Source organism: Ewingella americana ATCC 33852 (genome assembly GCF_000735345.1).
Taxonomy (GTDB): Bacteria; Pseudomonadota; Gammaproteobacteria; order Enterobacterales; family Enterobacteriaceae; genus Ewingella; species Ewingella americana.
Map to the genome: position 1 here is coordinate 57,672 of NZ_JMPJ01000018.1, position 57,671 is coordinate 115,342.

Annotated in this window: 45 protein-coding genes and 2 pseudogenes (2 of these 47 cut by a window edge); 42 read left to right on the forward strand and 5 right to left on the reverse strand. The window is 55.5% G+C overall.

The genetic code is table 11. The features are described 5' to 3' along the window. On the reverse strand, positions 1–943 hold the 5' portion of the coding sequence (locus GEAM_RS01815) for an aminopeptidase (protein WP_034787441.1). Its footprint begins 95 nt before the window's first position; the window shows 943 of its 1,038 coding nt (coding positions 1–943); the start codon lies at positions 941–943; its stop codon lies beyond the left edge, outside the window. A 282-nt stretch (positions 944–1,225) separates the two neighbouring features. On the opposite strand from GEAM_RS01815, the gene cysG reads away from it, so the two are divergent. The 13 genes and pseudogenes from cysG (at position 1,226) to rpoS (ending at position 12,571) form a co-directional block, all read left to right on the forward strand. Continuing rightward, the gene (gene cysG / locus GEAM_RS01820) at positions 1,226–2,650 is read left to right on the forward strand and encodes a siroheme synthase CysG (protein ID WP_034787443.1); all 1,425 of its coding nucleotides are present in this window, start codon (positions 1,226–1,228) and stop codon (positions 2,648–2,650) included. Positions 2,651–2,659: 9 nt separating this feature from the next. Next, positions 2,660–3,568 (forward strand): sulfate adenylyltransferase subunit CysD, encoded by a 909-nt coding sequence (gene cysD / locus GEAM_RS01825; protein ID WP_034787444.1) that lies wholly within the window; start codon positions 2,660–2,662, stop codon positions 3,566–3,568. A gap of 16 nt (positions 3,569–3,584) precedes the next feature. Beyond that, positions 3,585–5,009: pseudogene (gene cysN, locus GEAM_RS01830) on the forward strand (sulfate adenylyltransferase subunit CysN); the annotation flags it as partial. A 1-nt stretch (position 5,010) separates the two neighbouring features. Beyond that, positions 5,011–5,631, forward strand: coding sequence for an adenylyl-sulfate kinase (cysC, locus tag GEAM_RS01835; protein WP_034787448.1), 621 nt, complete (start codon positions 5,011–5,013; stop codon positions 5,629–5,631). A gap of 60 nt (positions 5,632–5,691) precedes the next feature. Next, positions 5,692–6,048, forward strand: coding sequence for a DUF3561 family protein (locus GEAM_RS01840; RefSeq protein ID WP_034787450.1), 357 nt, complete (start codon positions 5,692–5,694; stop codon positions 6,046–6,048). 245 nt (positions 6,049–6,293) lie between these two features. After that, positions 6,294–6,632: a cell division protein FtsB gene (gene ftsB / locus GEAM_RS01845; RefSeq protein ID WP_034787453.1), complete on the forward strand. Its 339-nt coding sequence runs from the start codon at positions 6,294–6,296 to the stop codon at positions 6,630–6,632. Between the two features lie 2 nt (positions 6,633–6,634). Next, positions 6,635–7,354, forward strand: coding sequence for a 2-C-methyl-D-erythritol 4-phosphate cytidylyltransferase (gene ispD / locus GEAM_RS01850; RefSeq protein WP_034787455.1), 720 nt, complete (start codon positions 6,635–6,637; stop codon positions 7,352–7,354). Next, complete coding sequence (ispF, locus tag GEAM_RS01855) at positions 7,354–7,827, forward strand: 2-C-methyl-D-erythritol 2,4-cyclodiphosphate synthase (protein ID WP_034787457.1); 474 nt, start codon at positions 7,354–7,356, stop codon at positions 7,825–7,827. Before ispD ends, ispF begins: the two co-directional genes overlap by 1 nt. Before the next feature lie 18 nt (positions 7,828–7,845). Continuing rightward, complete coding sequence (gene truD / locus GEAM_RS01860) at positions 7,846–8,892, forward strand: tRNA pseudouridine(13) synthase TruD (RefSeq protein WP_034787625.1); 1,047 nt, start codon at positions 7,846–7,848, stop codon at positions 8,890–8,892. Next, positions 8,873–9,637: a 5'/3'-nucleotidase SurE gene (gene surE / locus GEAM_RS01865; RefSeq protein WP_034787460.1), complete on the forward strand. Its 765-nt coding sequence runs from the start codon at positions 8,873–8,875 to the stop codon at positions 9,635–9,637. The genes truD and surE overlap by 20 nt, the downstream gene beginning before the upstream one ends. Next, positions 9,627–10,253 carry a protein-L-isoaspartate(D-aspartate) O-methyltransferase gene (locus tag GEAM_RS01870; protein WP_034787463.1) on the forward strand — a complete coding sequence of 209 codons (627 nt, stop codon included), beginning with the start codon at positions 9,627–9,629 and terminating at the stop codon, positions 10,251–10,253. The genes surE and GEAM_RS01870 overlap by 11 nt, the downstream gene beginning before the upstream one ends. Before the next feature lie 240 nt (positions 10,254–10,493). Beyond that, entirely contained in the window at positions 10,494–11,519 is a 1,026-nt protein-coding gene (gene nlpD / locus GEAM_RS01875) for a murein hydrolase activator NlpD (protein WP_072009849.1), read from the forward strand. Between the two features lie 50 nt (positions 11,520–11,569). Further along, positions 11,570–12,571, forward strand: a pseudogene (gene rpoS, locus GEAM_RS01880) (RNA polymerase sigma factor RpoS). A gap of 156 nt (positions 12,572–12,727) precedes the next feature. Here rpoS and mutS read toward each other — a convergent pair. Continuing rightward, positions 12,728–15,283 (reverse strand): DNA mismatch repair protein MutS, encoded by a 2,556-nt coding sequence (gene mutS / locus GEAM_RS01885; protein WP_034787467.1) that lies wholly within the window; start codon positions 15,281–15,283, stop codon positions 12,728–12,730. A gap of 351 nt (positions 15,284–15,634) precedes the next feature. On the opposite strand from mutS, the gene GEAM_RS23245 reads away from it, so the two are divergent. Then, positions 15,635–15,802: a hypothetical protein gene (locus GEAM_RS23245; RefSeq protein WP_167333518.1), complete on the forward strand. Its 168-nt coding sequence runs from the start codon at positions 15,635–15,637 to the stop codon at positions 15,800–15,802. Here the strand turns inward: GEAM_RS23245 and GEAM_RS01890 are convergent. Continuing rightward, positions 15,799–16,416, reverse strand: coding sequence for a Fic/DOC family protein (locus GEAM_RS01890; RefSeq protein WP_034787629.1), 618 nt, complete (start codon positions 16,414–16,416; stop codon positions 15,799–15,801). The genes GEAM_RS23245 and GEAM_RS01890 overlap by 4 nt on opposite strands. A 1,241-nt stretch (positions 16,417–17,657) precedes the next feature. On the opposite strand from GEAM_RS01890, the gene GEAM_RS01895 reads away from it, so the two are divergent. The 26 genes from GEAM_RS01895 to GEAM_RS02025 all read left to right on the forward strand — a co-directional run bounded on the left by GEAM_RS01895 (position 17,658) and on the right by GEAM_RS02025 (position 51,681). After that, a complete protein-coding gene (locus tag GEAM_RS01895; RefSeq protein ID WP_084674017.1) occupies positions 17,658–18,161 on the forward strand; it encodes a hypothetical protein in 504 nt (167 codons plus the stop codon). Between the two features lie 20 nt (positions 18,162–18,181). Beyond that, entirely contained in the window at positions 18,182–18,697 is a 516-nt protein-coding gene (gene tssJ / locus GEAM_RS01900) for a type VI secretion system lipoprotein TssJ (RefSeq protein WP_034787469.1), read from the forward strand. Between the two features lie 21 nt (positions 18,698–18,718). Then, complete coding sequence (gene tssK / locus GEAM_RS01905; RefSeq protein ID WP_034787471.1) at positions 18,719–20,065, forward strand: type VI secretion system baseplate subunit TssK; 1,347 nt, start codon at positions 18,719–18,721, stop codon at positions 20,063–20,065. A gap of 21 nt (positions 20,066–20,086) precedes the next feature. Further along, positions 20,087–21,325 carry a DotU family type VI secretion system protein gene (locus GEAM_RS01910; RefSeq protein ID WP_034787474.1) on the forward strand — a complete coding sequence of 413 codons (1,239 nt, stop codon included), beginning with the start codon at positions 20,087–20,089 and terminating at the stop codon, positions 21,323–21,325. Positions 21,326–21,327: 2 nt separating this feature from the next. Beyond that, positions 21,328–24,951: a type VI secretion system membrane subunit TssM gene (gene tssM / locus GEAM_RS01915; protein WP_034787480.1), complete on the forward strand. Its 3,624-nt coding sequence runs from the start codon at positions 21,328–21,330 to the stop codon at positions 24,949–24,951. Positions 24,952–24,962: 11 nt separating this feature from the next. Next, on the forward strand, positions 24,963–25,670 hold the full coding sequence (tagF, locus tag GEAM_RS01920; RefSeq protein WP_034787484.1) for a type VI secretion system-associated protein TagF: 708 nt from the start codon (positions 24,963–24,965) through the stop codon (positions 25,668–25,670). Between the two features lie 24 nt (positions 25,671–25,694). Next, the gene (gene tssA / locus GEAM_RS01925) at positions 25,695–26,723 is read left to right on the forward strand and encodes a type VI secretion system protein TssA (protein ID WP_034787488.1); all 1,029 of its coding nucleotides are present in this window, start codon (positions 25,695–25,697) and stop codon (positions 26,721–26,723) included. Between the two features lie 92 nt (positions 26,724–26,815). After that, entirely contained in the window at positions 26,816–27,349 is a 534-nt protein-coding gene (gene tssB, locus GEAM_RS01930) for a type VI secretion system contractile sheath small subunit (protein ID WP_034787491.1), read from the forward strand. A gap of 3 nt (positions 27,350–27,352) precedes the next feature. Further along, positions 27,353–28,852, forward strand: coding sequence for a type VI secretion system contractile sheath large subunit (gene tssC, locus GEAM_RS01935; protein ID WP_034787494.1), 1,500 nt, complete (start codon positions 27,353–27,355; stop codon positions 28,850–28,852). Positions 28,853–29,430: 578 nt separating this feature from the next. Further along, on the forward strand, positions 29,431–29,913 hold the full coding sequence (locus GEAM_RS01945; protein ID WP_034787500.1) for an Hcp family type VI secretion system effector: 483 nt from the start codon (positions 29,431–29,433) through the stop codon (positions 29,911–29,913). A 194-nt stretch (positions 29,914–30,107) separates the two neighbouring features. Next, on the forward strand, positions 30,108–30,995 hold the full coding sequence (locus GEAM_RS01950) for a peptidoglycan-binding protein (RefSeq protein ID WP_034787505.1): 888 nt from the start codon (positions 30,108–30,110) through the stop codon (positions 30,993–30,995). Between the two features lie 8 nt (positions 30,996–31,003). Next, on the forward strand, positions 31,004–31,402 hold the full coding sequence (locus GEAM_RS01955; RefSeq protein WP_034787507.1) for a lysozyme inhibitor LprI family protein: 399 nt from the start codon (positions 31,004–31,006) through the stop codon (positions 31,400–31,402). A 128-nt stretch (positions 31,403–31,530) separates the two neighbouring features. After that, complete coding sequence (locus GEAM_RS01960) at positions 31,531–31,932, forward strand: lysozyme inhibitor LprI family protein (protein ID WP_034787510.1); 402 nt, start codon at positions 31,531–31,533, stop codon at positions 31,930–31,932. Between the two features lie 172 nt (positions 31,933–32,104). Beyond that, positions 32,105–33,934 (forward strand): type VI secretion system-associated FHA domain protein TagH, encoded by a 1,830-nt coding sequence (gene tagH / locus GEAM_RS01965; RefSeq protein ID WP_034787514.1) that lies wholly within the window; start codon positions 32,105–32,107, stop codon positions 33,932–33,934. Next, positions 33,934–34,728, forward strand: coding sequence for a PP2C family protein-serine/threonine phosphatase (locus GEAM_RS01970; protein WP_034787631.1), 795 nt, complete (start codon positions 33,934–33,936; stop codon positions 34,726–34,728). Before tagH ends, GEAM_RS01970 begins: the two co-directional genes overlap by 1 nt. A 24-nt stretch (positions 34,729–34,752) precedes the next feature. Further along, positions 34,753–35,742, forward strand: coding sequence for a hypothetical protein (locus GEAM_RS01975; protein WP_034787516.1), 990 nt, complete (start codon positions 34,753–34,755; stop codon positions 35,740–35,742). A gap of 21 nt (positions 35,743–35,763) precedes the next feature. Then, positions 35,764–36,588: a type VI secretion system accessory protein TagJ gene (locus GEAM_RS01980; RefSeq protein WP_034787519.1), complete on the forward strand. Its 825-nt coding sequence runs from the start codon at positions 35,764–35,766 to the stop codon at positions 36,586–36,588. Further along, positions 36,581–37,150 (forward strand): type VI secretion system baseplate subunit TssE, encoded by a 570-nt coding sequence (gene tssE, locus GEAM_RS01985; protein ID WP_034787522.1) that lies wholly within the window; start codon positions 36,581–36,583, stop codon positions 37,148–37,150. The genes GEAM_RS01980 and tssE overlap by 8 nt, the downstream gene beginning before the upstream one ends. Positions 37,151–37,169: 19 nt before the next feature. After that, on the forward strand, positions 37,170–39,038 hold the full coding sequence (tssF, locus tag GEAM_RS01990) for a type VI secretion system baseplate subunit TssF (protein WP_034787525.1): 1,869 nt from the start codon (positions 37,170–37,172) through the stop codon (positions 39,036–39,038). After that, positions 39,035–40,087, forward strand: a complete 1,053-nt coding sequence (gene tssG, locus GEAM_RS01995; protein ID WP_034787528.1) for a type VI secretion system baseplate subunit TssG — start codon at positions 39,035–39,037, stop codon at positions 40,085–40,087. Before tssF ends, tssG begins: the two co-directional genes overlap by 4 nt. A 96-nt stretch (positions 40,088–40,183) precedes the next feature. Continuing rightward, positions 40,184–42,802, forward strand: a complete 2,619-nt coding sequence (gene tssH / locus GEAM_RS02000; protein WP_034787531.1) for a type VI secretion system ATPase TssH — start codon at positions 40,184–40,186, stop codon at positions 42,800–42,802. 29 nt (positions 42,803–42,831) lie between these two features. Continuing rightward, positions 42,832–44,235 (forward strand): serine/threonine protein kinase, encoded by a 1,404-nt coding sequence (locus GEAM_RS02005; RefSeq protein WP_034787535.1) that lies wholly within the window; start codon positions 42,832–42,834, stop codon positions 44,233–44,235. 61 nt (positions 44,236–44,296) lie between these two features. Continuing rightward, a complete protein-coding gene (locus GEAM_RS02010) occupies positions 44,297–46,240 on the forward strand; it encodes a type VI secretion system Vgr family protein (protein ID WP_034787540.1) in 1,944 nt (647 codons plus the stop codon). Then, entirely contained in the window at positions 46,237–46,668 is a 432-nt protein-coding gene (locus GEAM_RS02015; protein ID WP_034787543.1) for a DcrB-related protein, read from the forward strand. The genes GEAM_RS02010 and GEAM_RS02015 overlap by 4 nt, the downstream gene beginning before the upstream one ends. 3 nt (positions 46,669–46,671) lie before the next feature. Then, a complete protein-coding gene (locus tag GEAM_RS02020; RefSeq protein WP_034787546.1) occupies positions 46,672–51,279 on the forward strand; it encodes an RHS repeat-associated core domain-containing protein in 4,608 nt (1,535 codons plus the stop codon). Between the two features lie 39 nt (positions 51,280–51,318). Beyond that, positions 51,319–51,681: a hypothetical protein gene (locus GEAM_RS02025; protein ID WP_034787551.1), complete on the forward strand. Its 363-nt coding sequence runs from the start codon at positions 51,319–51,321 to the stop codon at positions 51,679–51,681. Positions 51,682–51,993: 312 nt separating this feature from the next. Here the strand turns inward: GEAM_RS02025 and GEAM_RS02030 are convergent, their stop codons facing one another. Next, entirely contained in the window at positions 51,994–52,191 is a 198-nt protein-coding gene (locus tag GEAM_RS02030; RefSeq protein WP_150385460.1) for a hypothetical protein, read from the reverse strand. 345 nt (positions 52,192–52,536) lie between these two features. Beyond that, complete coding sequence (locus tag GEAM_RS02035) at positions 52,537–54,048, reverse strand: anion permease (RefSeq protein ID WP_034787559.1); 1,512 nt, start codon at positions 54,046–54,048, stop codon at positions 52,537–52,539. Between the two features lie 593 nt (positions 54,049–54,641). Here GEAM_RS02035 and GEAM_RS02040 point away from each other — a divergent pair. Continuing rightward, complete coding sequence (locus GEAM_RS02040; protein WP_034787564.1) at positions 54,642–57,419, forward strand: flavocytochrome c; 2,778 nt, start codon at positions 54,642–54,644, stop codon at positions 57,417–57,419. A 142-nt stretch (positions 57,420–57,561) separates the two neighbouring features. Continuing rightward, positions 57,562–57,671: the beginning of a hypothetical protein gene (locus GEAM_RS02045; protein ID WP_034787570.1), read on the forward strand. Its footprint extends 1,318 nt past the window's final position; only the first 110 of its 1,428 coding nucleotides appear in the window; the start codon lies at positions 57,562–57,564; its stop codon lies off the right edge, out of view.

A 57,671-nucleotide genomic window follows, 5' to 3' on the forward strand; every position in this document is an offset into this window, starting at 1 on the left:
CGCGGTCGAGATACTGCAAGTTATCCAACTGTCCCTGATGGCGCGAGGTACCCTGCGGGAAGTGGGCGCTGATTGCTCGCTGCTGCTGGCCGTCTTTCTTGCCCAGCGCATAATCCGTGGCGGTGACCATTAAGAGTGGAATGTGCGCGTCGTCCAGCGCCTGCATGCCATTACAGCAATCCTTACCACTGTAAGCCTCGGCGGCGATGCCCGCGTGACGTGCCAGCGTCACGGCGCGGTCGCGTGTCAGCTTAGTCACGGCCTGAGAGGTGTTTTTGCCGCTCTTGAAATAGAGTTTATCGCCAACGATCAGCGAGTCGAGATTGACCACCAGCAGCGTGTTTAACTTCTCCGTCGGCGACATGCGCTGCACATAGTCAGCGGCCCCCTGTGCGCCCGTCTCTTCGGCACTCAATGCCACGAAGCGCAAGCTATAGTGGGTTGGCTCCTTGCTCAGCCGTTCGGCCAGCTCAAGCATCACACCCACGCCTGAAGCGTTATCATCCACGCCCTGAAGGGTAAGTCCGCCGAGATTATGGTCAGAGTCGGCATCGCTTTGCGGCAAATAGGTATCGAAATGCGCCATCACCACAATCTGCTGAGGCACCGTGCCTGCACGGGCGGCGATCACCGAGGTGGAATGCACATCATGCCAGCTCTGCTTGCCATCCCGACTGGTGTAGAGATAGCGCGCATCAAAGCCGCGCAGGTCACTCTGATAGCCCAGTTTGGCAAAGTACTGTTGTAAGTAATCTGCGGCGATTAACTCCGCCGGGCTACCGGCCATGCGGCCCGGAAAATAGGTGGCGATATGGCGAGTTTGCTCGGCAGCAATTTTACCGAGGGCGGGGGCAGCTACCTGCTGCACGGCCGCATGCGTAAAACCGGCACAGCCCAAGCCAAAGGCCAGCAGCGCCAGTTTCATGCGAGAAAGGGATAACATGGACAAAAAATCCTTATTCGTGGGTCAAAGACCGGAAAGCTTTCAATCGGACAGGCCGCGTTACGCGGTCATTATTGCGCGATAGTATGCGATTGTGACGGCAATTAGACAATTTCCCCTTATCTCAAATGGCTCTTTTTGTTACCTCTTTCTGCCACCGAAAAGTCAGGTTGGCGAATCTATATTCCATTTGGTAACTATTCATTCCATTTCGTCATTTCAGTTCAATAATTGCCACCACGTATAGTCTTGTTATTACTCTTCGCTATCAAAAAGGCCGTTGTGGACTATCTACCAATATTTGCCGACCTAAGACAACGTCCTGTATTGGTCGTCGGCGGCGGCGAAATCGCAGCACGCAAGATTGACCTTCTACTGCGTGCTGGCGCAGCTGTCCGCATCGTCGCGCAGTCACTCTCCTCAGAACTTGAGCATCGTCTCCAGCAGTCGCAAGTCAGCTGGCTGGCGAAGCAATTTGAGCCGCAGCAGCTCGATGACGTATTTCTGGTGATTGCCGCCACCGACGACGCCGCACTGAATGCTGAAGTGTTTGAGCAGGCGAATCGCCGCCAACTGCTGGCCAACGTGGTCGATGACCAGCCGAAATGCTCCTTTATCTTCCCTTCAATCGTCGATCGTTCGCCGATTGTGGTGGCTATTTCTTCCAGCGGCACGGCGCCCGTGCTGGCGCGCATGCTGCGGGAAAAGCTCGAGACGCTGTTACCAACCAGTCTGGGCAAAATGGCCGAGATTGCTGGCAGTTTCCGCGACCGCGTGAAGCAGCGTTTTAGCTCGATGACTGCCCGCCGTCGCTTCTGGGAGCAGACCTTCGATGGTCGCTTTGCCTCGCTGGTTACTGCGGGACAGATTCCAGAAGCTGAGCAAGTGTTGCAACAACAATTAGATAATCCGGAATCCATCTCGAGGAACGGTGAAGTGACGCTGGTCGGCGCGGGTCCGGGTGATGCAGGATTGCTCACATTACGCGGCTTGCAGGTAATGCAGCAGGCAGACGTGGTGTTGTATGACCATTTGGTTAGCGACGAGATTTTAGATTTGGTGCGCCGAGACGCCGACCGCATTTGCGTCGGCAAGCGCGCAGGCAGCCACTCGGTGGTGCAGGAAGAGACAAACCGCATGCTGGTCGAACTGGCGCAGCAGGGCAAAAAAGTGGTTCGCCTTAAAGGCGGCGACCCGTTTATTTTTGGTCGCGGCGGTGAAGAGCTACAGGCCGTTTCGGCGGCGGGCATCCCTTTCCAAGTGGTGCCGGGCGTGACGGCAGCCGCGGGCGCGACGGCCTACGCCGGGATCCCTCTGACCCACCGCGACTACGCGCAGTGCGTGATGTTTATTACCGGCCACTCTCGTCCCGACGGGAATGGCATGCAGTGGGAAACACTGGCGAAGGGCAACCAAACGCTGGCCATTTATATGGGCACGGTGAAGGCGGCTGAAATCAGCCAGCAGCTGATTGCTCATGGCCGCGCGGCGAGTACGCCGGTGGCGGTGATTGGCCGTGGTACGCGTGTCGATCAGCAGGTGCTGACCGGCACGCTCGACAACTTAGAACTCTTGGCTCAACAGGCACCAACGCCAGCATTACTGGTTATCGGCGAAGTGGTCGCACTTCACGATAAGCTCGCCTGGTTTGGGCATCAACCACAGACTGACGACGCGGTTCGCCCGTCGGTCGTGAATTTGGCTTAAGGATCTGTTATGGACGAAAAACGACTCACACATTTGCGTCAACTGGAGGCGGAGAGTATCCATATCATCCGTGAAGTGGCGGCTGAATTTGCTAACCCGGTGATGATGTACTCCATCGGTAAAGACTCCTCGGTGATGCTGCATCTGGCGCGCAAGGCCTTCTTCCCTGGGACGCTGCCTTTCCCGCTACTGCACGTGGATACCGGCTGGAAGTTCCGCGAAATGTACGATTTCCGCGACCGCACGGCGAAAAACTACGGTTTTGAGCTGCTGGTGCATAAGAACCCGGAAGGCGTCGCTATGGGCATCAACCCCTTCGTCCACGGCAGTGCCAAACATACTGACATCATGAAAACCGAAGGCTTGAAACAAGCGCTGAACAAATACGGTTTTGACGCTGCCTTTGGCGGCGCGCGTCGTGATGAAGAGAAGTCGCGTGCTAAAGAGCGTATTTACTCGTTCCGCGACCGTTTCCACCGCTGGGACCCTAAAAACCAGCGCCCGGAGCTGTGGCACAACTACAACGGCCAGATTAACAAAGGCGAGAGCATCCGCGTGTTCCCGCTCTCCAACTGGACTGAGCTGGATATCTGGCAGTATATCTTCTTGGAAAATATCGAAATTGTTCCACTGTATCTCGCAGCTCCGCGTCCGGTTCTGGAACGCGATGGCATGCTGCTGATGGTGGATGACGATCGCATCGACCTGCAACCGGGCGAAGTGATTGAGCAGAAAATGGTGCGCTTCCGTACTCTCGGGTGCTGGCCGCTAACGGGCGCCGTGGAGTCAGAAGCTCAGACTCTGCCGGAAATCATCGAAGAGATGCTGGTTTCAACCACCAGTGAGCGTCAGGGGCGGGCAATTGACCGCGATCAGGCGGGTTCGATGGAACTGAAAAAACGTCAGGGCTATTTCTGAGGAGCGACCAAAAATGAACAATGCAATTGCACAACAAATCGAAGAGCAGGGCGGCGTAGAAGCCTACCTGCACGCCCAGCAACACAAAAGCCTGCTGCGTTTTCTGACCTGCGGCAGCGTGGATGATGGCAAAAGCACCCTGATTGGTCGCCTGCTGCATGACACTCGGCAGATCTATGAAGATCAGCTTTCGTCGCTGCATAACGACAGCAAGCGTCACGGTACTCAAGGTGAGAAACTCGATCTGGCGCTGCTGGTGGACGGTCTGCAAGCCGAGCGCGAGCAGGGGATCACCATTGACGTGGCCTACCGCTACTTCTCAACCGAAAAACGCAAATTCATCATTGCTGACACGCCGGGGCATGAGCAGTACACCCGCAACATGGCAACCGGCGCATCTACCTGTGATCTGGCGATTTTGCTGATCGACGCCCGTAAAGGCGTGCTGGATCAAACTCGCCGCCACAGCTTTATCGCCACTCTGCTGGGGATCCGCCACTTGGTGGTTGCCGTCAATAAGATGGATCTGGTGGATTACAGCGAAAGCGTGTTCGAAGAGTTTAAAGCCAACTATCTGGACTTCGCCCAGCAGCTGCCAACCGATTTGGATATCAAATTCGTGCCGCTGTCGGCGCTGGAGGGCGACAACGTTGCCACGCCAAGCGAGAAAATGAGCTGGTATACCGGTCCAACCCTGCTCGACGTGCTAGAAACCGTGAACATCATTAACATCCGCGAACAGCAGCCAATGCGTTTCCCGGTGCAGTATGTTAACCGCCCGAACCTCGACTTCCGTGGCTACGCGGGCACGCTAGCCTCTGGCTCAGTGCGCGTCGGGCAGAAAGTCAAAGTGTTGCCGTCCGGCGTGGAGTCAACGGTGGCGCGTATTGTGACCTTCGATGGTGACTTACAAGAGGCTTGGGCTGGTGAAGCTATCACGCTGGTGCTGGCCGACGAGCGCGATATCAGCCGTGGTGACCTGTTGGTCGACGCGGACGAAACCGTCAAAGCCGTGCAAAACGCCAAAGTGGATATTGTCTGGATGGCCGAGCAGCCGCTCAGCGTCGGGCAGAGCTATGACATCAAGATTGGCGGCAAAAAGGCCCGTGCGCGGGTAGAAAACATTGAGTATCAGGTTGAAATCAACTCGCTGACCCAGCGCGTGGTTGAAAGCCTGCCGCTGAATGGCATTGGCTTGGTTGAACTGACCTTCGACGAGCCACTGGTGCTGGATAACTACCAAAACAACGCGGTGACTGGTGGGATGATCTTCATCGACCGCCTGACCAACGTCACTGTCGGGGCTGGGCTGGTTCGCGAAGCCGTAGAAAGCGTTTATCAGGAACAAGACTCCTACAGCGCCTTCGAGCTGGAGTTAAATAGCCTAGTTCGTCGCCACTTCCCACACTGGGGTGCTCGCGACCTGCTGGGTGGGAAATAATATGGCGTTACCCGACGCAAATTTGAAAGATGAAAACGTCGTCTGGCACCCGCACGCGGTAACGCGTGCGGACCGGGAGCAGAAGCACGGTCATAAAGGTGTGGTGCTGTGGTTCACCGGCCTGTCAGGCTCGGGCAAATCCACGGTCGCTGGCGCGCTTGAGCAGGCGCTGCACGCGATTGGCGTGAGCACCTATCTGCTTGATGGCGACAACGTGCGCCACGGCCTGTGCCGCGATTTGGGCTTCTCTGATGACGATCGGCGGGAAAACATCCGCCGCGTCGGTGAAGTCGCCAAGCTGATGGTTGATGCCGGGCTGGTGGTGCTCACCGCTTTTATCTCTCCGCACCGTGCCGAGCGAGATATGGTGCGGGATCTGCTGGATAAAGATCAGTTTATTGAGATCTTTGTTGATACGCCGCTGGCCATCTGTGAGGCGCGAGATCCCAAAGGTTTATACAAGAAAGCTCGCGCCGGCGAGTTGAAAAACTTCACTGGAATTGACTCTGTTTACCAAGCGCCAGAAGCCCCAGATGTGCACCTCGATGGCGAACAATTGGTAACACATTTAGTCCCGCAATTGTTAGATGTACTGCGCCGCCACGCTATTATCAAACCCTGAAGGTTTCCGGCCGCTGCTCAAACAGCAGGCCGGTTTACACTGAACTACAGGGATCACTTTATGCAGGCATTACTTCACCGAATAGTGAGTCGGATCCGTGACGAGAGCAGCGATGCCGCGTCTAAAGATCGGGCTGTGGATGCCGAAGAACCCTCATATTCTATGTTTGGCGGCACGGCGGGTTTTGTCTTCTATTGGCTAGCCTTTGCCATTCCCTTCATGATGTACGGCTCTAACACACTGTTTTTCTTTCTCTATACTTGGCCGTTTTTCCTCGCGCTGGTGCCCATTTCCGTGCTGATTGGGATTGCCTTCAGCATGCTGTTTAGCGGCAACTGGTGGCGAACGCTGGCAGCGACTGGGGTCGTGGTCATCGGCATGTTTTGGACTATCTTCTCGTTTCTTTCCGGCTGGTAAACTCTTCTGTCTGTTCAATCATCGACAATCTCCCTTGGTTCACTAGATTCTCGCGGCCACTGTGGTTATCCGGCGGCAGAGGTTCTGGGTGTTTTATCGTCAATTTCTTATCTCTATGTAAGTCATTGTGTCATTCTCACCCATAATTACCTGCTTAAGTCTGAATCTCACCGGCATTTTCCCTCTCAGTGTGGAGTCGGAATGAAAGTTGTGGGATGATTGTTCGGCTTTTTTAGGGGGCGGGGATGGGCAAATTAACGCTGCTGTTATTGGTTTTGCTTGGCTGGTTACAGTATTCGCTGTGGCTGGGTAAGAATGGTATTCACGATTATGTTCGTGTGAATGATGACGTTCAGGTACAGCAGGCCAACAACGGCAAACTGAAGTCACGCAATGATCAACTCTTTGCTGAAATCGATGATTTGACCGGTGGTCAGGAAGCTATCGAAGAACGCGCACGTAATGAACTGGGCATGATTAAGCCCGGTGAGACTTTCTATCGTCTGGTGCCAGACCAATCCAAACGAAATGCAGGGATGAGTTCTTCTCAAAACAATGCTTCGCAAAACAACCTAAAACAATAGCTATGAGCGACATCGCAGTTTCCTCTTCAGAGATTATTGCTGTCTTGCCCGCTGCCGGTATCGGCAGCCGCATGCAGACAGAGTGCCCCAAGCAGTACCTTTCTATCGGCGGCAAGACGCTGATTGAACACTCAATCAACGCATTACTTCGCAGCCCGCGCGTCACTAAAGTGGTGGTTTCACTTAGCCCGCACGATACCCAATTCAACAGTTTGCCTATCGCGCAAGACGCCCGCATTCAGAGTGTTATCGGTGGCGCACAGCGAGCGGACTCGGTAATGGCCGGGCTAGAAGCTGCAGGCTCTCACGGCTGGGTGCTGGTACACGACGCCGCGCGGCCTTGCCTGCACATCGACGACCTCAATCGTTTATTGGGGATTTCAGCCACCAGTCGCGTAGGCGGTATTCTGGCCGCGCCGGTGCGAGATACCATGAAACGCGGAGAGCCTGGCGTGAGCGCCATTGCCCACACCGTGGATCGCGAAGATCTGTGGCACGCGCTAACGCCGCAGTTTTTCCCCCTCGAATTACTCAAAACCTGTTTGCGCCGCGCATTAAATGAAGGGGCAACCATCACAGATGAAGCTTCTGCAATGGAATATTGTGGGTTTCATCCTATGCTGATTGCCGGGCGCTCAGACAATATTAAAGTCACTCGGCCTGAAGATTTGGCCTTGGCAGAATTCTATTTAACCCAGTTGTATCAAAAGGAGAACGCATAATGCGTATCGGTCACGGTTTTGACGTGCATAAATTCGGCGGCGAAGGCCCATTGGTGATCGGCGGAGTGCGTATCCCTTACCCGCAAGGTTTACTGGCTCACTCAGACGGCGACGTCGCGCTGCATGCAGCCACTGACGCCATTCTGGGCGCGGCAGCCATGGGCGACATCGGCAAGTTGTTCCCAGACACCGACCCTGCCTACAAAGGCGCGGACAGCCGCGAACTGCTGCGTGAAGCCTATCGCCGCGTGCGTGCCAAAGGCTACACGCTGGGCAATCTGGATATCACCATCATTGCTCAGGCACCTAAAATGGCGCCGCACATCCCACAGATGCGTGTGTTTTTGGCCGAAGATTTAGAGTGCCATATGGATGAGGTGAACGTAAAAGCCACCACAACCGAACAATTAGGTTTCACTGGCCGTGGCGAAGGCATCGCCTGCGAAGCCGTTGTCCTGCTGATCAAGGACTGAGTTTTGGAAAATAACCCGATGGATATGTCCCGCCTGACTTGGCTTTACGGTGAACCTGCTTCGACTGGCAAGCTGAAAGCCAACCCGGAAGATTTCATTGTTGAGGAAGATCTCGGCTTTGAGCCTGACGGTGAGGGTGAGCATCTGCTGGTGCGTATCCGTAAAAATGGCTGCAACACTCAGTTTGTAGCCGAACAGCTGGCGCGCTTTGCGGGGATCCATCCGCGCTCTGTCAGCTACGCGGGTTTGAAAGACCGCCACGCGGTGACCGAACAGTGGTTTTGCGTGCATCTTCCGGGTAAAGAAGACCCTGATTTAAGCCAATTCGCGCTCGAAGGCTGCGAGGTGATCCGCGCCGCCCGTCATCGCAAGAAAATGCGTATCGGTACCCTGAAAGGCAATGCTTTTACCTTGGTGCTGCGCCAGCTGAGCGATATCGGCGATGTCGAGGCGCGCTTGCAGCAAGTGGCAGAGCAGGGCGTGCCGAACTATTTTGGCGAGCAGCGTTTTGGCCGTGGTGGCAATAACCTGATTCAGGCCGCGCGCTGGGCGAATAATGAGATTCGCGTCAAAGAGCGCCCTAAGCGTAGTTTTTACCTTTCCGCCAGCCGCAGCGCGATGTTCAACCTCATCGCCAGCCAGCGTTTAGCCGATAATACTCAGCGTCAGGTGATGCTGGGTGACGCCTTGCAGTTGAGCGGGCGCGGCAGCTGGTTTGTGGCCAAAGAAGATGAATTTGACACGCTCCAGCCACGTGTTAATAGTAATGAATTGCTGATAACCGCCCCATTGCCGGGTGATGGCCCGCTAGGCACCACCGACGCCGCTGAGGCGTTTGAGCAGGGCTGTCTGGCGGAGTGCGCCACGTTATTATCATTAATTAAGCGCGAACGCGTTGAACCGGCTCGCCGTGCAGTGATGCTCCAGCCTTTAGATATCAGCTGGAAGCGTTGGGACGATGTCACACTTGAGCTGAAATTCTGGCTTCCTGCTGGCAGTTTTGCGACCAGCGTGGTGCGAGAACTGATGCGCCAGGAAAATTTTGATGCGGATATTGCTGAGTAATGACGACGGCGTTTTAGCGCCGGGTATCCAGACGTTGGCTGCGGCTTTACGCCAGTTCGCCGACGTTAAGCTGGTTGCCCCCGATCGCAATCGCAGTGGTGCGTCCAACGCGTTAACGCTGGACGGCCCGCTGCGTATTCAGTCATACCCAAATGGCGACACCGCGGTGATTCAGGGGACGCCAACCGACTGTGTTTACTTGGGCGTTAACTCACTGATGCGCCCGCGTCCCGATATTGTGGTATCAGGCATCAACGCCGGGCCAAATCTCGGTGACGATGTTATCTATTCCGGCACGGTTGCCGCCGCGATGGAAGGCCGCCACTTGGGCTTCCCGGCGCTGGCGGTCTCGCTGGATGGTCATCAGCACTATGATACTGCCGCCGCGATAACCTGTCGCATTCTGCGCGCGTTGGCCACTGAGCCGCTGCGCACTGGCAAAATTCTTAATATCAATGTCCCTGACCTGCCTCTCTCGGAGATTAAGGGTATCCGCGTCACCCGTTGCGGGAGTCGTCATCCGGCTGAGCAGGTCTTTTGCCAGCAGGATCCGCGCGGTCAGGATATGTATTGGATTGGGCCACCGGGTGATAAGTTTGATATTGCGCCGGACACCGATTTCGCGGCCGTCGCACAGGGTTATGTCTCTGTCACGCCTCTTCAGGTCGATTTAACCGCCTACGCTGCACAGGATGTGGTGAGCGGATGGATAGCCAAAGTCGGGGTCAACAGGCATGGTGAATAAACCGATGTATAACCTGCTCGAGCAGCTTCGCCAGCAGGGCATTCATGATGAGAACCTGCTGCACGCCATTGAAAAAGTGCCGCGGGAACGCTTTGTCGATGAAGCTTTCCAACACAAAGCTTATGAAAATACCGCCTTGCCGATTGGCTCGGGCCAGACGATTTCTCAGCCCTATACCGTGGCGCGTATGACCGAGCTGCTGCGCCTCACGGCGACTTCGCGAGTGCTGGAAATCGGCACCGGGTCGGGCTATCAGACGGCTATTTTGGCGCATCTGGTTGAGCACGTGTTCTCTGTCGAACGCATCAAAGGTCTGCAATGGCAGGCCAAGCGTCGCCTCAAACAGCTGGATCTGCATAATGTCTCGACCCGCCACGGCGATGGTTGGGAAGGCTGGCCTTCGCGTGGCCCGTTTGACGCCATTATCGTGACCGCCGCCCCTCTGGAAATTCCTCAGGACTTACTCCAGCAACTTGATGATGGCGGCGTGATGATCCTTCCCGTTGGCGAACAGAATCAGGTGCTGCAACGCATTACTCGTCGCGGTAACGACTTTGTGGTTGAGACCATCGAATCGGTCCGTTTTGTGCCATTAGTGAAAGGTGAGTTAGCCTAAACTCTGCCTTTGGCGATGAGTTTCAGGACTAAGCCCTTAAAATTTAAATACAACTGTAATATGGTGCTGTACTTGTGATGTTGATAGCATCCACTACAGTTTTTTACTGTCGCCATCTGGCTGGCTTCTTATCCGCCCGGATGTGTTCTCTGCGAACAACGTGCTAATTGGCACAAAGCCCGCCAGATGTGGGGTTGTTCGCGGAAAGATAGATTCTGAGATTGCCGTAACGGGGGAAATATGAGCACGGGAAGCCCAATTAAAACCTTAAGCCGCATTGCGGTGTGTACGTTTATTAGCGCCTGGATGGTGGGATGTAGCAATAATGCATCGACGTCAGCCCCTATTAGCAGTGTAAACGGCGGTGGAGGAGGTCAGAATACTCCGAATTCAGCCCCGGTAAATGTCGCCAGCGCGCCTAATATCGCCGCGACAAACCAGCAGGGTCACATCGTTTATAACCGCAGTTACAGCACCATTCCGAAAGGCAGTTACAGCGGAAGTACTTATCAAGTTAAGCGTGGAGATACGCTTTTCTACATCGCCTGGATCACCGGCAATGACTTCCGAGACCTTGCGGCACGTAACAATATCCCCGCGCCTTATGGTTTAGAGGTCGGTCAAACTATTCAGATTAACAACGTCTCCTCGAATGCCAGCACCGGTGGAATGTTAGCCACCACGGATGCGACTAAAGGTGGCGTGCCAACAGCACCAAGCGCCGGAATGATGCAAGGTACGGTGGTTGCATCTCAACCAACTACCACGTATTCTGAATCTCCGGGTAAACAGAATGTAGGTAAAATGTTGCCTTCATCAGGTGTAGTTACCACCACAGCACCTGTTGCCGTAGCCAGTACTCCTGTCACTAGTACCACGAACAATGGCGGTCCAGTTTCTTCTTGGAAATGGCCGACAGACGGGAAAATTATCGATAATTTCTCAGCTTCTGAAGGGGGAAATAAGGGGATCGATATCGCTGGTTCGCGTGGACAACCTGTCTTAGCCACCGCCTCAGGGCGCGTTGTTTATGCAGGTAATGCTCTTCGCGGTTACGGTAATCTGATCATCATTAAACACAATGATGATTACCTCTCCGCCTATGCACATAACGATTCAATGCTGGTCCGGGAACAACAAGAAGTGCAGGCGGGTCAGAAAATAGCAACCATGGGTAGCACCGGAACCAGTTCAGTAAGATTACATTTTGAAATTCGTTACAAGGGGAAATCCGTAAACCCGCTGCGTTATCTTCCGCAGCGATAAATCGGGCAGAGTCTTGATTCTGCCCTCGGGACCACGGGTAGGAGCAGCTTATGAGTCAGAATACGCTGAAAGTTAACGAGTTACATGATGATGTAGATTTCGATGAGAACAGCGCTGAAGCCTTTGACGAGAAAGCAAATGTCGAAGAGACTGCCGATAACGACACTATTGATGCGGATGCTGAAGAAGAGTTGTTATCGCAGGCTGTAAGCCAACGAGTGCTGGACGCAACTCAACTGTACCTTGGTGAGATCGGTTACTCTCCTCTGCTTACCGCAGAAGAAGAGGTTTATTTTGCACGGCGTGCGCTGTGAGGGGATGTTCCATCTCGCCGCCGTATGATTGAAAGTAACTTGCGTTTGGTGGTTAAAATAGCCCGCCGCTACAGTAATCGCGGACTGGCACTGTTGGATTTGATCGAAGAAGGTAACTTAGGTCTGATCCGCGCAGTTGAAAAGTTTGACCCAGAGCGCGGTTTCCGTTTTTCAACTTACGCTACATGGTGGATTCGACAGACAATTGAACGGGCGATTATGAATCAAACCCGTACCATTCGTTTGCCAATCCATATCGTTAAAGAACTGAACGTTTACTTGCGTACTGCACGTGAACTTGCACATAAACTTGACCATGAGCCAAGTGCTGAAGAGATTGCTGAGCAACTCGACAAACCGGTCCATGACGTCAGCCGTATGTTGCGCCTGAATGAGCGTATTACCTCAGTAGATACCCCGTTGGGTGGTGACTCTGAGAAAGCGCTGTTAGATATTCTGGCCGACGAAAAAGAAAACGGTCCTGAAGACACCACGCAAGACGACGATATGAAACAGAGTATCGTGAAGTGGTTATTCGAGTTGAATGCAAAACAACGTGAAGTTCTGGCCCGCCGCTTTGGCCTGTTAGGTTATGAAGCAGCGACGCTGGAAGATGTGGGCCGTGAGATCGGCCTGACGCGTGAACGAGTTCGTCAGATTCAGGTTGAAGGGTTGCGCCGCCTGCGCGAGATTTTGCAGGCACAAGGGCTGAGTATCGAAGCTCTATTTCGCGAATAATTTTATCGCTTAGCAACACGACAAGCTGACTGACTATTTGGTTAGCACAGCGTTACCAATAAAAAGGGCGAGGTATGTAAATACCTCGCCCTTTTTCTATTTATGTTTTTTGTCTCGAGTTAGGGTTTCTATCTCGAGCTTATGGCACTCGGAGAGTTACACCATATCCTTCAGACGATAGATCCACTCCAGCGCCTGACGCGGCGAGAGTGAGTCGGCATCCAGCGCCTCCAGAGCTTCTACGGCTGGGGACACTTCTTCCGTCAGTAGCGCCAACTGCGGCCCGTCCACCTTGCTGGCTGCGGCGCTGTTGGACAGCGTTTCCAGCTCTTTCAGCTTCTGACGCGCACGTTTAATCACGTCACGCGGCACGCCCGCCAGCGCGGCAACCGCCAGACCATAGCTCTTGCTGGCTGCTCCTTCCTGCACGCTGTGCATAAAGGCGATGGTGTCGCCGTGCTCGATGGCATCCAGATGGATATTCACCGTGCCTTCCATCTTCTCCGGCAGGGTGGTCAGTTCAAAATAGTGGGTGGCAAACAGCGTCATGGCTTTGATACGACTGGCGAGGTTCTCCGCACAGGCCCAAGCCAGAGACAGACCATCATAGGTCGAGGTGCCGCGCCCAATCTCATCCATCAGCACCAGACTGTTTTCAGTGGCGTTGTGCAGGATATTGGCGGTTTCGGTCATTTCGACCATAAAGGTGGAGCGGCCAGAAGCCAGATCGTCCGCCGCGCCTACGCGGGTGAAGATCCTGTCTACCGGGCCGATCACTGCCTGATCCGCCGGCACGTAGCAGCCAATGTGCGCCATCAGCACGATCAGCGCCGCCTGACGCATGTAAGTACTCTTACCGCCCATGTTCGGACCGGTGATGATCAGCATCCGGCGCTGCGGCGACATCGCCAGCGGGTTGGAGATAAACGGCTCGCTTAGCACCTGTTCCACTACCGGGTGACGACCCCCAGTGATGTTAATGCCCGGCTTCTCACTCAGCGTCGGGCAGGTGTAGTTCAGGGTGTAAGCGCGCTCGGCCAAATTGCTCAACACGTCCAGCTCGGCCAAGGCAGCCGCGCTTTGTTGCAGGGCATCAAGGTGCGGCATCAACAGGTCGAACAACTCTTCATACAGAGCTTTTTCAAGCGAAAGCGCCTTGCCCTTCGAGGTCAGAACCTTGTCTTCATACTCTTTCAACTCAGGAATAATGTAGCGCTCGGCATTTTTCAGCGTCTGGCGGCGCACATAGTGGATCGGCACTAAGTGGCTCTGACCACGGCTGACCTGAATGAAATAGCCGTGTACGCCGTTAAAGCCAACCTTCAGCGTGTCCAACCCAAGCTTCTCGCGTTCGCGGATCTCAAGCTGGTCGAGGTAATCCGTCGCGCCATCGGCCAATGCGCGCCATTCGTCTAACTCGGCGTTGTAGCCCGGCGCAATCACGCCGCCGTCACGCACCAGCACGGGTGGAGATTCAATAATGGCGCGCTCTAGCAATTCCACCAGCTCGTTGAATTCGCCGCAGTTTTTGACCAGCGTCTGGATGTGCGCGGGTTCTAAAGGCTGGAGCAGGGCGCGGATCTCCGGCAGCTGCTGCAAGGCATGGCGCATACGAGCCAGATCGCGTGGACGTGCGCTGCGCAGAGCCAGACGAGCCAGGATCCTCTCTAAATCGCCGACTTGGCGCAGCACAGGCTGCAAATCGGGGGTGAGATCCTGCAAAGAGCCAAGCGCCTGCTGGCGATTCCGCAATACCTTGGCATCGCGGGTAGGCATGTGGATCCAGCGTTTGAGCATGCGGCTGCCCATTGGCGTTACCGCCTGATCCAGAATCGCCGCCAGCGTGTTTTCAACGCCGCCAGAGAGGTTTTGGGTCAGTTCCAGATTTCGGCGAGTGGCGGCATCCATAATAATGCCGTCCTGCAAACGTTCCATGGTCACGCCGCGAATGTGCGGCAGGGCGGTGCGCTGGGTATCTTTCACATATTGCAGCAGACATCCCGCCGCGCGCAGCGCCTGCGGAGCCTGTTCGACGCCAAAGCCGCTCAGGTCGCGAGTGCCAAACTGCAAGTTAAGCTGCTGCTTGGCGGTTTCCAGCTCGAACTCCCACATCGGGCGGCGGCGCAGGCCACGGCGCGACGAGATAAGCGACATGGACTCGAAACTTTCAGGATAGAGCAGTTCGGCAGGGTTGGTGCGTTGGATCTCCGCCGCCATGGTTTCTAAATCTTCAGGCTGGGCCACGCGGAAGCGGCCTGAACTGATGTCCAGCGTGGCATAACCAAAGCCGCGACCGTCCTGCCAGATAGCCGCCAGCAGGTTGTCGTGGCGCTCGTTGAGCAGCGCTTCATCACTGACCGTGCCGGGCGTCACAATGCGCACGACTTTACGTTCGACCGGCCCTTTACTTAGCGCCGGATCGCCGATTTGTTCGCAAATCGCCACGGATTCGCCCAGTTGCACCAGCTTGGCTAAATAGCCTTCCACGGCATGATAAGGCACGCCCGCCATAGGGATCGGCTCACCCGCCGAAGCGCCGCGCTTAGTCAGGGAGATATCCAGCAGTTGCGATGCACGTCGCGCATCGTCATAAAACAGTTCGTAGAAGTCCCCCATACGATAAAACATCAAAATCTCTGGGTTTTCAGCTTTGAGGCGCAGGTACTGCTGCATCATCGGGGTATGGGAATCCAGGCTTGCATTATCAGTCATAGACTTCGTCTTATTAATCCATTGAATTTAAAGTTGATTGTGATTTTTTATTGTTGTCATTCGTCATCACGTTTTGGCTAAGAGAATCCGCATTTGTGACTCGAAGAGTCGCGGATTTTCACCCCGCTATACTAGCCCAGCGAGCAATCTGCTGTCACAGGTAAAAGTTCGAGAGGGGCCGCAAAGTGAAATTGCAATGACCCTTTGGAGTTGCATGGACTTAAGATAGTCAGTGAGAGATGCACTGGGCGGCGTGTTTTTGGGGAGTGGATTCTGTGAAGAGTTATCTAAACTTTGATATACTCACTATCGGTACTTATGACCTGCAAATTTGCGTTTTTAGGAGCCAAAATGAGCGATAACAAAAAAATGCGTGGTTCTTACACCAAGCCATCTCGTACTGACATTGCGCGCTCTGTCGCAACGTCGACGGCGGTTGAAACGGGTCAGCCCTCTGACAGGGTTGAAGCTTCACTTGAAGCGGCGCGCAAAAAATTCGCACATCTCCGCCTTGCCTAATCCCTTCTTAATGCCGTGCTAGTCCAGTGTTTCATCGGCTCGTAGTTCATTGATATTCCCGCGTGAATAGCCGAGATATATTGGGCTTTGTTTTGCTCCCAGCTTTGATAATCCAACGTTTTATACCCAGCCTGAACCGCCATCACGTCAGCCAACAGTCGTGACAAACGCCCGTTTCCTTCCCTAAAGGGATGAATGAGTATCAGCTCAACGTGGATTATGGCGATAGCTTCAACTAACTGTTCTTCGCTCATATCTACACAGGGCGTGTAACGACCAAGATATTGCCTATCGAAATCGTTCAGCAACTTGGCCACGCGTGTCGACGGGGCAAACATAAAGCCCCCTTTGCTGATATTCACCGTCCTTTCTTGACCCGCCCATTCATAGATGTTGCCTAACCAGCGATGGTGCCAACTTTTCAGCATCCCAACGCTGAGCTGCCCTAGCGGAAAATATTGCTCAAAAACAGACTGATAGAGCTGCTCGAGTAGCACCAGCTCGGCACTGTCGATCTCGTCTGCAACAGTAACCCCAAGTTTATTCGCCAAAACCTCTCCGCCAGAATCTTTCTCATACTGACCTTCGTTACTAGACACGTGGTATCGGTTCATGAGTACGCTCGGGAAGGGTGATTGCAGGAGAGGGGAACTTATTTTGTGATGTTTATTGTTGTCATTCGTCATCACGTTTTGGCTAAGAGAGTCCGCGTTTGTCACTCGAAGAGTCGCGGATTTTCACCCCGCTATACTAGCCCAGCGAGCAATCTGCTGTCACAGGTAAAAGTTCGAGAGGAGCCGCAAAGTGAGAATGTAAATCCCTGCAACAAGTTGGGTTAAATGAGGTTTGCCGCAAGGGTAGAGGGCCGTCTGGCAACAGGCTCAACGTTAAAAAGTAGACATTAGAAGTTTAGGCGGGGGAATCACAGCGTAAAGGCTATTTTGTTGGATTTTTGTTATGAGTTTTAGCAGCAGAAAGGGGGAGAAAACAGTTCAGTTGACGCTGGGGCTAGCGCATTTAATTCCCTAAAAATTAATATGATTATCATTTTTACTTAACCATAACTTGTGAGTTTTATCCTAATCCTCTTCGTTTTAACCTCCCTTCACGTTAGTGCCATTTGGCTTAACTACACTTTTTATGCCAAAAGAGAATTTCTATATTCCATTTGGAGATATTAAAAACCGATCTAAATCAACCTGATAGAATATTCAAAAAAAAATCTAATAAAAACAGTCTATAAATGTAATCGCTTATCTTAATTGATGTTCCGCGCTGTTACCCCCGTTGTAAATATGTAAAGGTTTAGTAAAATGATCAGCATTACTGAACAATAACATTAGTTACTTATCTCTAGATTAGGATTAGTCTGCTTCCTAAGGGCGGTAGCGTTCCCGATCGCTAGCACTTTGAAATGCTTTGTAACGGAATCGCGAAAACTGACACTTATTGGCCAGGTTTCCGCTTGATTCAATCCGTTTATTGTTAGCTGATGTGGTCAAAAAATGCTCGGGCCACGCGAATGAGTTCTGTGATGTGAAAGTGGTTAACTTTCCCCCTAAATGACGTAGGGACAGCAGCGTTTTATCCAATCTTTTAAGATGATGTTGGATAATTTAAAGTGGATTTTTCCATCAATCTTATTTCCGCTAGCCTTGCTACATCTCCCTCCGTCGGTTGTTACTGCATTAATCCCCAACGTCTGGTTTTCATTTTCCCTGAGTTTTATTCAGGCCCGCTCTCTGTCTGGCCTGATGTAAAGCTTGGGCGCAATCGCCGTGCCTGATGGCAACGGGATTCAGCTTGTACTTCAAGAAATCTTTATTTTTCAATTAACTGCCAAATCATGAGGCTTATGGTGAAAATTCAAATCGCGCTTTCTCTGCTTTTAGTTGCATTGGTTTCTGGCTGTAAAGCGCCGCCACCGCCACCTGTCACTGATGACACCGTGGTTTCCAGCACGGTTGATGGCGTCACCTTGACCTACCGTCACGCGGTTACGCCGCCGACCACTTTCACCCCGGTGAATGCTGAGTATCGTGCGCTGTATAACGCCTCGGTGATGACCACCCCTGACTTCGGCGGCAAGTTGGTGCGCCAACTGGTGAACGGCCAGACCTTCACCGTGCTGGGTGCGGTTGAGAACAACTGGTTAGCCGTGGCGGAAACCGGGCAGGAGCAGATGTTGGGCTATGTGCCACTGCGAGCTGGCGTTAAAAGCGAGTTGTATGAGCAAACTCTGAAGGCGGATGCGCGCCGCGTACGTCGTGCCGCACCAGCGAAGAAAACCTGTGTTTCGGTGAATGGCGATGGTCAAGCTTGCCGTAACAGCAGCAGCGGTACTTGGATTATCAACTAAACCGCGTAGGCGGGTACCCTATGATAACTTTACGTTTTTTTCGGCGTCCGGCTCTCTGGGCGCTGTTCCTGTCAGTGACGGTGTTGCTGACAGGCTGTCTCTCCTCTTCACACAGCGTTCCTTCTCGCTACGGATTGCAGTTTCAGGCTCATCCGCAGGTCAATGACTCTGCGCCACTTAAAGTGCGCGTGATGTTGTTGAAATCGGATGCGGATTTTATGTCAGCGGATTTCTACTCTCTGCAAAACAACCCTCAGGCGGTGCTGGGCGGCAACTTGCTTAACACCGAGCAGTTCTTCCTGATGTCAGGCCAGTTAAGCAAAAAGATTTCAGGACAGAGCACGGCTGACGCCCGTTACATCGGCATCATGGCGGAGTACCAGTCGCTGGATGGTAAAAAGTGGCGCATCTCGCTGCCCTTGCCTGACCCCTCTGAGAGCAGTGCCTGGAAAGTGTGGCAATGGTCTTCTGATGAGCTGAACGCCGAGATTATTGTGGATGTCAGCGGAATTCGGATGGTTAAAGACAACCACTAACGCCCTGAAACGGAAGCGATTATGACTAAAGCAGCAAAAGTGGTGTGGACCGAAGGCATGTTCCTGCGTCCCCACCATTTCCAGCAATCTGAAAGCTACCTGTTGAGTCAGGTACGCGAGTGGGGCACTGCGCAGCGTCCATACATGTGGGGCTTCTTTGATCTTCAATTCGACGACGCGATGCTGCGACACGGCAATGTTGCCCTGACCAGCGCCAGCGGCATTTTGCCGGATGGCACGCCCTTTGCCTTTAGCAACAGCCGTCAGGCCCCGCCGCCATTGGCGATTGGCGACAATCAGACCGGGCAGAAGGTGGTGTTGGCACTGCCCGCGCGCCGCGATGGCCGCGAAGAGGTGATCTTCAGCGAAGCCGCCGATTCTCTCGCCCGCCATATCAGCTTTGAGGCAGAAGCCGACGATTGCAATGAAATGTCGATTGGCCCGGCGGTGATGCAGTTCAGCCAGCTACGCCTGCGCCTGATGCTGGAAAGCGATTTGACGGCGGAGTGGACCGCCATCGGCGTGGCGCTGGTGGTGGAGAAGCGCAACGACAGCCAGTTGCGCCTCGATAACGGCTATATCCCGCCGATGTTGAATGCTATCGAGAATCCGCTGATCTTTAGTTTTATCAATGACATTAAAGGCTTACTGGAACAGCGCAGTCAGCAAATTGGCCAGCGACTCCAGCAGCCGGGGCGATTTAATAACTCCGACATGGTCGACTTCATGCTGTTGGCGCTGATCAACCAGCACATCGGCGTGGTCAATCACCTGCACAGCCTGCCGCAACTGCATCCCGAACAGCTGTTCAGCCAGTGGCTGGGGCTGGCGACCGAACTGAGCACTTACACTCCGCAGCGCGCCTGCGAGGGCAGCGGGCTGCCGGTCTATCACCATGATGATCTGGCGCGCAGCTTTAACGAGCTGACGCTAATGCTGCGCCAGCGGCTGTCCATAGTCATGGAGGAGAATGCCATTCAGCTGCCGCTGATCGAGCGCTCCCACGGGCTGAATGTGGCGACGGTGCCGGATGCCAATATGATCCGCGAATTCGGTTTCGTGCTGGCGGTAAAAGCCAATGTGCCAAGCGAGATGCTCAACACCCACTTCCCGGCGCAGATGAAAGTCGCGCCGGTGACCAAAATCCGCGATTTGGTTCAGCTTCAACTGCCGGGCATTGTGCTGCGCGCCATGCCGTCCGCGCCGCCGCAGATCCCTTGGCATGCGGGCTACAGCTACTTCCAGCTGGAAAAAGGCGGAGAGCTGTGGAAGGAAATGAATAAATCTGGCGCTTTTGCTCTGCACCTTGCAGGTGAATTTCCCGGTCTGGACATGGCGTTCTGGGCCGTCCGCGACGTCTCTGCCTGACTGAACTGGTGAGTAAAAAATATGCAGGAATTACACTCTGGCGGCAGAGAAGCAGGCATGACGGAGGCGTGGCGCGATAATGCGCTGGTCGCTGCGGCCAACCCTTTGCTCAATGCCATTCCCCAAATTCGTCATTCGGTCAGCCATGCAGACCCCGCGGGGCTGCGTCAGCGCTTAATCGAAGAAATTCAACGCTTTGAAGTGCGCAGCCAGAACGCCGGCTTGTCTTATGAGACCATTGTTGGCGCGCGCTACTGCCTGTGTACGGCGCTGGATGAAGCCGCCGCGCTGACCCCGTGGGGTGGCAACAGCGTCTGGCCGAGCAGCGGCCTGCTGGTGACTTTCCACAATGAAACTTGGGGCGGCGAGAAGTTTTTCCAGCTGTTGGCGAAGCTGTCGCAAAAGCCGCGTGACCACCTGTTTCTGCTGGAGCTGATCTATTTCTGTCTGATGCTCGGCTTTGAAGGGCGCTATCGCGTGCTGGATAACGGCCGCTCGCAGCTGGAGACTATTCGCCAGCGCCTGTTACAGATGATTCATTCGGTGCGCGGGGCCTACGCGCTGCCGCTTTCTCCGCATCCTTACGACCAGCCGACACAGAAGAAGCTGTGGCGTCCGGCGATCCCGCTGTGGGCGTGGACCGCGGTGGTGGGCTTTCTGGCCTGCTTGTTCTATATCGGCCTGAACTGGAGACTCGGCACGGCCACCACGCCGGTGCTGGCTTCTATCTACCAAAGTTCGCTGCCGGAAGTCTCTATCCAGAACCCTGCGCCGCGACCGGCTGCCATCCTTGATTTAAAAAGCTTCCTGCGTCCTGAAATTGAGCAGGGACTGGTATCGGTTCGCGACGAGGCAGACCAAAGCGTGGTGACGCTGAAAGGCGACGGACTGTTCCCATCCGCGTCCACCACGGTGCGCGGCAACTACCAGCCGGTTATTCAGCGTATCGCCAAAGCAATGGACGGCGTCAGCGGCAAAATATTGGTGGCGGGCTACTCCGATAATCTGCCGATTCGCAGCGCGCGCTTTGCTTCCAACTATGAACTGTCACTTGAGCGAGCAGAATCGGTGCAGAAATTGCTGCAAAAGCATCTGCGTCAGCCAGACCGTGTTAAGGCCGAAGGGCGGGGCGATTCCAATGCTATCGCGCCAAACAATACGGCTGAAAACCGCGCCCGCAACCGCCGGGTTGAAATCACTCTGCTCGTTGCGCCTGCGAATACTCAGGCACAGCTCAACGGTCTGCCCCAAGGAAATTAAGGATGCTGAATACGCTTTTTTCCATACTCTCTAGCCGGTTGCTATGGGGCTTCCTTGGCATCACTGCGCTGTCATTTATCATCTGGGTAATTGGGCCGCTGTTGGCGATTAATGGCTCCAGCCCGTTAGAACCTGAGGTTAATCGGCAGATCAGTATTGGCCTGCTGTATCTGGTTTGGGGCTTCGGGCAGGTTATCCCCCGTCTGCACAATGCTTGGGTCAATCGCCAACTGGTGAGCAGCCTCGGCAAGCAGGAAGCCGCCGAAACTGGCGCGCCGCTGCTCAACGATGAAGAGCAGGTACTGGCCCAGCGTTTTAGCGAAGCGTCACAACTGCTCAAAAAGGCCCATTTCAGCGGCACGTCCGGGCGCAAAAAGCCTTTTTGGATGCGCCGCTTCAGCCGTCAGTACCTCTACCAGTTGCCTTGGTATGTGATTATTGGCGCGCCCGGCGCGGGTAAAACCACGGCGCTGGTCAACTCCGGGCTGCATTTCCCGCTGGCCGACCGCTTCGGTAAAACTGCGCTGCGCGGCATTGGCGGCACGCGTAACTGTGACTGGTGGTTTACCAACGAGGCGGTGCTGCTTGATACCGCCGGGCGTTACACCATGCAGGAGAGCCAGCGCGAGCAGGACGCCAGCGAGTGGGGCAAGTTCGTCGCGCTGCTGAAAAAATACCGCGCCCGCCAGCCGGTTAACGGCGCAATCATCACTATCAGCGTGTCAGATCTACTGACGCTCAGCGCCGAGCAGCGCCGCCAGCAGGCCAGCGCGCTGCGCCAGCGTTTGTTGGAACTGCACGAGCAGTTGGGCATTCGTTTCCCGGTCTATGTGCTGGTCACCAAAACCGACTTGCTCAAAGGCTTTACCGCCTACTTTGACGGTTTTGATAAAGCCAAGCGCGATCAGGTTTGGGGCTTCACCTTCCCGTGGGCCAAGCTCAAAAGCGGCAATTTCGATGTGCAAACCGCCTTTGAACATGAATACAGCCTACTGCAACAGCGTCTGGATGCCGGTTTAGCCGATGTCATGCTGATGGAACGCGATGGCAAGGCGCGTGCCGAAAGCTACCTGTTCCCACAGGAGTTCTCGGCGCTGCGACCATTGCTGAGTGACTACCTGACGCAGATTTTTGCCCACTCTGGCTTCGAAACCTCTCTGTCGGCGCGCGGCGTGTACTTCGCCAGCGGCACGCAGGAAGGCCAGCCGTTTGACAAAGTGATGGGCGAGCTTAATCGCGCGCTGAATCTGCCAAGCCACGACGGCGGCACAAAAGCCACCGAGTGGGGCGCAGGGCCGCAGCATCAGCAGGGCGGGGCGGTGCCGCCGGTGAAAGGCCAGAGCTTCTTCTTGCGAGATGTGTTGGAAAACGTGGTGTTCCCTGAGTCGGGTCTGGCTGGGAGCAATCGCTGGTGGGAACTGCGCAACCGCGCGGTGCTGTGGTCGGGTTATCTGCTGCTGAGTCTGGCGCTGGTGGTTGCCGCCATCCTGTGGTTTATCAGTTACAGCCACAACCGCGACTATTTGCAGGAAGTCTCCGCCAAGGTCCCGGCTGTTAATCAGCAGGGGCAGGCACTTCAGGCCGGTAACCTTAGCGACTTGTTTGCGCTGCTGCCTTACCTCAACGGCCTGCTGCATCTGCCGGAAAGCCAGCAGTTTGATATCAACCATCCGCCACTCACCCGGCGCATGGGGCTGTATCGCGGCGGTGAAGTCAGTGATGCCACCAACGCGCTGTATCAGAAAGCCTTGAAGCAACTGCTATTGCCACAGGTGGCGCAGCAAATCACCAGCTGGCTGCGCAGCGATGACGGCAGCGATGCCGACTTCAGCTATGAAGCGCTGAAAGCCTATCAGATGCTGTATCAGCCAAAACACTATGACGGCAAGTTTATCCACGCGTGGGTGATGCTCAACCTGCAACGCACTCTGCCGCAGAATATCACCCGCGAGCAGTTGCGCCAGCTGGAGTGGCACCTGTCTCAACTGTTAGAAACGCAGATTCAGTCGTCGCCTTATGCCAAAGATGATGCGCTGATTGCCCGCGAGCAGGCGCTGATCGCCCGCATGCCGCTGTCCGACCGGGTTTATGGTCGCCTCAAACGCCTGCTGGAACACGATGACAGCCTGAAACCGGTTTCTCTGGCGGCGCTGGGAGGGCCGCAGAGTGAACTGGTTTTTACCCGTAAAAGCGGCAAGCCGCTGAGTGAAGGGATCTCCGGTTTATATACCCCGGAAGGCTATTGGAACAGTTTCGACAAGCAGATCGACAGCGTTACCGCCGCGCTGTATGCCGACGACGTTTGGGTGTTAGGCAAAAGCACCAGTGATAGTGACAAAGCCCAGACTGACAATTTGGTGCGTCAGCGCTATATGGATGACTACATTCGCCAGTGGGATGGCCTGTTGCAGGATCTGGCGCTGAACAATATTGCCAACCTGTCTCAGCGTATCAACAGCGCGCGCCTGCTCTCTTCGGCTAACTCGCCGCTGCGTCAACTGGTTACCGGGCTGAGCCACTACTTAGTGTTAGAAAAGCCTGCCGCACCACAGGAGCCGGGCAAAAAGGCCGACAGCGGCAACAGCGCCACCAATACGCTGCGCTCGCTGTTTGGCGCACGTGAGGGGGCCAGCGCTGCAGATCCGCAGACCCCGGAGCAGAAAGTCACCCAGCACTTTGCTCCGCTGTTGGAACTGGCGCAGCCGCTACAGGAAGGTGGCAAAGCCATCGTCTTTGATGATTTCCTCAAGCAAGTGGATGACCTTTACCGCTATTTGACTGCCGTGCAGGACGCCGCCAACAGCGGAATGCCCGCGCCAAACGGTGAGGCGATCGGTCGCCTACAGGCCAGCGCGGGTCGCCTGCCGAGTTCACTGCAAGGCATGTTCTCGAGTTTAGCCGTCGGTGCCAGTAGCGATACGCAGCGCCGCGAGCTGGACAACATTCGCAAACGCATTGATGTGGAAGTGGGCGGTTTCTGCCGTCAGGCGATTGCCGGGCGCTACCCGCTGGTGCGCAGTGCGCGCAGTGAAGTAACGCCGGACGATTTGGCACGAATGTTTGCGCCGGGCACCGGGCTGATGGACACCTTCTTCCGCGACAATTTGGCCGGAAAGGTCGACACCACGCAGGCGCGCTGGCGCATCACGCCGGGCATCGATGGTAAAACTTTGCCGGGCGGCGACAGCGTGCTGTGGCCCTTCCAGCAGGCGCAAAACATTCGCGATGCCTTCTTTGCCAATGGCGCAACTACGCCGTCTTTCCGCGTCACTATCCGCACCGTGCGGATGGATAACGACATTCTGTCGATGACACTGGACGTCGACGGCCAGTTGCTGCGTTACAGCCACGGCCCGCAGGCTCAGCAACTGATGAGCTGGCCGGGCAGCGGCGGCACCAATCAGGTTCGCCTGTCGCTCGGGCTGGCTAACGGCACCACGTCAACGCTGGTGACCAATGGCGCATGGGCATTAAACCGGCTGTTTGATCAGGCCAGACAGTCACCGGGCAGTGGCAGCTTAAGCCGTCAGGCGACCTTCTCGCTGGATGGTCACCAAGTCACGCTCGAATTCACTCCCAACAGTATTCGCAACCCGTTTCAGCTTCCGGGGTTCTCTTGCCCTTAAAGGACAACACGATGAGTCACTATCCTGCAATCGGCTGGTACGGGAAGTTGCCCAGTGCCGGCGATTTTTTGCAGCGCCGCTTTCCGGAGGTGCTGAAGAATCAATGGGGACACTGGTTTCAGGTTGGGCTGCTTAACTGGCAGAACGCCACCGAGCGGCAGGAGGTCAGTCGGCCGTTCGGCCATGCGCCAGTGTGGAACTTTGTGGTGCCGCCGATGCTCGGCAGCCAGCTGGTGCAGATGGGCTGCCTGATGCCGGGGCGTGACAGCGTCGGGCGGCACTATCCTATTTGCGCGCAGCGCTTTTTCTCGCCGCAGCACTGGTCTGACAAAATTTTGGCGAGCTCCGGCGAATGGTATCGCCAGTTGGGCGCGACGCTGCATCATGCCGTGCGCAATGGTTATTCGGCCGAGCAACTGGACAGCGTGCTGTTGGCGCAGCCGCCGCTGGCTGAACCCGTGGCGGAAAATACCTCAGATATTCTGGATATCATCGGTGGCGAAGAGCAGCGCTCCACCCTGAGCTGGCAACAGGTTTCCGACTGCTTCTCCCCGCAGCACTACACCAGCTTCTGGTGGACCAATCAGAGCGACGGTTATCCACTCTATACCCATGTGCATAGCGGCAACTTCACCGGCCAGCTGTTTTCACTGCTGTTTGACCCCGCCGGGGGCGCGCGGCCCGGCCGTAATGGCCTCTATCCGCCAATGTTTAACTAAATTGTCTGACACACAGGTAATTCGATGAATACAGATACCTTACTGGCTCCGGTAAGCAGCGATTCACCCTGTGGGGAGAATCTGGAATACGACGCTGATTTTATGGCGATGAATCAGGCCAGTCGGGGCAAAGCGGAGCAGCAATTCGGTGACACCATTATTCCCGCAGAACCGGCTGACTGGAACAAAGTGGAGAAGTTGGCGACGGAGCTGATGTCGCGCACCAAAGACTTGCGCGTGATGCTGGCGCTGACCCGCGCCTGGACTCAGCTGAAAGGCTTGCCGGGCTATGCCAACGGCCTGCATCTGATTAACCAGACATTGCAGCAATACTGGGACGGGCTGTTTCCTGAGCTGTGGTATGACGGCGAGGCCGACGCATTTTTCCGCATCAATGCGCTGGCCGAGCTTGGCGACGGCTCCAGCCTGACTGCCGCCGTTCGCCAGTCGGCGCTGTTACGCAGCGCGGCGGATGCCGTCAGCCTGCGCGATGCCGCGGCGCTGCTCGATGGCAGCAAAACCGGCCTCAATGACTATCCCGGCGGCCGCACCCGGCTGATGGATGAGCTGGCGCAGGGCGGCCAGCCCGGCGTCGAAGCCGTGCCGCAGATTGTTGCTTCACTCGAAACCTTGCGCACTTTCCTGACTGAGAAATTAAGCGGCAGCGGCGTGCCGGAGATGACCCAACTGCTGCGCACGCTGCAACTGGTGATGCAGGTGAGTCAGACGACGGATGTGACGTCGCTGTTGCCGACCTCCTCTGAAGAGCAAGCCCCTCAGCCCGAGCCTAGCTCGGCTCCGCCAGCCAGCAGCAAAAGCCGCCAGCCGCAGCAGGATTGGCGCAGCGTCAATATCGCCTCGCGCGATGATGCTCAACTGATGCTGGAAAAGGTGAAGCAGTACTTCGCTCAGCATGAACCCAGCCACCCGGCGCCGCTGATGATTGAACGAGTCCAGCGCATGGTGGCAATGGACTTTATGGAAATAATTCGTGATTTGGCCCCGGATGGCGTCCACCAGCTGGAAACTATTTTTGGTCGTAGAGACAGTTAGTCCCTGAAAAGACATTAAGTCCCTGAAATCAGGCTGTATGGAGCAATTCCGCCACAGCAAATTTTTCACTGTGTTATACCCTGGAGAATACCATGGCAGGAAATACATCCCGCAGCGGGCAGAAGTTCATCGCCCGTAACCGCGCACCTCGCGTGCAGATTGAATACGACGTCGAAGTCTATGGCGCCGAACGCAAAATTCAGCTTCCTTTTGTAATGGGTGTCATGGCCGATCTGGTCGGTAAGCCGGTGGATAGCCAACCCGCCGTGGACGAGCGCAAGTTCCTCGAAATTGATATCGACAATTTCGACGAGCGGATGAAATCGCTGAAACCACGCGTGGCCTTCAACACGGAAAATACCCTGACCGGGGAAGGCCGTCTGAATGTTGATCTGACTTTCAACAGCATTGAAGATTTCTCGCCAGACGCCGTTGCCCGCAATGTCGAGCCGCTGCGTAACCTGCTGGACGCGCGTACCCAGCTGTCTAACCTGCTGACCTATATGGACGGCAAAAACGGCACAGAAGAGCTGATCAATAAAATCTTGCAGGATCCAACCCTGCTCAAGTCACTGTCTCATCTGCCGAAAGGCGATGCGCAGTCCACTCAATCTGACGAGGAGTAAGCAATGAGCCAATCTTCTCAACAGCAGCAACCGCAGAATGCACCGGGATACACTCAGGATGAATTCAGCGCGCTGTTAAACAAAGAGTTTCGTCCAAAAACCGATCAGGCGCGCACCGCGGTAGAAAGCGCGGTGAAGACCCTCGCCCAGCAGGCGCTGGAAAACACCGTCACCGTTTCTGAAGATGCTTACCGCACCATTCAGGCGCTGATCGGTGAAATCGACGAGAAGCTCTCCAAGCAGGTTAACCAGATTATTCATCACGACGAATTCCAGAAGCTGGAAGGCGCATGGCGCGGTCTGCACCATCTGGTGAATAACACTGAAACCGACGAGATGCTGAAAATCCGCTTTATGAGCATCTCCAAGCAGGAGCTGGGTCGCACGCTGAAACGCTACAAAGGCGTGGGCTGGGACCAAAGCCCGCTGTTTAAGAAAATCTATGAAGAAGAGTACGGCCAGTTTGGTGGCGAGCCGTTTGGCTGTCTGGTAGGCGATTACTACTTCGACCACAGCCCACAGGACGTCGAAATGCTGGCCGAGATGGCGCGCATCGGCGCTGCGGCGCACTGTCCGTTTATCGCCGGTACCGCGCCAAGCGTGATGCAAATGGAGTCATGGCAAGAGCTGGCGAATCCGCGTGATTTGACCAAAATCTTCCAGAACTCGGAATATGCGGCATGGCGCAGCCTGCGCGAATCAGAAGATGCCCGCTATCTGGGTCTGGTGATGCCGCGCTTCCTGTCGCGCTTGCCTTACGGTATTCGCACCAATCCGGTCGATAGCTTTGATTTTGAAGAAGAAACCGACGGCGCTAACCACGGTAACTACACGTGGGCCAACGCGGCTTACGCCATGGCAACCAACATCAACCGCTCATTTAAAGAGTTTGGCTGGTGTACCTCGATTCGCGGCGTGGAGTCCGGCGGTGCGGTAGAGAACCTGCCATGCCACACCTTCCCGAGCGACGACGGCGGCGTGGACATGAAATGTCCTACCGAAATCGCCATCAGTGACCGCCGGGAGGCCGAACTCGCGCAGAACGGTTTTATGCCGCTGGTGCACCGTAAGAACTCTGACTTCGCTGCCTTTATTGGCGCGCAGTCATTGCAGAAACCTGCGGAGTATTACGATGCCGACGCGACGGCCAACGCCCGTCTGGCGGCGCGCCTGCCGTACCTGTTCGCCTGCTGCCGTTTCGCCCATTACCTGAAGTGTATTGTGCGTGACAAAATCGGCTCCTTCCGCGAGCGCGACGAAATGGAACGCTGGCTGAACGACTGGGTGATGAACTATGTGGATGGTGACCCGGCGAACTCCTCTCAAGAAACCAAATCCCGTAAGCCGCTGGCGGCTGCCGAGGTGCTGGTGGAAGAGATTGAGGACAACCCAGGTTACTACACCGCCAAGTTCTTCCTGCGCCCGCACTACCAGTTGGAAGGCCTGACCGTTTCTCTGCGTTTGGTTTCTAAACTGCCATCGCTGAAAACCAACGACGCGTAACTGACGGGGCAGATGATGCCCCTCAATTAAATCACGATGTTGATTTTTTGCGGTTCCATTTCAGGATAAAACGAATAGCAAAACATGAAATAACAATGAAGATAAATTTGCCAAAAATGTTCCCGGATGAGCGGGCGTCAAAATGTTCATAGCGCATAACCAGATATGCTGATTCAATCAAATCTATTAATGCGTAAATAGACAGTATTGATAATACGATTATGGCAATGATCGAAATGGTTTTCTTCAAGTAACTATTCCTCTTTGGTATTAGTCCTTAAATGTAGGTCAGGAAATATAGTCGATGCTTTAATGCTTTGTCTATTTATTGTTTTAACGATTAATACCGCAAAACTAATTAATAAAGAAATCTAGTCATCAATTACCGTCTGGTAATGGCTATATATTCTGGATTATCCATGTGGCGATATTCAGAACCAAGGCATAGGTAAAATATGGACTGTTTTATTCAGCCCCATGCTTTCCTGTTTGCTATATCAGTGCTTTATCTATACCCAAAGGTTTCCTGAAGGAAGCAGGGTAAAAGCAAAAACTTTAACTAATGAGAGTAGATAATTATGGCTATTGATATGTATTTGAAGGTCGAGGGTGTAACGGGTGAGTCAAAAGACTCTAATCACACCGGCTGGATTGATATTAACTCATTCTCTTGGGGTGCTTCACAGCCGGGCAATATGTCTGTTGGCGGCGGCGGCGGTGCCGGTAAAGTGAACTTTAACGATCTGAGCGTTAACGCCAAAATCGATAAAGCAGTAACTGCCATTCTGAAAAACTGCGCCAGCGGTAAGCACTTGGCTAAAGTTGAAGTTTCTGTCGCCAAAGCCGGTGGTACTCAGGTTGAGTACACCCGTATTACTTTGGAAGACGTGCTGGTGACTTCCGTGCAGTTCGTGGGTTCAGAGCATGACGATACTCTGGGCGTAACTTACGCATTCCAGGCTTCTAAAGTGAAACAGCAATACTGGGAGCAGAGCGCTTCCGGTGGCAAAGGCGCAGAAACCAGCGCTGGCTGGGACATCAAAGGCAACAAAGAAGCCTAATACCTATCGCCTATTCTCTGCGGGGAATAGGCATTTTTTTGCCGTTATCTTTTTCAAAGAGATAACGGCAAAAAAATAATAGCGAGAATAACTTTGGGTAAAGTCCGCTTATCAATAAGTCAGTTTTGAATTTCTTTAGTCATATTTGCTTCACAAGGATTTACCAAAGTACTGATAATAAATGAGGAAATAATATGGGTATTTTAGGTTCTGTGGGGGTTGGTGGTAAAAATCAATACGGTGATGTGAAACAAGTGCAGCAGCTATTGCAGCGCAATGGTTTCCCACAAATTCGAGACGATGGGCGTATCGGCCCGAAAACCATTCAGGCAATTAAAGATTATCAGTCACGCTTTATGCGCCCAGATGGTGTGGTAGATGTCCATGGCAAGACTTATACCCATTTGGTGCGCGGTACTGCGCCGGGGCGTGCTCCTGCGAGCGCCGCGCCTGCCGCACCAGTCAATAATCATCCCTCTTCTGGGCCATTGACTGTCAGTGCAGGGCAAGTGACTTTTGATGCCGAGGGGAATGATGAGCCTTCTAGTAGATTTTTTAGTCGTCACATTCACTGGCCAGAAAAAATGGAGTCGGGGGTAACAATCGGGCGTGGCTATGACTTAGGATCTCGGTCTGAAGCAAGTGTTAGGAATCAACTGCAAGCGGCTGGAATTCCGGCACATCAGGCAGCAATGATTGCTAAGGGGGCAACCTTAAAAAGTACCCAAGCGAGTCAGTTTGTCCAAAACAATCAAGCCAGTATTGGGACAATTAGCCATCAACAGCAAATTCAATTATTTGAAGCAATATATCCCGACTACGTACAACGCGCGCACACTAATTATGACAACTACACTAATGGGCAACCTGGTAAGGTCGCTTGGCAAGATTTACATCCGGCGATTCGAGATATCATGGTAGATTTTGTCTATCAAGGCTGGACCAAGGGGCCTCGTCCCATGATGGCTGGCATGACTAATGATTTCGACACACTCATTCATTATATTGAAAATACTGCACCTATCGCGGCTGGTGAAACTGGCAGACAACGTGCTAATTATCTACGTAGAAATCGTCAATAGGAGTTTTTATGAAGTTGGGTTATGGATTGTTGGTAACAATATTGGCACTAGGCGGCATGACCTCGGCTTTTGCTGACGATAATTGCTCCAAACAGCCTTCAGACGGTGCGCTTTATCAGTGTACGGTGCAGCAGAAAAAATCGGCGGAAGACGATCTCAATAAAGAGTACGCGGCTGCCAAAAAACGGATTGTGCAGATGTATGGATCGCAGAAGCAGTTAGGCGATCAGTATGTTGCGATTGTCGTTGATACGCAGCGCAGCTGGCTTAAATATCGAGATGGGCAGTGCAAGCTTGAAGCTTTTGCTGCTGAGGAAGGCAGTAACGCTAATGCGGTCGCCGTGAACCTGTGTATTACACGTATCGACAAAGAGCGTACCGACATGCTCAAGCAAATGCCGTACTAATCATCAAAGAGTATAAATGGCTAATTAATCATGTGCGATGCAAGTCAGTTTAATTAGCCACTTTATCAATGCATCTTCGAGTCTATGAATAGACTGTGTTCTCAGTCTGATAAAGAGTAAATAACACGATGAAAGGAACATATTTGTCGGTTGCTCTACTGTGCTTGGGTTTTAGCAATACAGCGAGTGCAATGGAAGACTGCTCTAAAAAAACCAATGACCCCGAGGTTTTTACTTGTGCTGAGAATAACAAAAACGTCGCCGAAAAAGCCCTTAATCAGGAGTATACTGCGGCCAAAGTAAGAATAGACAAGGCATTCAAGGCCGATGAGACAATCAAAAAGAACTATCTGGATGTTTTTATCGAGGCCCAGCGCGGTTGGTTAAAGTATCGAGATAACCAGTGTAAGCTCGAAGCGCACATCGCTGATGAGAACTCCAATCCTTACACCGTATTCACTAATAACTGTATTGCCAGACTCGACGAAGAGCGCACGGCACAAATAAAAAAAATCCCTTACGACTCATAATTAAATCTTCTAGAAAACCAACGCTATTTAATGACCGGCAGCCATGAGGTTGCCTGTCCATTTTTAGTGTCTGTATCCTGCGCGCCTTTTATTTTAACTGCGCTAAATATATTTGACCAAATATAAGACCCGCAAGATACAGCCACCGAATATACCTAAGCAGGAACCCGTTATGCGATTTACGATAATAACGAACAAACCTGGCCATCAACCGCCGCAAACGAGTTGTGACTTTTTACCGCCGGGCGGCACCATTGGCCGGGGAACGGATAATAATCTGGTATTGCCGGATGATAACCGCACTATTTCACGCCTTCAGGCGATTGTGCATATTGCCGCCAACGGCGAGTGCCGTATTACCAATCGCGGCAATGTGACGCTGGTGTTGCTCAATGACATTCCGCTGGAGCGCGGCCGTCAGGTTGAACTGCAAGATGGCGATGTGCTGGGTATTGATGACTATCAGCTGGTGGTCAATGAACTTGGCACTCAGGCGCGTCCGGCGCAGCCAATAGTGACGCCGCGCCCGGCCGCCGCGCCGGTCCAGCCTCAAGCGCCGCAGCAGGCTAAGCCTGCCGCAGAGAGCAAACCTGCCGCGATTCCGACAGAAATCTGGGACAGTCTGGTGCAGGAGTTCTCTATTTCCGACAGCCTGTCCGTTGCGCGCAAAAAGCCGTCAGCGGCGGAAAGCCATGAGGCAATTAATCCGCTGACGGCTTCCCGTCCGCCGGAGCGCAACCCGGATGACCCTCTGGCGCAGCTGCTGGCCAGCGACGACGTGCTGAAGGCCAAGCAGAGCAGCGATCCCAATGATCTGTTCGGCGGTGAAACGCTGTTTGATGGTGAAAGCATCCTTGACGACCGTTCGCCGTCCACCCTTGCCAAACAGTCTCCGACGCCGGAGCACAACCACTCCAAGGCTGAAGCCGAGCAAGACCCGCTGGCGTTATTTGGCGGCCATGAAACGGCGGCCAGCAGCGACATTAACCAAGATGACCCGCTGGGCCTGATGATGAGCGGCGCTAAGCCGTTAACCGCGCCAGAGACTAAGCCGACTGCTAAGCAGGAAGCGCCTGCCGCGCAGGAACCGCCGGTCAGCCCACCAGTGGAAGAGCCGGTTCAGCCTAAGGCTAGCGCCGAGAAATCCCCAGAGCTGGCGGACCTCGAAGCTTCGCCGCTGTTTGCCGAGCTGCCTTCCAATCAAGATATCAGCGAAACCTCTAACGTCGATTACAGCGGGATCACTCTGCCGACCCCACAGGCCGTGGCGCGTAACCCGGTGCCGCCGCCGAAAGGGCGTTTGCGCATCGACCCGGTGGACTATGGCAGCTCATCGCAAGAGAAAAGCGCGCCCAACACGCCACCTCCGGCGGGCAACGGCTCGTCGCTGGACGGCGAACTGTTGCAGTCACTGATCGACGGCATGGGCCTCAATGACCTCCAGCCGGTGCCGCAGTTTGATAAAGCGCAGATGTACCAGCTAGGCCAGATGCTGAGCATGTTCTCGCAGGGCACGGTGGCGCTGCTTTCTTCGCGTTCGATTCTCAAACGCGGCGTGAAAGCCGAGATGACGGTGATCCTCGACGAAGCCAACAACCCGTTCAAGCTGCTGCCGTCGGGTAAATCCGTCCTGATGCAGATGTACGGCAGCCGTATGCCGGGCTTTATGGCACCGAGCCAGTCAGTGCGAGACGCGCTGATTGACTTGCAGGCTCACCAGCTCGGCATGATTGCCGGGATCCGCGCGATTATCGCCTCAATGTTGCAGTCGTTTAACCCAGAGCAACTGGAAGCCGAAGCGCGCGAAGAGGGCGTCACCTCGCGTCTCGGCTTCTCCAGCAGCCGCAAAGCGGCGCTCTGGGAGCACTTCACTCAGCGCTATAAAGAGACCGCTGGCGAAATCGAAGATGACTTCCATACCTTATTTGGCGAAGCCTTCCTGCACGCCTATGACATGGAAGTTAACCAGTACAAAGACTCTCAGAACCGATCGGACAAATGATAAATATCAATATTGCCTCGATATCCAAGCAGGGCGACCGCGCCAGCAACCAAGATCAGACGGGTGAAAGCGTCGGCGATCGCTCTGCCTGCTTTGTGGTCTGCGACGGCGTGGCTGGCTTTCCCGGTGGCGACGTGGCGGCGAAGCTGGCCCGCGACACCATTCTGGGCAGCTTCGACGCCAATCAGCACCTCAATGCCCAGCGTATTCGCGACTTTGTTGGCGAAGCCAATGCGGCCATTCGCCAGTCACAGCAGGACACCCCGAACTTTCACCGCATGGGCACCACGATGGTTGGCCTGTTCATTGATCGCGATTACCAACTGGCCTACTGGACGCACGCTGGCGACAGCCGCTTGTATCAGTTCCGCCGTGGCTATGTGCGCGAAATGACCATTGACCACAGTCTGGTACAGCAGATGACCGACGCCGGGCACTCCGCCGAAGGCATCAACAGCAATCTGCTCTATTTTGCCCTTGGCATGGGAGCCGAAGAGCGCGATGCCAGCTACAGCGATGTCGAGCCGGTGGAAGATGGCGATGTCTTCCTGCTGTGTACCGATGGCTTCTGGCATGGCGTCTCCGCCCGTCAGATGGAGCAGTCGCTGCATATGGTTAACACGCCGGAAGAGTGGCTGACCCTAATGCAGCAAATCATCGACAAACAGCCACGCCAGCCGGGCGAAAAGCAGGACAACTACAGCGCTCTGGCGGTCTGGGTCGGCTCGCCGCAGGAAACCACATTGCTGCATTCACTGGCTGAGGCGGCGCAATTTTTCCCCCTTCGGGACTAAACACAGCTTGGCGCAAGGAACCCTATGAAATATTGGCTATCGGGCATTTTAGCCCTCTGCATGGCGGGCAGTGCCGCCGCTGAAGATCTCCAACTGGCGTATTCTCCTACCCTGAAGTTGGAAATCTGGATCGACAACGTTAAAAACAAAAACGTCTCCAGCTGGTGCGCCAAAGAGGTGCCGTTGCGCATTGTCTCGCGTGAGAGCAAAGACCCTGAAATTTTGAAGTCATTCTTGCCACGCGTGAAAGACCTGATGAGCTCTGAATGTGGCGCATTAAGCAGCCTGAAATGGCAGATGCAGGACACTCAGGGCGCGGTGCTCGCCAGCGGCAGCTCGCAAAAAGCCAATAACTGGGCCGTCGAGATAATCCCGCCACCGGCACCTGAAGCACCGCCAGCCGCCACCGCAGAAACCGCAGCACCGGCCGCCGCCCAGCCGCCAACGCCAGAACAGCTTTCTCCGGCGGCGGATAACACGCCGTGGTTACAGTTCAGCATGCTTAACGGCTGTCACTTCCGCACCTGGTGGAGCGACGACAGCCGCGCTTCCGCCCTGTTTGTGCCGGGTAAAGGCGACGGACAGTGCAGCGATTACGGCTGGCTGAGCGGGCAGAGCCATTTGACCCGCATCGAAAACGGCGCGACCAAAACCACCAGCGTCGTCTTCGTCAGCGGCTTCCCAATTGAAGGGCTGAAAAAGAGCGATGACGACCTGCGGATCACCACCGTGAACAACGAACGCATCGTGCTCAATAACGACAAGTCACCGCAGAGTTGGCTGATTCTGCCGTGGCAGCCGCAGACCAACAGCTGGGGCGCTAACGGCGTGATTGCCGTGCAGATGACCCCGCAACAAGCCAGCGACGAAGATGCCTTAAAAGCGCGAGTCGGCGAATTGCGCAAAAGCTGGGGTAACTACCTCAACAGCGACAAGCTGCCCATCGAACTGGTGCAGGTTCTCTCTCCGCAGTTAAAAGACCCAGCAGCCGGTGCCTTCCGCACCCTGAAGTAACCGACGCCCCGAGGAGCCAAGATGCATTCATTTTCACAACTGATGGACGGACAGTCGCTGGCCGAGGCGCTGAGCGCGGTGGAAAACCGCATTCGCGCCGAGCCTGCCAATGCCGATCATCGTGCGGCCTTGGTACAGCTGCTGTGCATCAACGGCCAGTGGCCGCGCGCGCAGGCGCAGCTCAAATCTTGGCTGGCGCTCAAACCGCAGGCGCAGCCTACCGTGACCCTGCTGGAGCAGTGCATCGCGGCGGAAATCACCCGCGCGGCAGTGTTCGCCGGTGAAGCCGAACCGCGCTTGCCGGGCGAAGGTGCCCAGTGGGTTAGCCAGCTGCAGCAGGCAATGGTGGCCGAGCGTCAGGGAGAGAGCCAGCGCGCCGCCGCGCTGCGTGAAGCGGCGCTGGACAGTGCGCCGCTCAGCCCGGTCCGGCTCTATCTACAAGATGACGAGCAGGGGCAGGCGGTGGAGTGGCTAACCGACGGCGATGGCCGCCTCGGGCCAGTGTGCGAAATGGCGGTCAACGGCCATTACTACTGGCTGCCATTCTCGCTGATTAGCGAGATGCAGTTTCAGCCTCCGGCCAGCGTCACCGATCTGGTGTGGCGGCATACGCTGGTGCGGCTGGTGGACGGCAGCGAGCAGGTCTGCCAGATCCCACTGCGTTACCCCTTTGATGCGCAGGCGTCTGACGCCGTGAGGCTGGCGAAAGTCACCGAATGGCACAGCGAGGACGACCTGACTTTTATTGGCAGCGGGCAGAAAGCTTGGCTGGATGAAGAGCAGCAGTTCCCGTTGCTCAACCTGACGCGACTGGTGTTCGGCGAGGCGGAGTCTGCCGATGAGTGACGCCTTTGATGCTTATGGTCACGACCTCCTTCACGGTGGTTTTCGCCAACGCAGCAAAAAAGAGAATCTCAGCGCCCGCGACAAATTGCAGCCGTCGCTGCTCGATCGCCTGACCGACGACGCGCCGCATAAAACCAGCGAAGCGGCGCACAGCACCCTGATTTCCCACACTCAGCTGCGCCGCAATGTTCTGCGCGACTTGCAGTGGCTGTTCAACTGCATCAATAGCGAGGCGATTTACGACCTTAATCGCTATGACGAAGTGCGCCGCTCGGTGGTGAATTTCGGCGTGGTGCCGCTGTCGGGCAAACGCATGTCCGACATTGAGTGGGGCGACATTCAGCGCAAACTCACCGACGCTATTTTGCATTTTGAACCACGCATTCTGCCGCATGGGTTACAGGTGCGCTGTATTTCGGAGCTGAACTCCCTCGACCTGCATAACGTGCTGTCGATTGAGATTAAAGGCCGACTGTGGTGCGTGCCTTATCCGCTGGAATTTCTATTCCGCACCGATGTGGATTTGGAAAGCGGGCATTTTAAGCTGGAAGACATCGGCTAATTGAAACATAGGCTAATTAATGGACAGCAAACTTCTCGACTACTACAACCGTGAACTGGCGTATCTGCGCGAAATGGGGGCGGAATTCGCCCAGCGCTACCCAAAGGTCGCGGGACGTCTGGGAATGCGCGGCATCGAAGTGGCCGACCCTTATACCGAGCGGCTGATGGAAGGCTTCGCCTTTCTGACCTCGCGCGTGCAGTTAAAAATGGATGCCGAGTTCCCGCGCTTCTCCCAACGCCTGCTGGAGATGATTGCGCCGAACTACCTCGCGCCGACGCCGTCGATGGCTATCGCCGAGCTGCATCCTGACAGCAGCAAGGGGGATATTCGCAACGGTTTTAATGTGCCACGCGGCACCATGATGGACAGCCAGACGCTGAAGAAAAGCGGCGTCACCTGTAGCTACACTACGGCGCAGGATGTGATGTTGCAGCCGATTCGCATCAAGCAGGTCGAGCTAGGCGGCGTCCCGGCCGATGCGCCACTCAACCAGCTCGGCTTGAGCCAACGCGGCGCGGCCAGTGCGCTGCGGATCCGTATTGAATGCGACGACGCGGTGCTGCTGAACCACCTGAGCTTCGACAATCTAACCTTCTTCCTTAGCGGCCCGGACATTCAGGCCACCAAGCTGCTTGAGCTGATTATGGCTCACGGCGTCGGCCAGTTTTGCCAGACGGTGGAAAAGCAGCCGCAGCGCCTGACGCTGGCGGATGACGCGCTTCGCCACGAAGGTTTTTCTGCCGATCAGGCGCTGTTGCCAGAAGATATGCGCAATTTCGACGGTTATCGCCTGCTGCATGAGTATTTTGCTTTCCCGCAGCGCTTCCAGTTTTTCAGCCTGCACGGCCTGCGCCCGCTGCTGACGCGTAGCACTTCGGCACGAGAATTTGAAATCGTGGTCTTGCTGGATAAGAGCGAACCGGCGCTGGAGCGCGTGGTGGATGTCTCGCATCTGGCGCTGCACTGCACGCCAGTGATCAACCTGTTCCCACGGGTGGCCCAGCGCCAAAAGTTGAATGAAGGCCAGTTCGAATACCATCTGGTGGTGGATAACATCCGCCCGCTGGATTACGAAGTGTTTTCCGTCTCCAAGCTGTATGCCAGCGGCGGCAAGCAGGAGCAGATTTTCCGGCCTTTCTGGAGCACCTACGGCAGCGACGACGGCAACTACGGGGCTTATTTCTCCCTGCGCCGCGAGCAGCGAACCCTCTCCGAACAGGCGCAGCGCTACGGCACCCGCACCGGCTATGTTGGCTCCGAAGTGTTTCTTACCATGGTGGATGAGAAGCAGTCGCCGTGGAACGATGAGCTGACCCATTTTACCGCTGACGTGCTGTGTACCAGCCGCGACCTGCCGCTGATGCTCATCCAGCAAGGGCAGGCCAATTTCGTCATGCCGGATTCCATTCCGGTGAAGCAGTTAACCCTGCGCAAAGGCCCAACGCCGCCGCGCCCGTCGCTGGCGGAAGGGCTGAATACTTGGCGACTGGTCAGTCATTTGCAGATGAACTACCTCAGCCTGATGGAGCAGGATCAGGGCAAAGGCAGCGGCGCGCTGCGCCAGATGCTCGGGCTGTACGCCAACCTCGCCGAAGCGCCGATTGCCCGTCAAATTGAAGGCATCCGCGACTGCCAGCTGCGCGCGGTCAACCGCCGGGTGCCTGAGCCGGGGCCAATTGTGTTTGCTCGCGGCGTCGGCATCGAGCTGAAAGTAGATGAACAGGCTTTCTCCGGCAGCAGCCCGTGGCTAATGGGTAGCGTGCTGGAGCGCGTCTTCTCTCGGCTGGTATCCATGAACAGCTTTACCGAAATGTCGCTTTCCAGCCAGCAGCGCGGGGATATCGGCTGGTGGGCACCGCGCATGGGTAAAAGGACTTTGCTATGAGTCTGGACACCGAAACCCCGCTGAAAATTCAGCAGTTACACCGGCTGCCCGACGATTTCTGGCCCCAGCGCCACGCCGCTCCTTGGCGCTTTGATCTGTTCCAACTGCTGCGCCGCCTTGATGCACAGGGCGGCCAGCGCTACCTGCTGGGGCGAGCGCCGCAGCCGCGCCACGAGTCATTGCGCATTGGGCAGCAGCCTTCGCTGGCCTTTGCGCCGTCGACGCTTGCCGAGGTCAGCCCGCGCCAAGGCAGCGAGCTGCATGATGTCAGTATTCTGAGTTTTGGCCTGTTTGGGCCGAACGGGCCGCTGCCGCTGCATATGACCGAGTACGCGCGCGACCGAGTTTTCCATCATCAAGACCGCAGTTTCACCGCCTTTGCTGACCTGTTTCACCATCGGCTGACCCTATTGCTGTATCGCGCTTGGGCAGATGCCCAGCCCACCGTGTCTCTGGATCGCCCCGGCGACCGGCCATTTGAGAACTACCTCGCCAGCCTGATTGGCATGGGGCAGCCCGCGCAACTGGCTCGCGGCAGCCTCAGCGCCCACTCGCGCTTTGCCGCCGCCGGGCACCTTAGCCGTCAGGCGCGCGACGCCGAAGGGCTGGAGAAGATCCTGCGGCTCTATTTCCAAGTGCCGGTGAAAGTGGTGCAAAACGTCGCGCAGTGGATGGCGATTGATCAGCGCGAACAGGCGCGACTGAAGGCCGGACGCGGTATGCCGCGCTTGGGTGAGTCAGCCTTTCTCGGTGAAGCCGTGCGCGACGTGCAGCATAAAATACGCGTTGAGCTGGGGCCGCTTTCCCTCGATACCTATAACCAATTCCTGCCCGGTGAGCCAAAAGCCACCGAGTTGCGCGACTGGCTGCGGCAGTATTTCGGCATCGAATTTTGCTGGGAAGTGCGCTTGCTACTGGCCAGCGAAGAGGTGCAGGGGAGCCGACTCGGCGCGGGCCAGCGGCTGGGTTACAGCTGCTGGCTGGGGTCGCAGCCTCGGCCGCAGGTGCGCGGCGATTTAACCTTCAGCCCAGAAAACGCATTGAGTTAAAGCCCGAACCGGCGGGTGCTTTCTTCTCTATCTCATTGGCAGATATGACTTTTACGCCGATTTATTTCTTCAGACTACCAGCAAACGAGAAAAATTATGTCAGAAATCAGCCGTGCCGTTCTGTTCGGTAAACTCGATACGCTGTTGTTCCGCTCGATGGAGAGCGCCACGGCTTTTTGTAAGCTGCGCGGCAACCCTTACGTCGAGCTGGCCCACTGGATCCATCAACTGCTTCAACATCAGGATGGCGATCTTCAACTGCTTATCCGCCACTTTTCGCTGGACGAGGCGCAGTTGACGCAGGACGTGATCGCCGCGCTAGATCGCCTGCCGCGCGGGGCCAGCGCCGTGGCCGATCTCTCTGAGCATATCGACAGCGCGGTGGAGCGGGCCTGGGTTTATGGATCGCTGAAATTCTCCAGCGGCAAAATTCGCGGTGGCCATTTGCTGCTCGGCCTGCTGAACAGCTTCAACCTGACCAGCGTGCTGAAAGGCATTTCCCCGCAATTCACGCGCATCAATGCCGCGCTGCTGGCGGAGCAGTTCGACAGCATTCTTTCGGCCAGCAGCGAGGCGCAGCAGATGGCCGCGCTGTCCGATGACTCCGCTGAAAGCGCGCCGCAGGCAGCCAAAGGAACCTTGGCGCAGTACGCGCAAGATCTCACCGCGCGGGCGCGTGACGGCAAAATCGATCCGGTGGTGGGGCGCGACGACGAAATTCGCCAGATGGTGGATATTCTGATGCGTCGCCGCCAAAACAACCCGCTGCTGACCGGGGAAGCCGGGGTCGGTAAAACCGCGGTAGTGGAAGGCTTGGCGCTGCGCATTGCCGCAGGCGACGTGCCGCCGCCGTTACAGGAAGTGCAGCTGTGGCTGTTGGACCTCGGCCTGCTTCAAGCGGGTGCCGGGATGAAAGGCGAGTTTGAGGCGCGTTTGCAAGGGCTTATCAATGAAGTGCAGTCCAGCCCGACGCCAATCATTTTGTTTATCGATGAAATTCACACCTTAGTCGGCGCGGGAGGCCAGCAGGGCACCGGCGACGCCGCCAACATGATGAAACCGGCTCTGGCGCGCGGTCAGCTGCGCACCATTGGCGCGACCACTTGGGCGGAATATAAGAAATACATTGAGAAAGACCCGGCGCTGACCCGCCGCTTCCAAACCGTGCAGATTCAGGAGCCGGACGAAGAGAAGGCGACGCTGATGCTGCGCAGCACCGTCAGCCCGCTGGAGAAGCACCATCGCGTGCTGCTGCTGGACGAAGCCGTCAGCGCGGCGGTGCGCCTGTCTCATCGCTATATCCCGGCGCGCCAGTTGCCCGACAAGGCCGTGGCGTTGCTCGACACCGCCTGCGCCCGCGTGGCGGTTAGCCAAAGCGCCCGCCCGGCACAGCTTGAGGATTGCTGCCATCGCATTGACGGGCTGCATGTGGAGCTGGAAATAGCCGGTCGCGAGGCGCGCGTGGGCCTAAACAATGCCGAGCGAGTGGCTGAACTGCAAACCCAGCTGGCGGCGTTAGAAGAAGAGCGTCAGGCACTGGAAACCCGCTGGGAGCAGGAGCGCACGCAGGTGGATTCCATTATCGCCCTGCGCGCCAAGCTGCACGACGCCGAAGAAGAAGCCATTCCGGCGCTGAAAACCGAACTTGAGGCCAGCCAGCAAGCGTTGAAAACCTTGCAAGGCGAAACGCCGCTGCTGTTTGCGGCGGTGGATGCCAACGTGGTGGCGACCGTGGTGTCTGATTGGACCGGCATTCCGCTGGGCCGCATGGTGAAAAACGAAATCGACGCCGTGCTGCAACTGGCCGACACCCTGAATACGCGGGTTATCGGCCAGCGCCACGGATTAGAGATGATTGCCCGCCGGGTGCAGACTTCCCGCGCGCGGCTGGACGACCCTAACAAGCCGGTCGGGGTGTTTATGCTCTGCGGCCCGTCGGGCGTCGGTAAAACCGAAACCGCGCTGGCGCTGGCGGAAACCTTGTACGGCGGCGAGCAGAACATTATCACCATCAACATGAGCGAGTTTCAGGAGGCGCATACCGTTTCGACTCTGAAAGGCGCGCCTCCGGGCTATGTTGGCTATGGCGAAGGGGGCGTGCTGACCGAGGCCGTTCGCCGCCGCCCTTACAGCGTGGTGCTGCTGGATGAGATTGAAAAAGCCCACCCCGATGTCCATGAAATCTTCTTCCAAGTGTTTGATAAAGGCTGGATGGAAGATGGCGAAGGGCGGCTGATCGATTTTCGCAACACCCTGATTATCCTCACATCTAATGTCGGCACCCAGCTTATTAGTGGCCTATGTGCCGACCCTGAACTGATGCCGGAGCCCGAGGCGCTGACCACCGCGCTGCGTGCGCCGCTGTTGGACGTCTTCCCGCCCGCGTTGCTTGGCCGACTACTGGTGGTGCCATATTACCCGTTAAGCGATGACATGCTGGCGATGATCGTGCAGTTGCAGTTGGGACGCGTTAAACGCCGCCTGCTGGAGAACCACGGCATTGAGGCCAGTTTTGATGATGAGGTGATTGCGCAGATTGTTAAACGTTGTACCGAAGTCGAATCGGGCGGTCGCATGGTCGACGCCATTTTAACCAATACCCTGCTGCCGCAGATGAGCCAGATTTTGCTGTCGGCCTCGGCACGCGATGAGAAATTCCGCCAGCTGCGCGTCAGCCTACAGCAGGGCGAGTTTCACTGTCAGTTTAAGGCATGATGCCGTCAGTCACGAGAGAGTTGTCTACTATGTCGGAAATGGATAACAAAAAATCAATGCCCAACGCCTTGCCGGTGGGTTATCGCTTTAATGAGTTTGAAATCAAAGAGGTTATTGGTGGCGGCGGCTTCGGTATTGTCTACCGAGCCTGGGATCACCAGTTAGAGCGCACCATCGCCATCAAGGAATTTATGCCTTCTTCGCTGGCGGTGCGCAGCGACGACCTCAATCTGGCGCTACGCAGTGAGCGTTTCAGCAAAACCTTTCACGCCGGGCTGAACAGCTTTATTCAGGAAGCGCGGCTGCTGGCGCGTTTTAACCACCCAAACATGCTGCACGTGCTGCGCTTCTGGGTGCAAAACGACACGGCTTATATGTGTACCCAGTTCTACAGCGGCACCACGCTCTCCAACATGGCCGCGCAGCACCCGGAAGTGATCAACGAATCCTTTATTCTGCGCGACCTTCTGCCGCCGCTGATTGGCGCTATCCGCCTGATCCATAACGAAGGCTACCTGCATCGCGACATCTCGCTGGATAACATTCAGATTCAGGCCAACATGCGTCCGGTGCTGCTTGATTTCGGCTCGGCGCGCAAAGCCATCGGCAACATGTCTGATGAAACGGAAACCATGCTCAAGCCGGGCTTTGCGCCTATCGAGCAGTACAGCGACGGTGACGAAAACGAGCAGGGCGCGTGGACCGATATCTATGCGCTGGGCGCGGTGTTGCATACGCTAATCACCGGCGCGCCGCCTGCCGTCAGCGTGGTGCGCAGTATTGAAGACAGCTACGTGCCGCTGGCACAGCGCCGCCCGGCGGGCTACTCGCTGCCCCTGCTTCAGGCCATAGACCAGATGCTGTCGCTCTATCCGGCTGACCGTCCTCAGAATATGGACCAGTTGGTTGCGCTGCTGCAACTGGGCGACGCCGACTCAGAGGAGTCGATGCTGGCGCGCAGCGGGCCGGGCACCATGCTGGTGCCGGTGAAAGCGGAAGAAGAAGCTGAAAAACCAGTGACGGCGCGACGCTGGCTGCTGCCCGCGCTGGTGGCGGCAGGGGTGTTGGTCGGCATGGGTATCGGCGCGCTGCTAAGAAGCGGCGGCGGTGAGTCGGCTTCCAGCGCCAGCACTGCGCCCGCCGCTGAACCTGCGGCGACGACTAGCGCGCCAGCCACTAGCGAAGCCCCGGTGGCGCAGGCGCCTGTTGCTCCCGCCCCGGCCCCGGTTGCGCAGGTTTACCTCAAACTGCGTCAGGGCGACAAACTGACCCTGAATGGTCAAGAGCGCGCGGCAGTGCCTTCGGCCAACGGTTTTGCCAGCCTGAAACTGCCTGCGGGCGACTACCAGATTGTCATTTCTAACAATGGCCAGCAGCGTCAGCAAAAAATTACTGTTGGCGACGAAGGGGTTTGGATCATCAACCCGCAGTAATCCCCCGTTCTTCTCCGCAGACGCCGTTCTGGCGTTTGCGGCTCGCTTTAAGAGGCTCTCTATGTTTGACCGTATTACCGTAACCACCCCGGCGGGTGACGGCGCGCTGATGTTCTGGAAACTTTCCGGGATGGAAGTGGTTTCCCGCTCCTTTGCGCTGGATGTTGGCCTGTTAAGTACCGATGCACGCCTTGATCGTAAAGGGATGCTCGGGCAGCCGATCACCATCAACATCCCGACTCAGGGGCTGACGGCGGCGCCACGCTATCTCAACGGCAAAATCACGGCGGTAAACGTGCAGAGCAGCACCGAAGTTAACGGCACGCGCTACGCCATTTATACCCTGAAGATGGAGTCGGACCTGTGGCCGATGCTGCGCGACCGTAACCAGCGTATTTTCCAGAACCAGCGAGTGCCGGACATCATCAAAACGGTGTTGAGCGAGTACGGCGTACATGTCGAAGATAAGCTGACCGGCGAGTATCGCAGCTGGGAGTATTGCGTTCAGTATCAAGAGAATAGCTACGATTTCATCTCACGACTGATGGAGCTGGAGGGGATCTACTTCTTCTTCAATCATGAGGCGGACAAACACACGCTGGTCTTGATGGATGCCGCGTCGCAGCACCAGCCGTATCCGGGCTATGAGGAGATCCCTTATCACGTCAGCGAGTCCGGCGGCAGCACCAGCGAAGAGGGGATCAGCAAGTGGGCAATTAGCGAGCGCGTGACGCCGGGCATTTACAGCATCGACGATTACGACTTCCGCAAACCCAACGCTTGGCTGTTTCAGGCGCGGCAAAACCCGGCTTCACCGTCGCCGGGTCAGATTGATTACTACGAGTGGCCGGGGCGCTTTGTCGACCACAGCCACGGCGAGTTCTATGCCCGCATTCGTCAGGAAGAGTGGCAGGCCGAGCATCAGCGCATTGACGCCGTCGGCACGGCATTAGGCATTGTGCCGGGCCATACCTTCACCCTCGGCAACCCGCCTTACGCCAGCGACAGCGGCGACTATTTGGTGGTCAGCGCCGCCTACACCTTGCAGGAAAACACCTATGCCAGCGGCAGCGGTGCCGAAAGCATTCATAACATCAACTTCGTGGTTATCCCTGCCGAGACCACCTTCCGCTCGGCCCAGCGTACCGAATGGCCGCGCACTCACGGGCCGCAGACCGCGCGCGTGGTGGGGCCAAAAGGGGAGTCAATCTGGACCGATAAATATGGCCGGGTCAAGGTGAAGTTCCACTGGGACCGTCTGGCGAAGGGCGATGACACCAGCTCGTGCTGGGTGCGCGTTTCCAGCGCATGGGCCGGACAGGGCTTCGGCGGGGTGCAGATCCCGCGCGTGGGCGATGAAGTGGTTATCGACTTCATCAATGGCGATCCGGACCGCCCGATCATCACCGGGCGCGTCTATAACGAAGCCAGCATGCCGCCGTGGGTGCTGCCCGCCGCCGCAACCCAGATGGGCTTTATGAGCCGCAGTAAAGACGGCACGCCGGACAACGCCAACGCCCTGCGCTTTGAAGACAAAAGTGGTTCCGAGCAGCTGTGGATCCAGGCCGAGCGCAACATGGATACCAACGTTAAGAATGACGAAACTCATTCTGTCGGCGGCAATCACACCATCAGCATTGAAAAAAGCTTCGAAAGCAAAGTCAGCGGGGAGTACGCCCAGCAGACGCAATACGCCCGCAGCGAGCTGGTCGGCACCGATTACATGCTGAAATCCAACGCCAACGTGGTGCTCGCAGCCAGCAGTGGCATCACCTTCGTCACCGGCGACAGCGTGCTGACCATGAACCCCAACGGCACCATTTCGCTCCAGTGTAAAAACTTCCAAATCAATGCCTCTGGGCAGGGAGAGATCAACACCGGCGGCACCCTTGATTTGAACATTAACAAGCCAGCGCAAGCCCCTGCGGTATCACCTACGCCGGGCGAGATCGCGGCGGAAGTCAGTAACGTTTTTGCTAATAAAGATGCAGGGAGCAGTTCATGAGCCAGCCAGTACAGTTCGTCTTATCCGAAGGCACGCTAAATTTGCCGGGCGTGGTGCAGGACCAAAGTATCACGGTGCTGAGCTTGGCCGATTTGCGCGCCACGCTGGTGGCGACTCGCGACTGGAAAATCGCCGAGGACGAGGTGGACTCTTTTTTGCAGCAGCAACTGCAAAAGGTAAAACGCGACATGAAGAAGTTCAGCGCGCAGTCTCCCGAGCCAACGACGCTGGGCCCGTGGCCCGCGCAGCAGGTGGCGATGCGCTTTGAAAATCAGGGCGTTGCAGTAGAACAGAAGCTGCTGGTGGCGTGGGCGAAAGACCATCTGCTGGCCTTAACCTTCAGTGCCGCAGGCCAGTTTACTGAGCAGCAAACTCAGGCGTGGCAGGCTATCCGGCAGGAGTTCGCTCCCTGCGTGGCGGAGGCGTGATCCATGGCAGATAAGGTTGCAGCGAGAATCGACGATCCGTTGATTCATAGTTCGCTGATCAGTGACTTTGTCAGCGGCGTGGTGGAAGGGGCCATTTACGCCGGGATTTTTATGGCAAGTACCGCCATGGTGGCGAGTGGCTTCGGCGTCGCGCTGGGTATCGGCCTGACCATCGGCGCCATCGCCAACGGCTTTCCTGAACGCTGGGGCAATGCTGTCGGCGGGGCAGTAGATGACCTGCTCGGCGCGCTAGGCCTGAGGGGGCCGCCGGACGCCAAGATCTCCAGCGGCTCAGACAATGTGCATATCATGGGCAAACCTGCGGCCCGCGCGGCAGGCACGGTCGATCACCAGTTTCTCAACGCGCCTGCCGGTGGCGAAGGAGAGGGCCCATCCGCATGGGAGATCGCGGCGGGTATGGCGGCAGGCATTGCCTCAACCGTGGCGCACCCGGGAGCCTTTTTCAGCGCGCTGGGGGATAAAATCAGCAGTACCACGGCATCGGACGTGGGGGGATTCTTCAGCAACCTGTGGAAAGACATCACCCAGCCGACCGTTGCGTCTGCCAGCCCTCATAGCTCGGCCGCCACCAAAGACGAAGTGGATTGTACAAAGCATAGCGACCCGATTTTCCTCGCCGAAGGCTCAAAGAAGGTGCTGATTAACGGCCAGCCAGCGGCGCGCGACGGCGACCGCAGTACCTGCGAAGCCAAAATCGAAGTGGCCGAAGACCCGCGGGTGCGCATCGGCGGCGAAAACATCGTGGTGCAGGATATTCGCAGCGGCAAAAATTTCCTCGCCTGGTTTATCGGCGGACTGGTAGGCGGTGGCGGATTGAAGCAACTGCTGACTCTCACGGAGAAAACTTTTAATCGCGTGGCAATAGGCAGACTTCTGCGCAGCGCTCCTTGTGCCATTGTCACAGCGGCTGTTGGTGAAGTCGTTGGCAGCGCCGCAGCGCAAGGGGTTGCGGGGGCAGCTCTTATTGCGTCGCAGGCCGTACAAACCTCCCATCCGGTGAATATCGCCACCGGCGCGAAGATCCTCGCCGGTGCTGAAGACCTCGACTTCGTGCTCGAAGATCGCATCCCGCTTTACTGGCAGCGTGTTTACCATAGCCGCAATCTGGCGACTGGCCTGCTGGGTCAGGGGTGGATGCTGCCGTTTGAGACACGCCTGATTCGCTATCGCGCGGCAAATGGCGCGCTGCACTTCCTCTGGCGCGATATCTCTGGCCGCGAGCTGGATATGGGCGAGGTTCGTCCCGGTGATATCGTTCAATTCACCGAAGATGGCCTGACCCTTTACTGCACGCTGGACGGCGTGGTGGTGCTGCAAACCAGCGAAGGCGAACACCAGCTGTATGAGCCGGACCCGGCTCACGAAGGTGAATGGCGCATCGCCCGCATTTATGACCGCCACGACAACTGCCAGCATCTGACCTGGAATGACGCTGGTCAGCTAATTGCCATTGCTGGTGATAATGAGGCGATGTCGGTCGAGCTGAGCTATGAGTCCGAACATGGACGGCTGGCGGCGGTACACCAGATTGCAGCAGGCGAGCGCTATCTGCTGGTGCGCTATGGCTATAACGACGAGGGCCAGCTGGTTAGCGTCAGCGATGCCGATGAGGTGGTCACCCGACGTTTCAGTTGGGATCGCGCCAGCGACATGCTGGCTACCCACAGCTACGCCACGGGTTTGACCGTTCACTACGACTGGCAACCAGCAGCCGACAGCCGCTACTGGCGGGTTAACGCATATCAGGTGCTCGACGCCCAGCAGCAGATCCTCGAGAGCTGGATCATTGATAGTGACGAGCAGGCCCGCAACGCCACCGTGACCTGCCTTTCCAGCGGCAGCAGCTTCCACCAGTGGGACGAGCTGTATCGCATCACCCGCTGGACGGATATGTACGGCGCCGAGTGGCAGTATGAATGGATGGATCAGGGTGAGCTGCTGCAAGCCACCATCGGCCCTGCGGGGGAACGCTGGGAGTATGGCTACGACCAGCGCGGCAACTTGAGTGCGGTGCGTAACCCGCTGGGCGACACTCGTCTGACCGTCTGGCACCCGGTGTGGTCGCAGCCTGAGCAAGAAGTATTGGCCGACGGCGCGAGCTGGCGTTATGAGCACAACCTGCTGGGCGACGTGGTGAAGGTCACTGACCCGCAGGGCGGCGTCACCCAGTTGGAGTGGAACCCGCAGGGTGACTTGGTGTGCGAGACCGATGCGCTGGGCAACACCCATCGCTTCTGGTGGAACGAGCGCGGCCAGATGATTAGCGATGAAGACTGCTCGGGCTACCGCAGCCATCAACACTATGACGCAACTGGCAGACTGATGAGCGCCACTGACGCCGAGGGCAATACCACCTCTTGTCGCTGGAGCCGCGCGGGGCGCATTGAAGCTATCATTCGCGCCGACAACCGCGAGACTCACTACGAATATGATGCTTACGGGCAGCTGATCGGCGAGAACATCGACGGTTTCTCCGAGCGTAAACTGCAGCGCAACGTGCGCGGACAGGTGATTTGCCAGACCGATCCGGCGGGGCATCAGACCCGTTTCGACTATGATCGCTTTGGTCGCCTGACCCGGCTGATTAACCCAAACAATGACAGCTGGCTGTTTGATTATGACAGCGGCGAACGCCTGCTGGCGCAGACCGACTACGCCGGACGCCGTAAAAGCTACGGCTATGACGACCGCGGGCAGGTCACCTCTATCACTCAACAACCTCTGGCGCAGCACGGCGAACCACTGGAGCCACTGGTTTCACATCTCGAATATGACCTGCTGGGCAGGCTTAGCGCGAAAAGCAACGCCGAGACTTACACTCGCTACCAATACGCGGCGCGCAACGTCACCGTACAGCGCACCGCGCACGGCAAACTTCGCGCCGCGCAGCAGCAAGGCGTAGAACCCGAGTGGGACGAGCAACTGAGCTTTACGCTGGATGCGCTCGGCAACCTGCAAAGTGAGCAGAACCACGGCGGTCGCTGGCAATATCAGTACGACGCGCTGGGCAATTTGCAGCAAAGTCAGGGGCCAGACGGAGCAACTCAGAAGTTTCTGCGCTACGGCAGCGGGAACCTGTTGCAGCGCCTCTGGCAGCTGGATGGGCAAAAGGCTGAGATCGCCGATTACGAGCGGGATCGCCTGCATCGCGAGATAAGCCGCAGCCAAGGTCCGCTGACGCTGGAGACGGCCTATGATCCGGCAGGAAGGATCATCAAGCGCCGCAGCGCGGTGCTGGAACGCCGCTACCAATGGGATCGCTTGGATCAGGTGGCGCAGCAGATGCTGATGTCAGTGGAAAAAAGCGACTCAAGACCAAGCTTCAGCCAGCAGCGTTTTGGCTATGACGCGGCAGGGCAGGTGACTCACCGCATCGGCGCGGAGCGTGAAGAGCGCTTCCACTACGACCCGGCGGGCAACCGCACAGACACGCTGGGGCAGGTGGTCTGGCACAACCTGCTGCGCCGACTCAAAGGCGCGCGCTGGGAGTATGACGGTTTTGGACGCCTGCTGTGGCGCAAGGCCGATCAGAGCGCGGTCGAGCAGCACTTCAGCTATAACGCCGAGCATCAGGTGACAGAGGTGCGGCTAACCGGGCACCGGGAATTCCAGCGAGTGCAGTATCGCTATGACGCGCTGGGGCGGCGAACGCATAAAGTTCTGCATCGCCACGGCCAGCCCGAAGCTAATGCGGAAATCATCACCTTCCACTGGCAAGGTTTGCAGATGGTGGGCGAGCAGAGCAGCCGCACGCCGGACCGCAGCGTGCAATATCTGTATAGCGAAGGAAGCTGGGAGCCGGTGGCTCGAGTGGACATCGGCGGAGATAGCCAGCAGACGTTTTGGTATCACACCGACCTGAATGGCCTGCCCGAGCGAATGACCGATGAACGCGGTGAAATCGTCTGGCAAGGCCGCTTCAGCAGTTGGGGAGAAACCGAGCACGAAACCCACGCCAGCCACCTCGCCGTGCCGCAGAACCTGCGCTTCCAAGGCCAGTATCTGGACAGGGAAACAGGCCTACACTACAATCTTTTCCGTTACTACGACCCCGTAGCAGGGCGATTTACCCAGCCGGATCCGATAGGGCTGGCGGGTGGGTTGAATACGTATGCTTATGTGCCTGAGCCGCTAGGGTGGGTGGATCCGCTGGGTCTTACGCCTTGTAATGCTCCCAATGGTTACAAAGCAGGTGATGTAGATCCTCATGGTAATTTATCTCCAGGACAAAATCGTGCTCCGGGGCATGCAAATAGCAAAGCGGATGGCTTTGTTCAAAGTCATCACCCTATTCAGGATGCATGGGCTAAGAAAAGAATTAATGAATATCAACGGAATTCTGCGCCAGCAACGTTATTGAAATCAGCATCCGGTAGTCCACACGCTAAAATTAGTGCGGCACAAAGAGCTCGACGTGCTTTACCTGGCGGTTGGGATACAACGTTGAAGCAGGAGTTTAACGTTAGCTATAGAGAAATGTTAAACTCAGGAGTCCCAGCGAAACAGGCAAGGCAGTCTCTTAATGATGCTTATAAATATTTTGAAGGCCTCAGGGAAAGTAACAAGCTCAATCCATTTTTTGATATTTAAATAAACGCATTCACATTTTACAGATAAAGGTCGTTGTATATGGATAAAGATAAGGTTTTAGATGAATTGAAACATATAGAAACGAGTCGGGCTATTAAACTGCCAAGTGCTTATAAGAAGTTTTTATCTGAAGAAATACAAGATAAAGAAGTCTATGAGATAAAAAATAAGCAAGGCGACTCTGTTTATATATTTAATTATCTGGATGTTGTTGAAAGGAATGAGACGTATACTATTCATGACGTTGAGCCGGACTATTTTTTAATAGGGCAAGATGGAGATCTCGGGTATTTTATTTGTATAAAAGATAGTAGTGATAAAATCTATAGTTTAGATCTTGGTGCTCTTGGGAGTCTAGATATGGATGAGGAAGCAAAAGATCTTTATGACTTACGGGCATGATTCTTATTAAGATATCTTTATAGCAGGGGGAAGTTCTAAAGTTGATCTTTCCAAGTTTTTTATCAGCTTATAGCATTAAACTTCCCCCAAAACGCCGCCTCAGCGGCGTTTTCCTTTTCCACAATAGCCCGCCAATTGAGCTTTTATTACTTAACTCCCTGATAAACCTACCCACACACACTCTCACCTGACTTTTATCTAATTCTAAAAAAACAAAAGGCCCACCTAAAGCGGACCCTATTAACGCTATGCAACCTATCTATTAGCGATGTAATCTAATTGAATGTAAAAACGCATTAAAGAGAATGCTCGCTAGAGAACTGCATCTACGAGTTTTATTGCTTGCTCTTTTCCAAGTGCGTATGCATTTTCTAAAACCTCTAGAGGCAAGACGCCAACCGAATTGACTACGCCATTGAGACCAGAAACAACATTACCCACTAAACCAGCGCCGTTTACCATTTCGATTTCTTCGAGCGTTAACGTTCTTAATTCTTGAGTGTTTTTCATATAAACCTCAGTTTTATATAATAAGCTAATAGTTGTTACCATCATTGACTGCCAGAGGCAGCTTTATTAAGCGTAATAGAGAAAGTGATTAATGCAATGTAGGAGGGGACATACATTGTGGATAACACTTAGTCGGTTTATATGAATTGAAGAATAAGTTATCCGGTCGGTAAGAAATCAATTTTTGTTAATAACGTCTTTATATACCTAGGCTTAGCAAATAGGCGGTCATTGTGATTTGGCAGGAACTCACTGAATAAGTTTCACAATAAAAAATGGCCAGAAGGTTTCCCCATCTGGCCATTTTGCAATGGCGCAGCGATCGCTGCGCCCTGAAGGTCTAAATTAGAACATCAATACCATCCACGGGTAGGCGATGAGCATCAGGCCGCCGAGGAAGATGGCGCCGAAGATGGTTCCTAGACGCCAGAAGTCTTTGGTTGGCAGGTAGCCGGAGCCGTAGTAAATCGGGCTTGGGCCGGTGCCGTAAGGAGTGATGATCCCCATCACACCCAGCGAGGTCACCATCATCAGACAGTAAACCGGCATGTTGATGCCCGGAATGGCCGCCGCGATGGTCAGCATCGCAGGTAACAGCGCGGTGGTGTGCGCCGTGGTACTGGCGAACAGGTAGTGCAGCAGGAAGAAGGCCACCAGTAACATTACCGCCGCGACCTGTGGGTCGATGCCGGTAAGCAGTTGCCCGCCTTGCAGACCCAGCCACGAGATGAAGCCCACTCGCGCCAGCCCGTCGGCCAGTGCCACTAACGTGGCGAACCAGGCGAAGGTGTTCCAAGCCGGTTTATTGCTGGTAATGTCATTCCAGTTCAGCACGCCGGTCCACAGCATCAGCACCACCACCAACAGCGCGGCCATGGCAGGTTCAATCCACGCGGCGGCGAAAATCCACATCAGCAGGGCCGAGCAGACGAAGACCAGCAGCAGGATTTCGTGACGCGACAGCTTGCCCAGCTTCTCCAGCTCAGAGGTCGCCCAGCGCGGCACTTCATCATTAATCTTCACTTCCGGCGGATAGAACCAGTAAGCCAGCAATGGCATGGTGAGGATCAGCAGCACGCCAAGCGGCAGGAAGGCGAGGAACCACATCCCCCACGAGATCTCGAAGCCGACGATGCTCTTAACCAGCGCCAGTGCCAGCAGGTTAGGGGCCAGTGCGGATAAGAACATGGAGCTGGTGATACAGGCCGAGGTGATGGCCACCCACATCAGATAAGAGCCGATTTTGCGCGCGCTCGGGTCGTTAGGCTTCGAGCCGTACAGCGGCGGCAGGTTGGCAATAATCGGGTAGATAGTCCCGCCGCTTCGCGCGGTGTTGGATGGCGTGAACGGGGCCAGCAGCAGGTCGGCGAAGGTGATGGCGTAACCCAGCGTCAAGCTGCGACGCCCGAGGTATTTCACCAGAATCAGTGCCAGACGGCGACCAAACTGCGTTTTGTCATAGCCCGCAGCAAACATGAATGCGCCGAAAATCAACCAAACCGTTGAGTTACCAAAACCACTCACAGCCCATTTAAAGGCTTCGGTGGCGGTTTTGAATTTCGGGTTGGCGAGTTCGGCGGGGCTGAATAGCACCCACTGGCTGAACAGGGCAATCACTACCACCCCGGTCAAGCCGATAACCGCACCCGGCAGTGGCTCGAAAATCAAACCAACAATCACCCCGACGAAGATGGCGAAGAAGTGCCAAGCGTAAGGCTCAAGCCCAGCCGGCACCGGCAGAAGCAGCAGGATCACTGCTACTAGCACCGGTAAAAACAGCATGATCAGGCGTTTCTTTAGTCCCGATGAGGCAGGCGCAGCCTTATTGGGATCACTCAAAGTTGATGTGGGTTTCATATTTTTTTATCTGCAAGTTAGTGAGGGGGAGCGTGATGCCCCGTTTATCAATGTTTGCGTTGGAGATGCGTAACGATTTCTTGTGCTATTTCACCATGGCATTTGCAATATATTCATTTCATGATTCAGCGTTTTCGCCTATTACCCGAGAATGATGAATATAATATGAAAAGAATAAGTGATTAGTATTACCCAGAGAAGGACTTAACGGACGGATATTATCATTGTTTATATAGACCTAAACTAAAAAAAGTCACCGTTATCTATCAAACACCGTCCTCTCTCAGTGAGAGTAGAGTAAATTTACGTAAAAGCCAAATTCCTAGCTTAACCTGCTGATTTTTATGGTATGATTTTTTATGTTAATCATAAGTTGATTTTTGTCAACTCATCACTAACAATTAAGGGTGCTATTGGTTTCCTGGCTATTAAATATACAACTCCCTTTCTATAAAAACGCATAACTAAATTTTCCATTTATATAAGCCGATGGATTTTTATTTTTTTAGATGACCTCAGCGCTGGTTAATTAAACGGTATGCACTACGCCCTCGGAAAAATTGACGATTTTCTAAATGTTGGAGTTGCTCAGAATGAATAAGCTCACCCCGGTTCTTAACCACCTCACTTTGCCAAATGGCGCCGTGCTGAAAAACCGCTTGGTCATGGCCCCGATGACCACCTGTACCGGCTTTTACGATGGCACCGTCACCAGTGAATTGGTGGAGTACTATCGCGACCGCGCGGGCAGCATCGGGACTATTATTGTTGAATGTTGCTTCATCGACCGCATGGGTCCTGCCTTCCCAGGGGCAATCGCCATTGATAGCGATAATAAAATTCCGGGACTGAAGAAAATAGCTGACGCGATTAAATCCAAAGGCTCAAAAGCTATTTTGCAGATTTATCACGGCGGCCGCATGGTTGAGCCAGAGCTGATTGGCGGCAGAACGCCGGTCGCGCCGAGTGCTATCGCCGCGCCGCGTGAAGGGGCGACGACGCCGAAAGAGCTGAGTGCCGAAGAAGTAGACATAATGATCACCAAGTTTGGTGACGCCTTTAACCGTGCTATCAAAGCTGGTTTCGACGGCGTGGAGATCCACGGCGCAAATACCTATCTGATCCAGCAGTTCTACTCACCCAACTCCAACCAGCGCACCGATAAATGGGGCGGCGATCGCGACAAACGCGCCCGTTTCCCGCTAGAAGTACTTGATATCGCTCACAAGATGGTCGAGCGTTTTGCTCACAACGACTTTATTATCGGCTACCGCTTCTCGCCAGAAGAGTTAGAAGTTCCGGGCATCCGTTTCGACGACACCATGTATTTGCTGGAAAAACTGGCCGAGCGCGGTCTGGACTATGTGCACTTCTCCGTCGGCCAGTTGCTGCGCCCGTCGATTGTCGACACCAGCGACCCAACGCCGCTTATCACTAAATATCGCGCCCAGCGTTCTGAAAATCTGGCGAAGATCCCAGTCATTGGCGTGGGCGGCGTGTTGAACAAAGAAGATGCGGAAAACGCCTTGGAGCACGGTTTTGACTTGGTTGCGGTAGGTAAAGCCTGCATCGCGTACCCGGACTGGGCCGACCGCATCATCAACAATGAACACCTCGAGCTGTTCATTGATAGCAACAAACGTGAAGCCCTGAACATCCCTGAACCTCTGTGGCGCTTCTCACTGGTTGACGCCATGATCCGCGACACCAGCGCCACTGGCCGTAAATATAAAGCCGGGGTCTATCAGGAGAAAGTTGAAGCCGAAGCGCTGAAACTGAAAATCAGCGTTACGCTGGATACCGACCGTATCACTGATATCACGCTGGTTAAGGACGACACCCTCGACGTCGACTTCACCACCACCTTCGAAAGCCTGCGCTCGCGCATTCTGGTGGCCAACAGCCCGCACGTTGACGCCATTACCGGCGCAACCACCCAGAGTGAGGCGTTGAAGAAAGCCGTTTCCCGCGCGCTGGCCACCTCCAGCAAAGAGCACGTGATTGAAGAGGGCGGTAACCCGCAGGCTCCGCAGAATTACGATGTGGTGGTGATCGGCAGCGGCGGCGCAGGCCTGGCGGCCGCGATTCAGGCTCATGATGAAGGCGCGCACGTGGTTATCATCGAGAAGATGCCAACCATCGGCGGCAACACCATCAAGGCATCGGTGGGCATGAACGCCGCAGAAACCCGTTTCCAGAAACTCAAAGGCATCGAAGACAGCAAAGACCTGTTCTATGAAGAGACGCTGAAAGGCGGCAAGTTCAAAAACAACCCGGTCCTGCTGCGCGAGTTCGTCGAGCTGGCACCTGAAGCCGTAGAGTGGCTGGCGTCGAAAGAGATTGAGCTGAACGACATCACCATCACCGGCGGGATGAGCATCGACCGTACCCACCGTCCTGCTGACCGTTCTGCCGTTGGCGGCTTCCTAATCAGCGGCTTGGTGAAAAACATCAACAAGCGCGATATCGAAGTGCTGCTCGAAACCTCGGTTTCCGACATTCTGTTTGATAACGGCGTGGTGACCGGCGTGAAGGTGGTGGATGAGTACAACGACACCCGCATTCTGAATGCGAAAAGCGTCATTGTTGCCACCGGTGGCTTCAGCGCCAACCGCGAAATGGTGGTGAAATACCGCCCTGAGCTGGACGGCTTCGTGACCACCAACCACAAAGGCGCGACCGGCAGCGGTATCGCCATGCTGCAAAAAATCGGTGCGGATACCGTGGACATGGGCGAGATTCAGATCCACCCAACCGTTGAGCAAACCACTTCTTACCTGATCTCCGAAGCGATTCGCGGTGGGGGTGCAATTCTGGTGAGTCAGGCGGGCAAGCGTTTCTACAACGAAATGGAAACCCGCGACAAAGTCTCTGCCGAAATCATCGCGCTGCCAGAGAAGAGTGCTTGGGTGATCTTCGACGATCAGGTTCGCGCCAACAACAAAGCCGCCGACGAGTATATCGCCAAGGGCTTTGTGGTCAGCGCGCCTTCGCCGCAGGAGCTGGCGGTGAAGCTGAACATGGATATGCACGCGCTGTTAGCGACCCTTGAGCGTTACAACGTGTTCGTGGATAAGCAAAATGACGAAGATTTCGGCCGTAAAACCGCGCTGCGTCATCCGCTGAATCAGGGGCCGTTCTACGCCATTCGCATCGCGCCGGGGGTTCACCACACCATGGGCGGCGTGACCATCAACACTGACACCGCGGTGCTCGATGCTCAGAAACAGGTGATCACCGGGGCCTGGGCGGCGGGTGAAGTGGTCGGTGGTATCCACGGCGCGAACCGCATCGGCGGCAACGCAGTGGCTGACATCATCATCTTCGGCATTCTGGCCGGGCGTAACGCGGCGGCACTGGCGCGTAAATAAGCCTGACTTAAGCTGTATCCTATGGGCCGACTTGTTCGGCCCATTTTACTTTTTGCCTGCCGACACTTTGCGCATTTTCTTCTTAAGTTAATCAAATTTTGGCCGATACCAGATAACGGATAAGAAAACTGGGATAGGACAAATGGTAGGTCAAATTAGCGGAATTTCGTTCCCACCCCCGCGCATTGCCAGCGCTAACGGGGCCAGAGTAAACCAGCCAGCGGCAACGCCGCCTCAGCCTTCAACACGCGT

Bases quoted from the DNA above. Each gene is read 5' to 3' on its own strand.
- cysD (WP_034787444.1), top strand. From the start codon at position 2,660: ATGGACGAAAAACGACTCACACATTTGCGTCAACTGGAGGCGGAGAGT.
- cysC (WP_034787448.1), top strand. From the start codon at position 5,011: ATGGCGTTACCCGACGCAAATTTGAAAGATGAAAACGTCGTCTGGCAC.
- GEAM_RS01840 (WP_034787450.1), top strand. From the start codon at position 5,692: ATGCAGGCATTACTTCACCGAATAGTGAGTCGGATCCGTGACGAGAGC.
- ftsB (WP_034787453.1), top strand. From the start codon at position 6,294: ATGGGCAAATTAACGCTGCTGTTATTGGTTTTGCTTGGCTGGTTACAG.
- ispD (WP_034787455.1), top strand. From the start codon at position 6,635: ATGAGCGACATCGCAGTTTCCTCTTCAGAGATTATTGCTGTCTTGCCC.
- ispF (WP_034787457.1), top strand. From the start codon at position 7,354: ATGCGTATCGGTCACGGTTTTGACGTGCATAAATTCGGCGGCGAAGGC.
- truD (WP_034787625.1), top strand. From the start codon at position 7,846: ATGGATATGTCCCGCCTGACTTGGCTTTACGGTGAACCTGCTTCGACT.
- surE (WP_034787460.1), top strand. From the start codon at position 8,873: ATGCGGATATTGCTGAGTAATGACGACGGCGTTTTAGCGCCGGGTATC.
- GEAM_RS01870 (WP_034787463.1), top strand. From the start codon at position 9,627: ATGGTGAATAAACCGATGTATAACCTGCTCGAGCAGCTTCGCCAGCAG.
- nlpD (WP_072009849.1), top strand. From the start codon at position 10,494: ATGAGCACGGGAAGCCCAATTAAAACCTTAAGCCGCATTGCGGTGTGT.
- mutS (WP_034787467.1), bottom strand. From the start codon at position 15,283: ATGACTGATAATGCAAGCCTGGATTCCCATACCCCGATGATGCAGCAG.
- GEAM_RS23245 (WP_167333518.1), top strand. From the start codon at position 15,635: ATGAGCGATAACAAAAAAATGCGTGGTTCTTACACCAAGCCATCTCGT.
- GEAM_RS01890 (WP_034787629.1), bottom strand. From the start codon at position 16,416: ATGAACCGATACCACGTGTCTAGTAACGAAGGTCAGTATGAGAAAGAT.
- GEAM_RS01895 (WP_084674017.1), top strand. From the start codon at position 17,658: ATGGTGAAAATTCAAATCGCGCTTTCTCTGCTTTTAGTTGCATTGGTT.
- tssJ (WP_034787469.1), top strand. From the start codon at position 18,182: ATGATAACTTTACGTTTTTTTCGGCGTCCGGCTCTCTGGGCGCTGTTC.
- tssK (WP_034787471.1), top strand. From the start codon at position 18,719: ATGACTAAAGCAGCAAAAGTGGTGTGGACCGAAGGCATGTTCCTGCGT.
- GEAM_RS01910 (WP_034787474.1), top strand. From the start codon at position 20,087: ATGCAGGAATTACACTCTGGCGGCAGAGAAGCAGGCATGACGGAGGCG.
- tssM (WP_034787480.1), top strand. From the start codon at position 21,328: ATGCTGAATACGCTTTTTTCCATACTCTCTAGCCGGTTGCTATGGGGC.
- tagF (WP_034787484.1), top strand. From the start codon at position 24,963: ATGAGTCACTATCCTGCAATCGGCTGGTACGGGAAGTTGCCCAGTGCC.
- tssA (WP_034787488.1), top strand. From the start codon at position 25,695: ATGAATACAGATACCTTACTGGCTCCGGTAAGCAGCGATTCACCCTGT.
- tssB (WP_034787491.1), top strand. From the start codon at position 26,816: ATGGCAGGAAATACATCCCGCAGCGGGCAGAAGTTCATCGCCCGTAAC.
- tssC (WP_034787494.1), top strand. From the start codon at position 27,353: ATGAGCCAATCTTCTCAACAGCAGCAACCGCAGAATGCACCGGGATAC.
- GEAM_RS01945 (WP_034787500.1), top strand. From the start codon at position 29,431: ATGGCTATTGATATGTATTTGAAGGTCGAGGGTGTAACGGGTGAGTCA.
- GEAM_RS01950 (WP_034787505.1), top strand. From the start codon at position 30,108: ATGGGTATTTTAGGTTCTGTGGGGGTTGGTGGTAAAAATCAATACGGT.
- GEAM_RS01955 (WP_034787507.1), top strand. From the start codon at position 31,004: ATGAAGTTGGGTTATGGATTGTTGGTAACAATATTGGCACTAGGCGGC.
- GEAM_RS01960 (WP_034787510.1), top strand. From the start codon at position 31,531: ATGAAAGGAACATATTTGTCGGTTGCTCTACTGTGCTTGGGTTTTAGC.
- tagH (WP_034787514.1), top strand. From the start codon at position 32,105: ATGCGATTTACGATAATAACGAACAAACCTGGCCATCAACCGCCGCAA.
- GEAM_RS01975 (WP_034787516.1), top strand. From the start codon at position 34,753: ATGAAATATTGGCTATCGGGCATTTTAGCCCTCTGCATGGCGGGCAGT.
- GEAM_RS01980 (WP_034787519.1), top strand. From the start codon at position 35,764: ATGCATTCATTTTCACAACTGATGGACGGACAGTCGCTGGCCGAGGCG.
- tssE (WP_034787522.1), top strand. From the start codon at position 36,581: ATGAGTGACGCCTTTGATGCTTATGGTCACGACCTCCTTCACGGTGGT.
- tssF (WP_034787525.1), top strand. From the start codon at position 37,170: ATGGACAGCAAACTTCTCGACTACTACAACCGTGAACTGGCGTATCTG.
- tssG (WP_034787528.1), top strand. From the start codon at position 39,035: ATGAGTCTGGACACCGAAACCCCGCTGAAAATTCAGCAGTTACACCGG.
- tssH (WP_034787531.1), top strand. From the start codon at position 40,184: ATGTCAGAAATCAGCCGTGCCGTTCTGTTCGGTAAACTCGATACGCTG.
- GEAM_RS02005 (WP_034787535.1), top strand. From the start codon at position 42,832: ATGTCGGAAATGGATAACAAAAAATCAATGCCCAACGCCTTGCCGGTG.
- GEAM_RS02010 (WP_034787540.1), top strand. From the start codon at position 44,297: ATGTTTGACCGTATTACCGTAACCACCCCGGCGGGTGACGGCGCGCTG.
- GEAM_RS02015 (WP_034787543.1), top strand. From the start codon at position 46,237: ATGAGCCAGCCAGTACAGTTCGTCTTATCCGAAGGCACGCTAAATTTG.
- GEAM_RS02020 (WP_034787546.1), top strand. From the start codon at position 46,672: ATGGCAGATAAGGTTGCAGCGAGAATCGACGATCCGTTGATTCATAGT.
- GEAM_RS02025 (WP_034787551.1), top strand. From the start codon at position 51,319: ATGGATAAAGATAAGGTTTTAGATGAATTGAAACATATAGAAACGAGT.
- GEAM_RS02030 (WP_150385460.1), bottom strand. From the start codon at position 52,191: ATGAAAAACACTCAAGAATTAAGAACGTTAACGCTCGAAGAAATCGAA.
- GEAM_RS02035 (WP_034787559.1), bottom strand. From the start codon at position 54,048: ATGAAACCCACATCAACTTTGAGTGATCCCAATAAGGCTGCGCCTGCC.
- GEAM_RS02040 (WP_034787564.1), top strand. From the start codon at position 54,642: ATGAATAAGCTCACCCCGGTTCTTAACCACCTCACTTTGCCAAATGGC.